Source organism: Rhodohalobacter sulfatireducens, assembly GCF_022012475.1.
Taxonomy (GTDB): Bacteria; Bacteroidota; Rhodothermia; order Balneolales; family Balneolaceae; genus Rhodohalobacter; species Rhodohalobacter sulfatireducens.
In genome coordinates this window covers 115,343-172,565 of the sequence record NZ_JAKLWS010000008.1, presented here as the reverse complement: position 1 = coordinate 172,565, position 57,223 = coordinate 115,343, and the positions used below count along the sequence as shown (strand labels likewise).

General features: G+C 44.1%; 43 protein-coding genes and 1 pseudogene. 20 read left to right on the top strand and 24 right to left on the bottom strand.

Annotated features, from left to right (window positions below):
• Nucleotides 1-40 precede the first annotated feature (40 nt).
• The 3 genes from L6773_RS08770 to L6773_RS08760 all read right to left on the bottom strand — a co-directional run bounded on the left by L6773_RS08770 (nucleotide 41) and on the right by L6773_RS08760 (nucleotide 7,064).
• Nucleotides 41-1,639, bottom strand: a complete 1,599-nt coding sequence (locus L6773_RS08770; RefSeq protein WP_237853501.1) for an AbgT family transporter — start codon at nucleotides 1,637-1,639, stop codon at nucleotides 41-43.
• Nucleotides 1,640-2,577: 938 nt separating this feature from the next.
• Nucleotides 2,578-4,404: a glycoside hydrolase family 2 protein gene (locus tag L6773_RS08765; protein WP_237853500.1), complete on the bottom strand. Its 1,827-nt coding sequence runs from the start codon at nucleotides 4,402-4,404 to the stop codon at nucleotides 2,578-2,580.
• Nucleotides 4,405-4,904: 500 nt separating this feature from the next.
• Nucleotides 4,905-7,064: a tetratricopeptide repeat protein gene (locus L6773_RS08760; RefSeq protein WP_237853499.1), complete on the bottom strand. Its 2,160-nt coding sequence runs from the start codon at nucleotides 7,062-7,064 to the stop codon at nucleotides 4,905-4,907.
• 302 nt (nucleotides 7,065-7,366) lie between these two features.
• Here L6773_RS08760 and L6773_RS08755 point away from each other — a divergent pair, with 302 nt between their 5' ends.
• Nucleotides 7,367-8,404 carry a hypothetical protein gene (locus L6773_RS08755; RefSeq protein ID WP_237853498.1) on the top strand — a complete coding sequence of 346 codons (1,038 nt, stop codon included), beginning with the start codon at nucleotides 7,367-7,369 and terminating at the stop codon, nucleotides 8,402-8,404.
• Between the two features lie 610 nt (nucleotides 8,405-9,014).
• Here the strand turns inward: L6773_RS08755 and L6773_RS08750 are convergent.
• From L6773_RS08750 to ilvD, 7 genes are all read right to left on the bottom strand, one after another.
• The gene (locus L6773_RS08750) at nucleotides 9,015-10,235 is read right to left on the bottom strand and encodes a sensor histidine kinase (protein WP_237853497.1); all 1,221 of its coding nucleotides are present in this window, start codon (nucleotides 10,233-10,235) and stop codon (nucleotides 9,015-9,017) included.
• Nucleotides 10,232-11,221: a cobalamin B12-binding domain-containing protein gene (locus tag L6773_RS08745; RefSeq protein WP_237853496.1), complete on the bottom strand. Its 990-nt coding sequence runs from the start codon at nucleotides 11,219-11,221 to the stop codon at nucleotides 10,232-10,234. The genes L6773_RS08750 and L6773_RS08745 overlap by 4 nt, the downstream gene beginning before the upstream one ends.
• Nucleotides 11,222-11,465: 244 nt before the next feature.
• Nucleotides 11,466-11,597 (bottom strand): hypothetical protein, encoded by a 132-nt coding sequence (locus L6773_RS21470; RefSeq protein WP_255727727.1) that lies wholly within the window; start codon nucleotides 11,595-11,597, stop codon nucleotides 11,466-11,468.
• Between the two features lie 118 nt (nucleotides 11,598-11,715).
• Nucleotides 11,716-12,957, bottom strand: a complete 1,242-nt coding sequence (locus L6773_RS08740) for a TolB-like translocation protein (RefSeq protein ID WP_237853495.1) — start codon at nucleotides 12,955-12,957, stop codon at nucleotides 11,716-11,718.
• 215 nt (nucleotides 12,958-13,172) lie between these two features.
• A complete protein-coding gene (locus L6773_RS08735; RefSeq protein WP_237853494.1) occupies nucleotides 13,173-13,652 on the bottom strand; it encodes a DoxX family membrane protein in 480 nt (159 codons plus the stop codon).
• Nucleotides 13,653-13,746: 94 nt separating this feature from the next.
• Nucleotides 13,747-14,757, bottom strand: a complete 1,011-nt coding sequence (locus tag L6773_RS08730) for an endonuclease/exonuclease/phosphatase family protein (protein ID WP_237853493.1) — start codon at nucleotides 14,755-14,757, stop codon at nucleotides 13,747-13,749.
• 400 nt (nucleotides 14,758-15,157) lie between these two features.
• Nucleotides 15,158-16,834, bottom strand: coding sequence for a dihydroxy-acid dehydratase (ilvD, locus tag L6773_RS08725; RefSeq protein WP_237853492.1), 1,677 nt, complete (start codon nucleotides 16,832-16,834; stop codon nucleotides 15,158-15,160).
• A 513-nt stretch (nucleotides 16,835-17,347) separates the two neighbouring features.
• Between ilvD and ilvB the strand changes: the two genes are divergently transcribed.
• The 13 genes from ilvB to L6773_RS08660 all read left to right on the top strand — a co-directional run bounded on the left by ilvB (nucleotide 17,348) and on the right by L6773_RS08660 (nucleotide 32,228).
• Nucleotides 17,348-19,135, top strand: coding sequence for a biosynthetic-type acetolactate synthase large subunit (gene ilvB / locus L6773_RS08720; RefSeq protein ID WP_237853491.1), 1,788 nt, complete (start codon nucleotides 17,348-17,350; stop codon nucleotides 19,133-19,135).
• On the top strand, nucleotides 19,135-19,662 hold the full coding sequence (ilvN, locus tag L6773_RS08715; RefSeq protein WP_237853490.1) for an acetolactate synthase small subunit: 528 nt from the start codon (nucleotides 19,135-19,137) through the stop codon (nucleotides 19,660-19,662). Before ilvB ends, ilvN begins: the two co-directional genes overlap by 1 nt.
• 189 nt (nucleotides 19,663-19,851) lie before the next feature.
• Nucleotides 19,852-20,847 carry a ketol-acid reductoisomerase gene (ilvC, locus tag L6773_RS08710; RefSeq protein WP_255727726.1) on the top strand — a complete coding sequence of 332 codons (996 nt, stop codon included), beginning with the start codon at nucleotides 19,852-19,854 and terminating at the stop codon, nucleotides 20,845-20,847.
• A 166-nt stretch (nucleotides 20,848-21,013) separates the two neighbouring features.
• Entirely contained in the window at nucleotides 21,014-22,633 is a 1,620-nt protein-coding gene (cimA, locus tag L6773_RS08705; protein WP_237853489.1) for a citramalate synthase, read from the top strand.
• Nucleotides 22,634-22,817: 184 nt separating this feature from the next.
• On the top strand, nucleotides 22,818-24,011 hold the full coding sequence (locus L6773_RS08700) for a 2-isopropylmalate synthase (protein ID WP_237853488.1): 1,194 nt from the start codon (nucleotides 22,818-22,820) through the stop codon (nucleotides 24,009-24,011).
• Between the two features lie 164 nt (nucleotides 24,012-24,175).
• Entirely contained in the window at nucleotides 24,176-25,489 is a 1,314-nt protein-coding gene (locus L6773_RS08695; protein WP_237853487.1) for a 3-isopropylmalate dehydratase large subunit, read from the top strand.
• A gap of 189 nt (nucleotides 25,490-25,678) precedes the next feature.
• Nucleotides 25,679-26,257, top strand: a complete 579-nt coding sequence (locus tag L6773_RS08690; RefSeq protein ID WP_237853486.1) for a hypothetical protein — start codon at nucleotides 25,679-25,681, stop codon at nucleotides 26,255-26,257.
• A complete protein-coding gene (gene leuB, locus L6773_RS08685; protein ID WP_237853485.1) occupies nucleotides 26,254-27,348 on the top strand; it encodes a 3-isopropylmalate dehydrogenase in 1,095 nt (364 codons plus the stop codon). The genes L6773_RS08690 and leuB overlap by 4 nt, the downstream gene beginning before the upstream one ends.
• 250 nt (nucleotides 27,349-27,598) lie before the next feature.
• Complete coding sequence (locus L6773_RS08680; RefSeq protein ID WP_237853484.1) at nucleotides 27,599-27,934, top strand: arsenosugar biosynthesis-associated peroxidase-like protein; 336 nt, start codon at nucleotides 27,599-27,601, stop codon at nucleotides 27,932-27,934.
• 78 nt (nucleotides 27,935-28,012) lie between these two features.
• The gene (gene arsS / locus L6773_RS08675) at nucleotides 28,013-29,059 is read left to right on the top strand and encodes an arsenosugar biosynthesis radical SAM (seleno)protein ArsS (protein ID WP_237853483.1); all 1,047 of its coding nucleotides are present in this window, start codon (nucleotides 28,013-28,015) and stop codon (nucleotides 29,057-29,059) included.
• A 272-nt stretch (nucleotides 29,060-29,331) separates the two neighbouring features.
• On the top strand, nucleotides 29,332-29,751 hold the full coding sequence (locus tag L6773_RS08670; protein WP_237853482.1) for an OsmC family protein: 420 nt from the start codon (nucleotides 29,332-29,334) through the stop codon (nucleotides 29,749-29,751).
• Nucleotides 29,752-29,930: 179 nt separating this feature from the next.
• Entirely contained in the window at nucleotides 29,931-31,091 is a 1,161-nt protein-coding gene (locus L6773_RS08665; RefSeq protein WP_237853481.1) for a trans-sulfuration enzyme family protein, read from the top strand.
• A 129-nt stretch (nucleotides 31,092-31,220) separates the two neighbouring features.
• On the top strand, nucleotides 31,221-32,228 hold the full coding sequence (locus L6773_RS08660; protein WP_237853480.1) for a metal-dependent hydrolase: 1,008 nt from the start codon (nucleotides 31,221-31,223) through the stop codon (nucleotides 32,226-32,228).
• Between the two features lie 222 nt (nucleotides 32,229-32,450).
• On the opposite strand, the gene L6773_RS08655 is transcribed toward L6773_RS08660, so the two are convergent.
• Nucleotides 32,451-32,639, bottom strand: a complete 189-nt coding sequence (locus L6773_RS08655; protein ID WP_237853479.1) for a hypothetical protein — start codon at nucleotides 32,637-32,639, stop codon at nucleotides 32,451-32,453.
• 519 nt (nucleotides 32,640-33,158) lie between these two features.
• Between L6773_RS08655 and L6773_RS08650 the strand changes: the two genes are divergently transcribed.
• From L6773_RS08650 to L6773_RS08635, 4 genes are all read left to right on the top strand, one after another.
• Nucleotides 33,159-34,451, top strand: a complete 1,293-nt coding sequence (locus L6773_RS08650; RefSeq protein WP_237853478.1) for a serine hydrolase domain-containing protein — start codon at nucleotides 33,159-33,161, stop codon at nucleotides 34,449-34,451.
• A 101-nt stretch (nucleotides 34,452-34,552) separates the two neighbouring features.
• Nucleotides 34,553-34,906 carry a DUF4260 domain-containing protein gene (locus L6773_RS08645; protein WP_237853477.1) on the top strand — a complete coding sequence of 118 codons (354 nt, stop codon included), beginning with the start codon at nucleotides 34,553-34,555 and terminating at the stop codon, nucleotides 34,904-34,906.
• A gap of 97 nt (nucleotides 34,907-35,003) precedes the next feature.
• Nucleotides 35,004-37,967: a glycosyl hydrolase gene (locus tag L6773_RS08640; protein ID WP_237853476.1), complete on the top strand. Its 2,964-nt coding sequence runs from the start codon at nucleotides 35,004-35,006 to the stop codon at nucleotides 37,965-37,967.
• Nucleotides 37,968-38,286: 319 nt separating this feature from the next.
• A complete protein-coding gene (locus L6773_RS08635) occupies nucleotides 38,287-38,586 on the top strand; it encodes a hypothetical protein (protein ID WP_237853475.1) in 300 nt (99 codons plus the stop codon).
• Nucleotides 38,587-38,605: 19 nt separating this feature from the next.
• Here the strand turns inward: L6773_RS08635 and L6773_RS08630 are convergent, their stop codons facing one another.
• The 11 genes from L6773_RS08630 to hisF all read right to left on the bottom strand — a co-directional run bounded on the left by L6773_RS08630 (nucleotide 38,606) and on the right by hisF (nucleotide 52,501).
• The gene (locus tag L6773_RS08630) at nucleotides 38,606-41,104 is read right to left on the bottom strand and encodes a heavy metal translocating P-type ATPase (RefSeq protein ID WP_237853474.1); all 2,499 of its coding nucleotides are present in this window, start codon (nucleotides 41,102-41,104) and stop codon (nucleotides 38,606-38,608) included.
• Nucleotides 41,105-41,204: 100 nt separating this feature from the next.
• Nucleotides 41,205-42,209, bottom strand: coding sequence for a type I glyceraldehyde-3-phosphate dehydrogenase (gene gap, locus L6773_RS08625; RefSeq protein WP_237853473.1), 1,005 nt, complete (start codon nucleotides 42,207-42,209; stop codon nucleotides 41,205-41,207).
• A 164-nt stretch (nucleotides 42,210-42,373) separates the two neighbouring features.
• On the bottom strand, nucleotides 42,374-43,069 hold the full coding sequence (locus L6773_RS08620) for an ankyrin repeat domain-containing protein (protein WP_237853472.1): 696 nt from the start codon (nucleotides 43,067-43,069) through the stop codon (nucleotides 42,374-42,376).
• 155 nt (nucleotides 43,070-43,224) lie between these two features.
• The gene (fmt, locus tag L6773_RS08615) at nucleotides 43,225-44,148 is read right to left on the bottom strand and encodes a methionyl-tRNA formyltransferase (protein ID WP_237853471.1); all 924 of its coding nucleotides are present in this window, start codon (nucleotides 44,146-44,148) and stop codon (nucleotides 43,225-43,227) included.
• An 8-nt stretch (nucleotides 44,149-44,156) separates the two neighbouring features.
• Nucleotides 44,157-44,717, bottom strand: coding sequence for a peptide deformylase (def, locus tag L6773_RS08610; RefSeq protein ID WP_237853470.1), 561 nt, complete (start codon nucleotides 44,715-44,717; stop codon nucleotides 44,157-44,159).
• Nucleotides 44,718-44,719: 2 nt separating this feature from the next.
• A complete protein-coding gene (ruvX, locus tag L6773_RS08605) occupies nucleotides 44,720-45,151 on the bottom strand; it encodes a Holliday junction resolvase RuvX (protein WP_237853469.1) in 432 nt (143 codons plus the stop codon).
• A complete protein-coding gene (locus L6773_RS08600; protein WP_237853468.1) occupies nucleotides 45,152-45,475 on the bottom strand; it encodes an HU family DNA-binding protein in 324 nt (107 codons plus the stop codon). It abuts the gene before it with no gap.
• Nucleotides 45,476-45,622: 147 nt separating this feature from the next.
• Nucleotides 45,623-47,872: a RelA/SpoT family protein gene (locus tag L6773_RS08595; RefSeq protein ID WP_237853467.1), complete on the bottom strand. Its 2,250-nt coding sequence runs from the start codon at nucleotides 47,870-47,872 to the stop codon at nucleotides 45,623-45,625.
• A 294-nt stretch (nucleotides 47,873-48,166) separates the two neighbouring features.
• Entirely contained in the window at nucleotides 48,167-51,244 is a 3,078-nt protein-coding gene (locus L6773_RS08590; protein WP_237853466.1) for a hypothetical protein, read from the bottom strand.
• Between the two features lie 177 nt (nucleotides 51,245-51,421).
• A complete protein-coding gene (gene hisE, locus L6773_RS08585; RefSeq protein WP_237853465.1) occupies nucleotides 51,422-51,721 on the bottom strand; it encodes a phosphoribosyl-ATP diphosphatase in 300 nt (99 codons plus the stop codon).
• Between the two features lie 9 nt (nucleotides 51,722-51,730).
• The gene (gene hisF, locus L6773_RS08580; RefSeq protein ID WP_237853464.1) at nucleotides 51,731-52,501 is read right to left on the bottom strand and encodes an imidazole glycerol phosphate synthase subunit HisF; all 771 of its coding nucleotides are present in this window, start codon (nucleotides 52,499-52,501) and stop codon (nucleotides 51,731-51,733) included.
• Between the two features lie 452 nt (nucleotides 52,502-52,953).
• Between hisF and L6773_RS08575 the strand changes: the two genes are divergently transcribed.
• Nucleotides 52,954-53,880 (top strand): DUF1684 domain-containing protein, encoded by a 927-nt coding sequence (locus tag L6773_RS08575; protein WP_237853463.1) that lies wholly within the window; start codon nucleotides 52,954-52,956, stop codon nucleotides 53,878-53,880.
• A gap of 481 nt (nucleotides 53,881-54,361) precedes the next feature.
• A pseudogene (locus L6773_RS08570) lies at nucleotides 54,362-55,743 on the top strand (dipeptidase).
• Nucleotides 55,744-55,940: 197 nt separating this feature from the next.
• On the opposite strand, the gene panD reads toward L6773_RS08570, so the two are convergent.
• Nucleotides 55,941-56,357 carry an aspartate 1-decarboxylase gene (gene panD, locus L6773_RS08560; protein ID WP_369431555.1) on the bottom strand — a complete coding sequence of 139 codons (417 nt, stop codon included), beginning with the start codon at nucleotides 56,355-56,357 and terminating at the stop codon, nucleotides 55,941-55,943.
• Between the two features lie 12 nt (nucleotides 56,358-56,369).
• The gene (gene panC, locus L6773_RS08555; RefSeq protein ID WP_237853459.1) at nucleotides 56,370-57,218 is read right to left on the bottom strand and encodes a pantoate--beta-alanine ligase; all 849 of its coding nucleotides are present in this window, start codon (nucleotides 57,216-57,218) and stop codon (nucleotides 56,370-56,372) included.
• Nucleotides 57,219-57,223 lie beyond the last annotated feature (5 nt).

Below are 57,223 nucleotides of genomic sequence, written 5' to 3'. Positions count from 1 at the left end.
TGCTTTTAATTACTGTCACATCTCAAATCTCATATCTGACCTACCCACCGGCCGGATACGTATAATAAGCCTCGAAACTCAGCGGAATGCCAATTGCCCAGTAGACCAGAAGGAAGATCGTCCAGGTAACCAAGAAGATCAGAGCATATGGAAGCATCATCGAAATCAACGTGCCGATTCCTGTATTTTTCACATAGCGCTGACAAAACACAACCACCAACGGAAAGTAAGGCAGAAGCGGTGTGATGATATTGGAAACCGAATCTCCCACACGATAGGCGGCCTGGGTCAGGTCGGGTGAAATTCCAAGCTGCATTAACATAGGGACAAAAATAGGGGCGATCAGAGCCCATTTTGCTGAAGCTGACCCCACCAAAAGGTTCACAAAAGCACTTAACAAAATAATTCCCACGATCGTCACCTGACCCGGAAGAGCCAGTGCCTGCAGAAAATTGGCTCCTTTTAAAGCTACCAGGAGACCAATATTGGATTTGCTGAACGCATCAATAAACAGGGCACAAAAGAAGGCCATCACGATGTAATACCCCATGCTCTCCATCGACTTGGTCATGTTATCGATCATATCTTTGGAGCTGCTGTATTTTCCGGATACAAATCCATATACAACACCGGGGATCAGGAGCAGCACAAATATGAGTGGAACAATGGCCTGCATCAGCGGGGCTTCAAATGAAACCAGTGACTGAATCTCAGGATTCACCATATCCGGCCCTCGAAGTGCTGAATCGGCAGGGTATGCCCAAAGAACCAATCCGAGAATTCCCATGATCATCGCAATAAATCCCCACCAGAACGCACGGCTTTCTCTATCGGTAACCGATTCCATCTGCGGCATTTCATCTTCATCACCGTCGATTTCAATTCCCTCCAATCGAGGTTCCACAATCTTATCGGTGATGTACCACCCAACGGTAACAATTAGCAAACAGGAAGCACTCGTAAAATACCAGTTGTTTATAGGGTTCAGCGCCATGTCGGGATTAAGAATCTGGGCGGCTTCAAGGGTAAAACTCATCAACAGTGGATCGATGGCCGAAGGTATAAAATTCGCGGAAAACCCACCGCTGACCCCCGCAAATGCAGCTGCAATTCCTGCCAGGGGATGCCTCCCTGCCGCATAGAAAATCACGCCCCCAAGCGGTATTACAAGCACATAACCGGCATCGGCAGCGGTATGACTGACAATCGCTATCAAAATCAGCATGGGCGTGAGAAGCATCTTCGGAGTAAAATTGAGCAGTTTCTTGAGTCCCGCATCAATCCAGCCGGAATGTTCTGCCACGCCAACACCAAGCATCGCCACGAGAACAATTCCAAGCGGGGCAAACAGCACAAATGTGTTGACCATATTTGCAAGAAAATCAGCCAGGTTTTCGCCCGTAAGCTGGTTTTGAACCAATAACTCCTCTCCGGTTCTTGGATGCACTTCTCCGAAGTCGATGGGTGAGAGTACGGCCGAAAGAACCCAAACAATCACCAAGAGGATGAAGAATAACATTGCGGGATCGGGCAGTTTATTACCCAATGTTTCAATTCCATTTAAGAATTTGTCAAATAGGGTACCTCGACCTTCTGATGAAGGCTTTTCTTTCGATGTTGATTTTTTCTCCTCAGTCACGTCGGATTGGTTTGGTTAAGAAATGAATATTATCAGCAGAAAATACGAGAATAGAGATTGTTTGCAAGAAAAAAAAGAATGCGTAATCACGAAAGCAGTAGAACGATCACTATGGATTCACTTTGTGCTTTTCATATTGAACTTAAAGCACAATTAAGAAATGAAACTAAATAGGAGGGCACAAGCGGGACGCTTGCGTCATTTCGAGTTTTGCACAATAACATCGGCTGGCGATTGCTTTCTTCGCCTGCCAATTCACAATCAATACAGGTCTAAACTACATGGCACTTTCCACCCGGCAGACGACAAATATGAGACGATGAGTTTCGTGGAAATGACCGATGTATCTAATCAAGGAGATTCTTCCTCAGCGGCCCGAAGGCCGGGGTGTGGATATCTATTACCGTCAGTTTTAACTGACGGATCCAAGAGCCTGCAATCTTCTGGGGCTTTAGCCGCATTGAGGATGGGGGGGCAAAGCCCATTCCTTGCTTTAGGGCTTCCAGCCGTTGGCTGAAGCCAAGTACCTGTTTAGCGATTCGAATCAAACAACCTGACAGCACCAACTGGATCTGTCAGCGTTGTGAACCCAAGATAATTCCCTTCGACGCTCATATGTTTGACAGGAGGTCCAGAAAAGCACCGGACCACGCTGTCAGGTCGCTAAACACGTACGAAGCCAACGGTAATAGATATAAAGGATCATTCCGATAGTACTTGTTTTTAAGAGAAAGCCGGATCTTCCAGGGTGCCGTGCCAAAAGGGGCCTTTGGCATGACTAAACAAGCCAAATTCTCAATGTGTAGTCTTGAATGAAGTACGCTTGAACCACCCTTGGCCCATCCTTAAAAAGGAGAGGATTTCATTTCATCACTTTTCTGATTTATTCGAAAAAACAACTGACACGGCGTGTCTCAAATCTCACGTCTCAAATCTGATCAATCAAGAGCCTCAATAACTCTTCGATTCACATCACGCACCCGCTCCGCATCCACTTTCACGCGCTTGCGGTCGTAGGTCATCAGGCCGTTGACTTCACCCTCTACATCTGTGGTTTGGGTATACACGGCGCCCGTGAACCCGGCATCGACAAAGTCGATCAGCATTTCGGCAAAATTCACATATTCATCGGTTACTTCTTCAACGGATTGATACGACACATATCCCCAGTTCTCTTTCTCGGTGTCCCATAGATGATTGTCCATCACCAGGCCGATGCCGCCGTACTCACCCATCACATTGGCTTTCATACCGTCATACAGGTGCATCTCCGGCGGCGGATAGTTATGCAGGTCCATGATATCACCCACGCCGGGAAAATGGTTACCACCCGATGCCGAATTCACCAGTCGCGACGGATCCATCTCTTGTGTCCACTCCGTAATCTCTTTGGTTCGAAACTGTCCCCAGCCCTCGTTAAACGGTACCCATACCACGATGCCAGGCTGATTGTACAGGTAATCGACAATCTCCTTCCACTCCTTCTTGAAGGTTGCTTCTTCCTCAGGGGATCGCGTCAAGACACCGTCATCAAAAAACTGTGTCCGCTGCCAGTTGGGCTGATCGCCGCCGTTCGGCATATCCTGCCACACCAGCATCCCGAGCTCATCGGCATGCATGTACCAGCGCGCCGGCTCCACTTTTACATGCTTACGGATCATATTGAATCCAAGCTCTTTCGTCTTTTCGATATCGTACTTCAGCGCGTCATCACTTGGTGCGGTGTAGAGCCCGTCCGGCCACCAGCCCTGGTCCAGCGTGCCGAACTGGAAATAGGGTTCATTGTTCAGGTGCAGCCGATAAATCCCATTGACCCGCTCCATACTGATTTTCCGCATCCCGAAGTAGCTGTCGAACCGGTCTACCTCTTCTCCATCACGGTGCAGAGTAATCTCCGTGCGATACAGAAACGGTGATTCGGGCGACCATAACTTCGCATCGGGAATGGGAACGTCGAGTTCCTGGCCCACGCCTGCTCTTTGCTCAGCCACAACTTCTCCCTCATCTCGGACGGTTACTTCAAAAACATCACCGGGCTGGGTGTTTCGGGTGTCTACGCTGAAGTTGACTATCCCGTTGTCAATATCCGGCGTTTGTCTGAAATCTTTGATCGATGCATTGCTGACCGGCTCCAACCACACCGTCTGCCAGATTCCGGAGACCGGCGTGTAGTAAATCCCGCCCGGCTCATTCACCTGCTTGCCGCGTGGCTGACCCTCATCATTCGTGGGATCCCAAACCTTCACGTTTAATGTCTGTGAGCCATCTTGCAGGTAAGGGGTGATATCAAACGAAAACGGTGCATACCCGCCGGTGTGCGCGCCAATTTTGATGTTGTTCAGCCACACCTCTGCTTTCCAGTCCACCGCCCCAAAATGCAGGAGGATGTCGCTGCCCTCCCAGTCCGACGGAATTTCGATCTCCCGCTCGTACCAAAGTTCATTCTCTTTGCCCAGCCGTTCCATGACTCCGGATAAACTCGACTCCACCGCAAACGGTACCAAAATCTCGCCGTCAAACTCTTCCGGTGTTTGGCTGTTGACCGGGCGAATCGCGTAGTCCCACAACCCGTTCAGGTTCATCCATTCCGAACGCTCCATCATCGGCCGCGGGTAGGCATCCCATACATTGTCGGGATCCAGATTCTCGCCCCACTCTGTTTTGATTTTATCTCCCGCCGGTTGCCAGGATTGGGCTTGAAGATTTAATGATGTAAATGTGAAGAGAAAAGCAGTGAATAGAAGACAAAGTTTTAGAACTCGCATAAAGAAACAGGTTGGTTAGTTTGATTTTATAGACATCCTATTCAAAAACGTCAGTTTGAGCGCAGTTTCGACCGCTTTTTGGGAGAAACGAAGTCGAAAACTCATCTTTAATCGTTCATTTTTATTAAAGGTCATCTATTTAATATCGCATGAAAAGATCAATATTTCAGGAATTTAATCTATCAGCTGCCGATATCCATCTGCGTAACCTCAATTTTTTAGGATGAAGCTTATGATTACCAAAGCTTCGGTGGACAGGAATTTTTCCCTGATGAGATGCCTTTAGCACGCCTGCCGAATTTCAAGCGTTCATATCAGCTTAAACCAAACGGCGTTGCAATCAGAATATTGAACCAAAGTAACTCGAAGTTCCCCGTTCGAGTGGTCCGGATATTTTTTAGCATCCGCTTATCTTGTTCTGGATGTTGAACTTTATTAAAGCTTATCCTTGCTATATGTTCAGGTGTTTGTTGCATAGCAATCGAAGCTGGAGCTTCGATCTACGTGATATCCCAGCTTGAATTTACATTGCTTAGTACTTTCTCAAAACGGTTGTCTTTTCGTATTTCTGATAAAAAATCGGGATAGAGGTACCGGATTGTTGGTGTTGTGAATGCGCCCCATTGCTTTACTTTATCAAAGGCATCAAATGCTTTATCATGCTCCCCCAATGCAGCATAAGCGAAACCGGCAGATGCATAATCATCTGTCTGTAAAACTTTTTTGATTAGCTCTTGGGCCCGGTTTTTTCGTCCTTTTTTATTGTGGATGATTGCAAGTGAAGCGATAACCTCTGATGAAGATGGAGAGCTCTCTGGAGTTAAAAGCGTCAGGGCCTTTTTTTGGGCATGTTCAGCTTCCTGATATCTGCCCAGGTGGTAGAGGGTCAGTCCCTCAATGAAGTGAATAACACCAAAATCAGGTTCAATTTTTTTTGCAGTTTCTACCTCTTTCAGTGCATTTTCCGGATGGGCATTGGCCAGGTAAATTTGTCCCAGATACACCCGCGTGTAGGGCGAATGGGGGTCAAGTGTCACTGCTTTTTCTGCGGGTTCAATCGATTGATCAATCCGTCCCAGAACCATATTCATCCATCCAAGCCAGTTGTGACCTTCTGCATATCCGGGCTGTAGTTCCACAGACGTTTTGAATTCACGAAGGGCATCGGGCCCGTTTTGCCTGCGCACATAGATGATTCCAAGTGCAGTATGCGCTTCACCAAGTTTTGGATTCAGCGAAAGTGCCTTAACGGCCGATTCCATCGCATCCGTTTGGGTTGACTCCTGGGGATAGTTGTACCATTCAGCCAGGATCTGAGCCTCAGCCAGGCCGGTCCATGCCTGCGCATAGTCTTTATCTTCGTCAATGGCCCCCCTGAAATAGCTGATTGCCTGTGAAATACCGACTTCTGAGCGCTGACTCAAATGAAACCGTCCTTTGGTGTACAGTAGGTAGGCGTCGAGGTTCTGGGTGGGTTCTGTTTTGGGTTGGTCCGTCGTTTCTTTGGTAAACCGTCCTTCCAAGCTATCGGTAATTCGCCCGGCCAGCTCACTTTGAATATCAAATATATTTTTTGTTGTCAATTCCCGGTCGAACGTTTCTGCCCAGAGATGGTCGTCTGTCTCAGCTTCAATCATCTGAATATTAAGGCGAATTCTGTTTTCGATCTGCTGAACCGACCCTTCAACAATAATTCGTACACCCAGTTCACGAGCAATTTCGGGAATCGCCTGATTGCTGTCTTCATACCGAAGAACAGATGTTCTGGATATTACCGATAGTTGTCTGTTGGCGGAGAGTCGGGTCAGAAGGTCATTGTGTAAACCTCTGGCAAAATGCAGGGTAGATTCGTGGTTTCCCAAAACATCAAATGGCAGCACAGCCACAGAGTTTTCATGTGTGGCTTTCAGATACTTTTTCTTCTTTTCGATTTCAGGTTTACTCTGCTCAATAAACTCAGAGAGCTCTTTTTTTATTGCAGATGGATTCTCACCAAACTCCTTGGCCATTTGTTTAGCGTGGCTGTTTATAATCTCAGAAATTTCGGATTGCTTATCCTGATACATGAGTGAGCGCAACAGGTCTTTAACTTTTTTTATGCTGAACGGATCTTCACGGTAGAGGATCTTCCGGTACTTTACAGCCTCTCTGTACTGCTGACTGCTCTCAAATTGTTGCGCTGCTTTTTCTGCGGCTTTCAGGTACTCATTATGGTAGTGATTACGATGAGTATCAAGCCACTGATCGAGTTCGGCTGAGGCTTTCGGAATATGAAGACCTTCCAGCAGCCTACCCCGGTATAGGTTCAATGCTTTTTCCCAGTCATTATTCTCAATTGCGTTTTCGAAAGTAAAAACATCGCACTCAAAAAGCTCATTATTGACCCTCAATTCTTCTGTGCCCCTGGTTTCGATACAATTTTTGCCAAGCGTTTTTCTCAAATGGTAGAGCATATTGCTGAGAGCATTCCGTGCACTCTTTTGTCCTTTCTCCGGCCAAAGCAAGGGAAGAATTCTATCTCTGCGCTGAAAACCGGTCGTTTTATTAATCAATAGGAAGGATAGCAAAAACAATCGCTTGGGTCCGGCAAGAAACGAGTGTTCCAGCTTGCCGTCATGTGTTCGCAGTTCTGCCGATCCAAGGATGTTGAGTTGATTCATTTAGATACAGAGTAAAGTCTTAGATGACAATCTAAGAACTAAAAGAGAGGAAGGAAAGAGCCGGGGTTTATTTTGAAATCAAAATGGAAAGGCAGTCAACTGGCTGCCGGTTAATTCAACAATCTAAATCATCATCATAATCATCATAAAACCGAAAAACGATGCACGCTTCCATATCAGACACACTGCAAAACGTTAATAACGGTTCGGTAAGCGCCAACCCACATGTTTTACCGCTACCGCTATAAAGAATAAATCAAATCTTCAAAACTAACGTCAATTTAACCAAATCCTTTATCATTATGTTTTACACTATTAAGAATACAATTATGTACGCCGCTATGATGATGTTATTTTTTTCAACGACCCAGCTATTTGCGGGCTGCGACGATGAAAATGTAACATCAAGCGAATCAACTAATGAGAACCTTGTGGAAGTTACAGCTACTCACAACCACGAGGAAAATCTTCATCTTTTTGAGATGGATACCCAATCGATCTCATCCGGCTGGACTACGTTTGAGTTTAAGAACGCATCGCATGTGGATCATTTTTTTGTGATCTATAAAGTTCCTGAGGCAGCCATCGAAGCCGCAAAGGCAGCCGACGAACCGCTGCTCGATCACTGGTTCCAGGGAGTTACGGAACCGTTCCAGGTGGAGTTCAATCCCTATGCCGCGGGCGAAATAGGGTATGGGGAGTTTGTTGACAATCTTGTAGCCCACGTTTCTGAGAAAGGGCCCTGGTTTTTTGATCCGGGTGCGCCACCCATGGGCGGGCCTGGCTTCACCGCAGACGGCAAGACATCCAAAACCACGGTACAGCTTGAGCCGGGTGAGTACATTGTGGAATGCTATGTGAAAGACGAAAACGAGCAGTTCCACTCTTATTTGGGAATGCTGGAACAACTGACTGTAACTGATGAGCAGTCGGCAGCAGAAGAGCCGGAACCGGATATGAATATTACCATTTCCTCCACAAAAGGAATTGAGGTGAATGGAAATCCTGAAAATGGATCACAAGTTGTTGAGGTCTTTTTTGAAGATCAAACAAGTTATAATCACCTGCTCGGACACAACGTTCAGCTTGTGAAACTGAGTGACAACAGTGATCAGGAATTGATCGAATCTGTAATTGAGTGGATGAATTGGTCGAAGCCGGGAAGCCTCGTAAACAACGCGCCACAGGGTGCAGAATTTATGGGTGGCACCATGGAAATGACGGGGGGATCAACCGCGTATATTCATGCCGATTTTGAACCGGGCGATTACGCGTGGATTGCCGAAATTCCCGACCCGGTTAGCGCCAACATGCTGAAAACATTCACAATTCCGGAATAATCAAAATTATACTCGTAACCTAAACATACATCATAGCAGTGTGATTTATGATGAAGGCGCTCCTCTGTTGACAGCGGGGAGTGCCTTTTTATTTAATGCTCCTGGTATTCATCCTGCTGCATCATCGACCGCGGATAGGCATCCCACACATTTTCGGGATCCAAGTTTTCGCCCCACGTCGTTTTGATTTTATCTCCCACCGGTTGACAGGTTTTTAGTGTGATTTAATTAGACATCGCATTCATAAAATATCGCAGGAAAAGATCAATATTTCAGGAATTTATCATTCATAATACACACCTTGGAATTGCTTCAGAAATATGTTTGATGGGATGCCAGTTCCATAATCACTCTGCGGCTCTCTGTGCACTCAGCGGTTTAATTGAACCGCCCCGACGGTTCGGGGCAGGCAGTGAACCGTCTGGTGGACGCGGAGAAAAATATGGGGATTGTGCCAATGGTATCCCCACGGGGTCGCGTTGTGGGTCCGCTCTTCCTCGCAATGACAGAAGAATCATAAATATCGAATAAAGAATAACGAATTTCGAACTTCTACCCCTTCATCATTCTTAAATTCTTGTTCGATATCGATATTCAAAAGAAACCAACATTACTCAGCTGCATCCGTTGGAAGCCTAACAAAGAACGTTGATCCTTTTCCCACTTCACTCTCTACCCAGATCTCGCCGCCGTGCGCTTCTACAATTCGGCGGGTAATGGCAAGCCCCAGGCCGGTACTCATCTCACCGCCGGTCGCTTTCACGCTCGTTTTACTGAACGGTTTAAACAGGTTCTTCTGCTCTTTTTCCGGGATCCCCTGGCCTGCATCCTCTACAGAGAGGATGATTGAGTCTTCATCTTCTCTCTGAATTCGAACCGTAATGTGAGTACCCGAGTGGGAGTATTTAATGGCGTTGGTGATCAGGTTGTTGAGTACCTGTTCCAGTTTCTGTGCATCCGCTGTAATCTCCATCTCTTGTACAGGCTCTGTAAATTCAAGAGATATCTCTTTCTTTTCGGCAAGCCTTCGGTTTAAATTCAAAGAATGGGACACCAGTCGTTCCATGTCAATCAGGTCCGGGTCCAGGTTTATTTTCCCGGATTCAATCTTGGATATATCCAGCATTTCTTCAATGATCGATAACATGAACTGGCTGGATCTGTGTATCTGTTTCAGAAACTCCTTCTGTTCACCCGACAGGTTTTGAAAATCTTGATCCTTTTCATCCAGCATGATTTCACTGAGAGACATAATTGCACTGAGCGGGTTACGCAAGTCGTGTGATGCCATGCCCAGCATCTCATTTTTTACCTCATTCAGTTTTTCAAGCTCAGCCGTTTTTTTGGCTAGTTCACGTTGAGCGCTTGCAAGATCGTTGTTCAGCTTGCTGAGTTCTGTAAATAATTTATTGTCCTGACTGCGACTCTTTTTTCCCTTTTCGAGGGAAGACTCCTTCATAAGCGAGCGTAGTGTATTTAGATGCTCATTGTTTATTTTCATCAACTCGTCGAGAAACTCGTCATCATCTTTTTTAGATGTGCCGATGACAAATATCTCATCGCCATTTTTAGCCCCGGAAAAGTACAAGGTGTCTATATCATATTGATTATTCTCAAAGAAAAACTCCCAGTTATGAGCTGTATCATGTTCTTTAATGAATTCCAGGAAATTCAGGGCTTTCTCAATACTTTCGGTGTCTACCAATGTAGTCAAAAGATTTCCTTCACCTTTCTCATCGAAGAAACCGCAGGTATCGCTCACGATATCTTTTACCTTGCCCTCTACATTACATGTGAAAGCAACACCCAGTTTTTTATTTTTAGAGTTCATTTGGTTGAGGTTAGCCTGTTTGCAATTTCAACGGCCTCATGGGCATTACCGGCAAATCCGTCGGCACCGAATTTTTCCCAAAATGAATCATAGATTTTAAAAGGCCTGCCACCGATTAAAATCTTGACATCTCCACATTCAAGATTTTGCCTTACGGATTGTATCAACTCTTTTGCATTGCTTAAAAAATTGCTCATCGTTACAGATACGGCAAGTATGTCTGCTTCTCTGTGGATGATTTCGTCCATTACGTCTGCTGCAGGAGAATTGGCTCCCAGGTAAAAGGTGTCCCATCCTTCCATTTCAAAAAAGTCACTGACCATTCGAATACCAATTTCATGCAAGTCGCCTCCAATTGTGGTAGCTACAATACTCTTGCCAACCCGTTCTGTATTGAAGATGTGCGGATAGAGCTGAGACATGATCAGCTGGGTAGCGGCTGTACAGAAATGCTCCTGCGCAACGCTAATCTCATTGATCTGCCAAAGCCTGCCAACTTCGTATTGAGAAGGCTGGAAAACATGCATGTAGATATCTTTTACGGAAACGCCATCTTCCTCAACCGCATCCAGGATCAGTTGGCTGGCTGTTTTCCGGTCACCATCCATCAAACTGTCGAAATAGGAGACCGCTAAATCTCCATATTCATTTTCTCTCTTGATATACGATTCGATTTCACCATTTGTAATGGGTTTCTCATCCATCACAGTGTGTAAAAATTCGATGGCCTGCTCTTTTGCTGCAATATCCAGAGAATTACTTAATTCGGCATCGAATCGATTCAATATTTCCCTAAAGGTTTTCTTGCTCATATTCCGGCTTTTCTGAACGGAACGAGCCCAGGAGAGAAATTCGAGAAATAACTGCGGATTAGAATTGACTATGGCCTGGGTGAAATGCTGGTAATACAGATTCAGGTGGGCTTCCCAGTCAAAACTCTTTTCACTGATTTCTATACCTGTTTTTTGATTCAGTTGATCTGTCATGCTCTGAACGATTCTATGTTGATTGCGTTCGAGCAGATACTCTAGAGACTTGTCAGAATAGACTGAAGTCATATCTTTTCCTATGCTTTACCTTGGGGCACATAAGTTTAGTGATGATTGGAAAGATAATATTTTTTTAACTTAGATACAGAGAGAAGGCTTTCGAATATCGAATATCCAAGAAGGAATAACGAACACGGAATCAAAAGTGCTTCAACATTCTGAAATCCTTGTTCAATATTCGTTATTCGTGCCGTAAATCATATAAATAAAGTCCACAACCAACCCCGGCATCGCTTTCTGAAATCGATCCCTGGAACACCAACCGGTTTCCGTCATCGCTGATGATACCGTTACTGGTAGAATCCCAAAACAATCCCTCTGCGGTTCTGTGAATTCAGCGGTTTGATTGAAATGCAGTGAAAGCGGAGGGACGCGGAGAAAAATATGAGGTTTGTCGAGCTCGCACATTCACTGGCAATGACAGCTAAAATTCACTTTTCATGCCGAAAATCGTAGAGATAAAGCCCACATCCCACGCCGGCATCACTTCCTGAAATGGAACCCTGGAACACCATCCGGTTTCCATCATCGCTAATCACACCGTTGCTGGAGCGGAAGCCTTCGGTGTCACTGAAGAAGGTGAGGCGTTCCATGTAATCATCAAGATTGTAGGAGTCGGAGTTTATGGCTGCGTCGCGGTCAATTTCCAGTTTGTAGAGGTCAATCGTGCCGGTACCGCTGGTGGGATTGTGCTGGTCGGATTCTACCAGGGTGTAGGTCGTCTCAATGTCGGGAAAAATTCCCTCTGCCTCGTGGTAGAGGTGGTCTGTCTTGGTGTGGTTAACAATCGTGTGTGTCTCCAGGTCAATGCTCATAATATCAGCGCGGAAGCCGTGGTCATTCCGGTGGTACTGGTTCCAGACGAGCACGTTCTCTTCGCCCGGCGCCCAATCCTGCGATTCGAGAATCTCCTCGTATTGGTTGCCATCCGTATCCACCACCTTGCTGTTATCCACCAGTAGTTCTTTGTTGGCAATATCGGGTTGACCCTCCTCATCATACACAATCTCTCCGAAGTAAATTTCTTCCTGTTCCGGAAGGGTCCAGGCAATCCTGTTGGTTTTTCGCGAGACGGCCGGGCCTTCATCAAAGTTTTCACCTTCAATGGGTTGGGCGGGGAATTCGAGGCTCTCGTCTAAAATCTGGAAGTACAGAACGTGGCGTTCCGGTCCGTGGCCCAGAAGCAGATCACCGTTCCACAGTTCAAAGACACGGTAGTAGCCGTGTCCTTCGGGTCGTGTGTTCTCGTCTGTAATTCGGGTGGTCTCTTTGGTGTTCACATTCACCATAAACACCTCGCCGCCGGCCCTGTCCACAAAAAAGACCCGCTCCCCGTCGTGCGACCATTCACTCCGCTGACCAAAATCGGTGAGCTGGGTGATGTGATCCGGCAACAACTCCTCCGGGAAACACTCTTGCATCTCCTGGGCGTGGAGAGTTGAAATGAGCATTAAGGAAAGCAAAACAGAGAGAATGGCTTTTTTCATGGAAGACTGATTTTTTGAATTGGTAACACCATTGTATAAAAATGATCTGCTTAATTCCAGTCGGACCCACGCTATATATTCTCTATGACGAAAAACATGCCCCAAAGAGGAAATTTTAATTAGAGCTTGTCCTTCATTGTCCGTCAACCTACGGTCGGATAGGGAAGGGGCCGGGCCTGCCTGCACAGTGCCTTTGAAAAAATTTAAAAATCGAATTCTTAAAGTTTCGGTGAAGGCAGGGGATAGGGCCAAAACATTCCTTCCGCGACACTCAGCGCACTCGGCGGTTTAATTGAACCGCGGTGAACGCTGAGGGGCGCGGGGGAAAATTGAGGTTGCAACAGTCGCCAGCTCTCTGACAATGACAATCTATTCGTAATCATCATCTACTATATCCAAACTTACTCATCCGTTAACCGGCTGCGGACACGGCCGCCGAGTACTAATCCGGCACCGATCAACACCAGGTTTTTGATGATGTATTGCCCCTCAAGCGTCAAGCCGAATGGGAAACTGGTCCAGACCACGTCGGGGAGTAATACAAGGGGAAGTGCAGTTCCGGGCATCTGCAGAAAGAGTAAAAGTAATGTCAGCCTCATAAACTTTCCGGAGATCAGTCCAAGCCCAATCAGGGTTTCCCATGCAGCAAGTACCGGTATAAAAAGGTCGGGGGATACGAAATAAACAGTGTTTCGAACCAGCTCTTCTGCGGGGCTGAGTCCCGGGAAAAATTTGAGAACTCCAAACCAGATAAATATGATACCCAGGCCCACACGAAGAACGGTAATCCCGGTCCTGGCCATCCAGTTACTGATGGTTCTATCAATTTTGTCGAAATAGGTTAGTGCAATTCGGTCCTCAAAACTCTCGTTCCTACTCATTTGGCTGAATTTTATTCATAGTTTTCTGCTACCGTCAGAACAAACCGTTCAAATATTTCGTGCATTTTACAAGGCTGTAAAATTCCCTACTAGTTTACTTGTCAGTTGTTACAAACCGTGCAACGATTGGCAGGTGATCGCTGATGCGAATCATCTGTTCCCTGTCGAGCGGTTCGGCTACCTTCACACTTCCGGGTACCAGTTCAGGCTCCATCTGTCTGTTTGGTAAGATGTGATCGATCCTCCAGAAAAGGGAGTCAGACGGATGTGAGAACGAGCCACTTCCTTGCAGCGGATCAAAAAAATGCGGCTGTTCGTCACCTAGTAGGCGATTGAACTCCCGGCTGCCGGGGGGAGTATTCAGATCACCTACTACCAACATATTCTTTTGCTGATTGGATACCACCAGGGATTCAAAGTGTTCACGAAGAAGATCGATCTGCCCGATTCGCCAGGCTTCATTGCGCTCTCCGCGGCCGGCTTTCAGGTGGAGCCCGGTCAGGGTGAACCGATAATCAGGGTTCACCAAGATCTCAGCGGTCCACATCCGGTTATTGATAAAGGTTTGCGACTCGGCGTGGCCTTCCTCGTCGGTTTGACCCGTCAAGGGTGTATTTACATGTGCATAGCTGTGAAATATGCCAAGAGGTATGCGGCTCATCATTACCACATTCATATACCAGTCGGCACTCTCGAGCGCTGCAAATACCTCGTATCCCAGTTCGGGAAACTCGTTTTCGGCGAGCTGACGAAGATAACTGTCACTCTCCAGTTCCTGGAATACCACAATATCGGCATTCAATACTCGCAGAGCGTCTGCCAAAAGGGAGCGCCGCTCCGCAATGTCTTCCGGTGGGTTATTTTCGCGGTCGTTATCGATATAGGGGTTATCGAACTCATCAACAAAGTGTTCAATATTCCATGTCACAACGGTGAGTGTATCCATTGATTCGGGATTGTACCACCCGGGTGTAGCTGTTGCCTGCGAATAGTGGTCATTTCCTGTCGAATTATTTTGAGTAGTGTACCGTCCACAGGAAGAACTAAGAATTAGAATCACAACGGGTATCAACCAGGCTGTCTTTTTGAGGTATGTATGCATCATCGTGAGGATTTTTTAAAACTAAATTGTGAAAGAAGGTATGATCGTTTCAAATTTTTCTGTTCAATGTTAAATAAAAATGAACAGGGTAATGCCCCCCTGCTCTTCGGTTTTTACCGTTAGTTATAGATATTTATATGCCGTGGGAATAAAAGATAATGAGCGCACAATACAGATACCTTTGCATTCCTTATAAATTTGCTGTTTTCTATGGCCTAAGGATATAGAGCCTGTGGCATCGGTCCCGAACAATCTCTCTGCGAATCTCTGCGCCCGGTGGTTAATGAAACCGCCCCGACGGTTCGGGACAGGCGGTGTATCGTCTGAGGGGCACGGGGAAATGTTTGGAGATTGTAGTGCTCACAGGCTCCCTCGCAATGAGGGAACGGCTCAGCATGCCGTTTTACAAATCCGTAACGCACCCTTCAGACGCCGTCGAAACCAATTTCGCATATTTGTAAAGAGAACCGCTTTGGACTTTCAGGTCGGGGGCGTTCCAGTTTTTACGTCGATCTTCGATCTCTTCGTCTGAGAGTTGAACGTTAAGGGTTCGTTCGTCGGCGTCGATTTCGATGATGTCGTCATCTTGCAGCAGTCCGATGGTTCCGCCGAGTTGAGCTTCGGGTGTGATGTGTCCGATCACAAAACCGTGAGTTCCTCCGGAGAAGCGTCCGTCGGTAATCAGGGCAACATCTTTGCCGAGTCCCGCTCCCATGATGGCTGCAGTGATGGAGAGCATCTCGCGCATGCCGGGCCCGCCTTTGGGGCCTTCGTAGCGAATCACAACCACATCTCCTTTTTTTACTTTACCGCCCCGAATTCCCTTGAGGGCATCCTCCTCAGACTCAAACACCCGTGCGGTTCCTTTAAATGTGGTTCCTTCTTTCCCGGTGATCTTTGCCACACTTCCTTGAGGTGAGAGATTTCCGTAGAGAATCTGCAGGTGACCCGTTTTCTTCACAGGATCGGAAATCGGTTGTATCACTTTTTGTTCTTCCAGCAATCCGGGCACATCGGCAACATTTTCTTCAAGTGTATTGCCGGTTACCGTCATGCATCCTTCGTGTAGAAATCCTTCATCAAACAGAAGTTTTTGAACCGCCGGAACACCGCCCGCATTATAGAGGTCTTCCATCACATATTTTCCGCTCGGTTTCAGGTCGGCAAGGAAAGGAGTTCGGTCGCTGACTTCCTGGAAGTCGTCAATTGTAAAATCAACTTTGGCAGCACGGGCAATCGCCAGCATATGCATCACGGCATTTGTTGATCCCCCCAACGCGATAATCATCGTCACCGCATTTTCAATCGACTTTTTGTTGATAATGTCGAGCGGTTTCAGATCTTTTTCGAGAAGATTGCGGATCGCTTTACCCGCACGTTTACACTCATTCACTTTCTCCTGGTGCGTGGCCGGGATGGATGAACTGAAGGGAAGACTCATTCCCATCGTCTCAATGGCAGAAGCCATCGTGTTAGCTGTATACATCCCGCCGCAAGCTCCCGCTCCGGGACAAGCGTGTTTTAAAACCTGGTGCATCTGCTCTTCATCAATCTCATTAGAAAGAAGTTTTCCGTACGATTCAAACGCCGAGACAATATCCAGTTTCTCACCATTCAGATTTCCGGGTCGAATTGTCCCCCCGTAAACCATGATTGAAGGACGGTTGAGCCGTGCCATTGCCATTATCGATCCCGGCATATTTTTATCACATCCTACGACTGATATGTTTGCATCATACCATTGCGCCTGCATCACCGTTTCGATGGAATCGGCAATAATGTCTCGCGACGGCAGTGAAAACTTCATCCCCTGCGTTCCCATGGAGATTCCGTCACTGACTCCAATGGTATGAAATACGAATCCAACAAGGTCATTTTCCCATACATTTTCTTTGATCACAGAGGCCAAACCGTTCAAATGCATGTTGCACGGATTGCCGTCCCACCCGGTACTTGCGATTCCAACCTGGGCTTTTTTCATGTCTTCCTCGCTCAAACCGGTGGCATAAAGCATCGCTTTTGAGCCTACCTGAGACTGTTCTTCGGTTAATCTGGAGCTGTATTTGTTGAGTTTAGTCATATTCCTTGATACGTCCTTAGTTATTGAAATTCAATATGTTAGCCATCCATGATAATTTTAATGGAAGCGCTTTTGACAAAATCATTTTTTGATCAGTAAGATTATCTAAACAATCTATAAAAATTTCTTGCTTCCATTCATGCCTTTGTCTATGTTTTTGGATGCGATGTTGAAATAACAGATTACAAATTGTCTACCGCAATCACACATACTTTTTCTAAGAAATTTTCGCAGTACCCGGGTAACGGGTTTGGCACAGCCTTTATACTGGACGTGATTGCTGTATTTATCGCGACCTTTATTAGTAAATTGCAAAGTTCAACATCTACTCTTTCTCTTTCTTTTGATAGAATTATCAGCAATCTGCTTCCGCTGCTAATCCTATCTATTCTAATTTCTGGCATTCTAAATCTAATTCTAATTATTAGTTAATCACACCTACCAGAGGTTAGAAGCGAATATGATTTTAGAAAACTTTGACCTCTGGCGGGCAATATATATCCGCGAGACAATATGAAACCATCCGAATCAAGTTCACCGGCAAATAAAATTCAACAAAACAAACCACTCAAGTCTGTTAAGCATTCTGAGGATGAAGATTCCGTGCCTAAGCATAATGGCGCAGAGATCCTCATCAAAACATTAGCAGACCTCGAAGTGGATACCATTTTTGGGTATCCCGGGGGGGCGAACCTTCCTATTTATGATGTGCTTTTTGACGAGCATGATATGGAACATGTCCTGATTCGTCACGAGCAGGCAGGCTCACATGCAGCTGACGGCTATTCCAGGGCTACCGGTAAACCCGGCGTTGTGCTGGTAACATCCGGTCCGGGCGGAACTAATACTGTAACGGGTATTGCAACGGCTATGATGGATTCTATTCCTTTGGTTGTTTTGACCGGACAGGTTCCGACAAGTGTGATTGGCAATGATGCTTTCCAGGAAGCGGATATCGTGGGAATTACGCGGCCGATCACCAAACAGAATTACCTGGTTCGGGATGTTAATGAGCTTGAAAACGTAGTCCGGGAGGCATTTCATATCGCAACGAACGGCCGGCCGGGGCCCGTTTTGGTTGATCTCCCCAAAGATATGCTGAACACCGCTGCCCGATATTCCGGGATGAAGAAAGTGGATATCCCGAGTTTCAAACCAACACTTCATGGCCATCAGCCGCAGATTGCAAAAGCAGCTGAGATGATAAGTAAAGCAGAACGACCTTTACTGTATGTAGGCGGCGGGGCTATTTTGGGTGAAGCGTGGGAAGAGGTAACAGAGTTTGCTGAGAAACTGAATATCCCGATCACGACTACACTGATGGGGCTCGGTGCATTTCCGGAAAGTAAACCTCAATCTGTAGGGATGCTTGGAATGCACGGTACCTGGTATGCCAATATGGCGATGACTGAATGTGATGTTCTTCTCGCTGTAGGTGCCCGTTTTGATGATCGTGTAACGGGTAGATTGGATGGATTTTCACAGAAATCCCGAAAAATTCACATTGATATCGATCCCTCCTGTATCGGTAAAAATGTAGATGTGGAAGTTCCAATTGTGGGTGATGTGAAGAATGTTCTGCCGGCTATCGGAAAACTGGCTAAAGCGCCAAAGATTGATACATGGTGGGATACCATTCATGATTGGAAGAAAGAGCACCCGTTGAAGGTGCCAAAATCTGATGATGCTATCTATCCGCAACATATGATCAAGGCTATATCAGAAGCTACGAATGGAGATGCAATTGTGGTGACCGATGTAGGACAGCATCAAATGTGGGCGGCGCAGCATTATACGTATAATCATCCGCGTTCCTGGATCTCATCAGGCGGACTTGGAACGATGGGGTATGGTTTCCCGGCAGCAATGGGAGCTGCAATTGCGTGTCCGGACCGTGATGTAGTTTGTATTACGGGTGACGGTGGATTCCAGATGCTCTCTTGTGAATTGGCCACAGCCGTCGAATACAAGATCCCCGTAAAGATCGCCCTGATGAATAACGAATGCCTTGGTATGGTTCGTCAGTGGCAGCAACTCTTTTATAATAACAGAACCAGTTACTCAGTCTTCGGAAGTAATAATCCCGATTTCGTAAAACTGGCTGAAGCGTATGGTGCTGTAGGAATGCGGGCGAGCAATCCCATAGAGATGTATGAGGTACTCGACAAAGCGATGAAGATTAAAGACGGGCCTGTTCTGATGGACTTCCGTGTCGTGAAAACGGAAAATTGCTACCCGATGGTACCATCCGGGGCAGCTCTCGATGAAATGGTTGAATCTGACGAAGACGTGAAAAAATAATGGCAACTACTACAGTATTGAAAAAAGACTCCAGGCATACACTTTCCGTTTTAGTAAAGCACAATTTGAATACATTTTCCCGAATCATAGGGATTTTCAGCGGAAAGGGTTTTGAGCTGGACAGTGTCACTTTTGCATCTGAAGCAGAACCGGGAATGGCGCGAATTACGATTACCACCTACGGCGATGAAAAAACCGTCGAGCAGATCAACAAACATCTTCACAACGTGATTGACGTAAAGAAGGTTACCGATCTGACCCATAAAAAATGTATTGAACGCGAACTGGCAATTATAAAAGTATCAACCGCCAAAGCCGGTCGATCAGAAATCATGTTGATTGCTCAAGCCTTTAAGGCCAAAGTAATTGATATTACAAATGATAAGCTTGCACTTGAAGTTACCGGAAATACCGATAAAGTAGATGCAATCATCCAGGTTCTGAAGCCATACGGAATCACCGAAATGTCTCGAACCGGAAGTATTGCCCTGAAACGTGAATTCCAGGGAACTGTAAGTTTTAACTGAATTCCTCCCCTCCTTGTGCCGACCGCTTTTTGGTCGGGATAGGGAGGGGCTGGGGGTGGGTCCCACACTGATGCGTAGTGAACACACCCCTCGTCATACTGCTAAACGCAGCATGACTTTTCCCCTCTCAAGAGGGGAGTTTCTAAAAATTTTAAAATCAACATAACGAACCAAATACGAATCGATTCAATGAAAGTGAAAACATATTATAACGGAGATGCCGACCTTGATGTCCTTAAAGATAAAACCGTAGCAGTTATTGGTTACGGAAGCCAGGGACATGCTCACGCACTGAACCTGCACGAGAGCGGGGTTAATGTAATTGTGGGGCTCCGTGAAGACAGTTCTTCTTGGAATGACGCCGAGGAAGCGGGACTTAAAGTGTACGAAACCTCCGAAGCAGCAGCCAAAGGCGATCTTGTGATGATCCTGATCCCCGACCAGTTCCAGAAAGCCGTATACGAAGAGAGCATCGAACCCAATCTAGAAGAAGGGAATGCACTTTTATTTGCTCACGGGTTCAATATTCACTTTGATCAGATCGTTCCTCCTGAGAACATAGATGTTTTTATGGTGGCTCCGAAAGGACCCGGCCATCTCGTTCGGCGAGTTTTTACAGAAGGTTCAGGTGTTCCCTGCTTGTTTGCAATATACCAGGATGCCAGCGGTACGGCTAAAGACACCGCACTCGCATACGCTAAAGGTGTTGGCGGAACCCGAGCCGGTGTTCTTGAAACTACCTTTAAAGAGGAAACGGAAACCGATCTGTTTGGTGAGCAGGCCGTTCTTTGCGGTGGCGCATCCGAACTGGTAGCAACTGGTTTTGAAGTATTGGTTGAAGCCGGTTATCAACCCGAAATTGCTTATTTTGAATGTCTGCACGAATTGAAACTGATTGTAGACCTGATGTACGAGGGCGGGATTGCCGGAATGTACTATTCAGTGAGTGATACAGCTGAATATGGTGGATTTTCACGCGGTACACGTGTGATTGATAAAGACACCAAGAAACGAATGAAGAACATTCTTGAAGAAGTCCAAAACGGCGACTTTGCTCATGAATGGATCAATGAAAACAAAGAGGGTCTTCCTAATCTGAAGAAGATGAGAAAAGACCTCAGCGAACATCAAATTGAAAAAGTAGGTAAAGAGCTCCGATCCATGATGGACTGGATTGAGAAGTAATTGAAAGGAAACTTTATTGAAGAATTCCCCTCCTGTGTAAGGAGGGGCAAGGGGAGGTAGTCTCCACGTAACGATTTTTAAGTTGTTATTTGACTTCTGAACCACCCCTAAATCCCCTCCTTGAAAAGGAGGGGACACAGTAACTAAGATTCAAACTGAAACAGATATGTCAAAGTCAATCCAAATATTCGATACGACTCTCAGGGATGGTACCCAGGGAGAGAAAGTCTCATTTTCGGCCGAGGATAAGCTTCGAATTGCCAAGCGGCTCGACGAATTTGGTATTGACTATATTGAAGGCGGATGGCCCGGCTCCAATCCTAAAGACATGGCGTTTTTTGATAAGGCGAAAAATCACAATTTTTCCCATTCAAAAATTGTGGCTTTTGGAAGTACATGCCGAGCAGGAAATCAACCGGAAGAGGATCCAAACCTTAAGGCATTGATTGCGGCTGAAACTCCCGCCGTATCACTTTTTGGAAAAAGCTGGCTCTTGCATGTTCATGAGGCTTTGAAAATTACCCCGGAAGAAAACCTTGAGTTGATCTCCGGCTCCATCGAATTTCTGAAAAAGAACGGTAAAGAGGTTATTTACGATGCCGAACACTTTTTTGATGGATATAAAGACAATCGCGAGTATGCGTTAAAAACATTGCGCGCTGCAGAATTATCCGGTGCCGATGTGATCGTTCTTTGCGATACAAACGGTGGAACACTGACGCATGAAATCACCAAAATTGTAGAAGACGTAAGCAATTCTATCGATGCAGCCATAGGCATCCACTCGCACAACGATTGTGAGTTGGGAGTAGCCAACGCGGTTGCAGCGATTGAAGCCGGTGCGGTTCACGTCCAGGGAACAATTAACGGGTATGGAGAGCGATGTGGAAATGCCAATCTTTGTTCCGTGATTCCGAACTTGCAGTTGAAGTTGGGATATTCATGTATCCCAGAAGAGCAGATGAAGCATTTGTCAACACTCTCGAAATATGTGAGTGAGTTGGCCAATTTGATTCCCGACAATAAACAGCCGTACGTCGGGAGGAGTGCATTTGCGCATAAAGGTGGAGTCCACGTCAGTGCCGTCATGAAAAACGAACAGACCTACGAACACGTTAAACCCGAATTGATTGGAAACAGTCGTCGGGTTTTGTTGTCTGAACTCTCCGGTAAGAGTAACATCTCATACAAATCGGATGAACTCGGTTTTGATTTCGACAAGACCTCAAAAGAGGGTGCCGAGATTATAAAGGAATTGAAGAAACTTGAAAATGAAGGCTACCAGTTTGAGGCTGCAGAAGCATCGTTTGAATTGCTGGTAAAACAGAAGACCAGTAAGAAGCCTGACTTCTTCCATTTGGAAGGATTTCGTGTGATTATGGAACGAAATGCCAAGGGCGAATCACGTGCGGAAGCAACAATTAAAGTTCGTGTAAATGATCAGGTTGAACTTTGTGCGGCTGAAGGGAATGGTCCTGTGAATGCCTTGGATGCGGCTTTACGAAAAGCCCTCTGTGAGTTTTATCCGGAGATCTCTACAGTCACACTTCAGGATTATAAAGTACGTGTACTGAATGGAGATGACGGAACAGGAGCAAAAGTTCGGGTACTGATCGACTCAGCCCAGGACGGATCAAGTTGGGGTACTGTCGGTGTTTCCGAAAATATTATTGATGCGAGCTGGAAGGCACTCTCAGAAGGAATTATCTATTTTTTGATGAACAAGAAAAGTAAACCCAAACATAAAACAACGATTGAATTTCCGCTTGAGCGGAGTACAGCGTAAATTAACATTTTGAAAATATTCCCCTCCTGCCTGGCCTCGATACGTCGGGGGTGGATAAAGGGGTTAGGGGAGGTAGTCTTAGGGCAACGAAATTTAAGTTGCTTGATATATTCTGAACTACCAATAAATCCCTTCCCTAAGCAGGATTGGAATTCTAAACAGCAATAAATAAACAGTCAAAATCATGGACAATCACATTACCATCTTTGATACAACCCTTCGAGACGGCGAACAGTCGCCGGGATATAGCATGAACAAGCCCGAAAAGCTTCGTCTTGCTCTACAGCTCGAAAAACTGGGTGTTGATGTGATTGAGGCCGGGTTCCCTATTGCATCAGATGGTGACTATGAAACCGTGAAAGAGATTGGAAAAACCATCAAAAAAAGTACGATAGCTGCACTTTGCAGAACTCGGCAGGTGGATTTGGAAAGTGCTGTTTCTTCTCTTGAACATGCTGCAAAACCACGAATTCATACATTTATTGCAACCAGTGATATTCACCTTCAGCACAAGCTCCAAATGAGCCGTGAAGAGGTGTTGGAATCTGCCGTGAACGCGGTTGAGTTTGCAAAATCTCATTATGATGATATTGAGTTCTCAGCTGAGGATGCTTCTCGAAGTGACCCGGAATTCCTGATTGATATTTTTACGGCGGTCATTGAAGCCGGGGCAACGACGATAAATGTACCGGATACAGTCGGCTATGCCCTTCCGTGGGAGTATGCCGATTTGATAAAAACATTGCATGACAATATTCCAAATATTGACCAAGCCACAATCAGTGTGCACTGCCATAACGATTTGGGTTTGGCAGTTGCGAATTCATTGATGGCTGTCCGAAATGGAGCCAGGCAGATTGAATGTACCGTCAACGGAATTGGTGAACGCGCCGGTAATGCCTCCCTCGAAGAGGTTGTGATGGCGATTGAAACCCGCAAAAATAATATGGATTACACAACGGGGATCAACACAAAGGAAATATATCCATCCAGCCAGATGCTTGCCCAGATTACCGGAAAAGGCGTTCAGCCGAACAAGGCGATTGTGGGCGAAAATGCCTTTGCACACGAAGCGGGCATTCATCAGCATGGTGTATTGAAGAATCCATTGACGTATGAGATTATGACACCGGATTCCGTAGGTCTGACATCAAACAAAATTGTGATCGGAAAACACTCTGGTCGGTTTGCCCTCGGCAAAAAACTGGAGGAGCTCGGGTATCACCTCAACAAAGAGGATCTGAACCGGGTGTACACGATGGTTACAAAACTGGCCGATGAACAGAAAGTGGTTAACGATGAAGACCTCATGAATTTGATGGCAACCACTAAATATTCAAAAGAAAAACCCGATAAGTCTGTAGTGGCCGGCGGGTAATGAATTTCCCCTTGAGGGGAGATAGAGTTTTTCAACACATTCTTGAAAAACTTTGAGGGATGTTTTTCCGATTAGGTTTGAACACACCCCTAAGTCCCCTTTCAAAAGGGGACTTCATTTAAAAACTTTTTAATTATAAACACTAAAAGAACAACTCCTGAATTATGGGAATGACGCTTACAGAAAAAATTCTTGCCAATCACAGCGGTAGAGATCATGTCTCTCCGGGCGAAAGTGTGTGGGTGGATGTTGATGTCTTGATGACACACGACGTCTGCGGACCACCGGCTATTGGCATCTTTAACAAAGAGTTTGGTGAGAATGCACGAGTCTGGGATAAAGAGAAACTGGTGATTATCCCTGACCATTATATTTTTACCAGTGACAAATATGCCAATCGAAACGTTGATGTACTTCGCGCATTCGCCGCAGACCAGGACCTGCCATACTTTTATGATGTGGGATCTGACCGATATAAAGGTGTTTGCCACGTAGCGCTTCCCGAAGAAGGCTTTACACGACCGGGAGAAGTTCTCTTTGGAACGGATTCCCATACATGTACGGCCGGAGCTTTTGGTCAGTTTGCGACCGGAATCGGGAATACTGATGCAGCTTTCATTATGGGAACCGGAAAGTTGTGGGTGAAAGTACCTGAAACGATGCGGTTTGTTTTTGAAGGCACTTCAATGCCGCCATATTTAATGGCAAAAGATCTCATCCTTAAAATTATTGGTGATATCGGAACCGACGGAGCAACTTACCGGGCAATGGAATTTGCCGGCCCGGGCATCAAAGCACTTACGATGGAAGACCGTATGACGCTTACCAACATGGCGATTGAAGCGGGGGGTAAGAATGGCGTAGTTGAACCCGATGAAATTACTGAAGAGTATGTAAAATCCAGGACCGATCATCCTTATGAATGTGTATATAGCGATCCTGATGCTGAATATTTCAGTGAACATTTCTACAACCTGGAAGAGATTGTTCCGATGGTTGCAAAACCACATAGCCCGGATAATAAAGCAACCGCTGAAGAGGTAGAAGGTACCCCGCTCGACAGAGCCTATATCGGTTCCTGTACTGGTGGAAAGCTGTCTGACTTTAAAGCTGCTGCTGAAATCATCCGTGGCAATGAATTAAAGATTGATACATACATAGTTCCGGCAACGACAGAGATTGCAAGAGGCCTTGAAACTGAAACTCTTTTTGGAACTCCGTTAATTCAAATCTTTAAAGAAGCGGGCTGCAAGATCGGAAACGCCTCATGTGCAGCATGTTTGGGTGGGCCGTCTGATACATTTGGTCGACTTCAAGACACCGAGGTCTGTATCTCATCCACAAACCGGAATTATCCCGGACGAATGGGATCCAAGCAGTCATCTGTCTATCTAGCATCGCCTTATACCGTTGCTGCATCCGCAGTTACAGGTGTGATTACCGATCCAAGGGTGTTCATCCAGGAAACGGTTATATAGTCATGAGTCTTGAGATTTGAGACATGAGACCTCCCCTCTCGAGAGGGGAGACAGATAGCGTAGCGTTCAGCGAAGCTATCAGGGGTGTGTTTACGGAGTTATGTTTAGAGACTGAATAGCCATCTCCCCTAAATCCCCCTTCAAAGAGGGGACACTTAATTTGAAAACAGAAAATTTTTACTCAATAACATGAGCAAAGAAGAAAAAGAACCCATCAAAGGAAAAGCCTTTGTATTGGGAAAGAATATTGATACCGACCAGATTATTCCGGCGGCACATCTTGTGTACAGTTTGGATGATCCTGAAGAACGAAAGTTATACGGAAAATATGCACTTTCGGGGGTACCGATTGAAGAATCCGGCCTGCCAGAAGGAGGAATTCCTCTCACTCAAGACGAAGAGACAAAAAGTGAATTTAAGATTATTGTTTCCAGCGATAATTTTGGGTGTGGTTCCTCTCGCGAGCATGCTCCTGCTTCCCTTGAAATTGCCGGGATTGAAGCGATTATCTCGCCATCTTATGCAAGAATCTTTTACAGAAACTCAGTTGATGGCGGATTTTTAATTCCATTTGAAAGCCTGAAAGATCTCAGTACCGAGATCAAAACAGGTGATGAGTTAGAGATTGACCAGGAGAACCATGAATTGATCAATCATACACAGGATAAAACGTATAAAATCAAACCTTTGGGCAGTGTGGCTGACATCGTTCACGCCGGTGGCATTTTCGCTTATGCCCGACAAAACGGAATGATCGAAAAAGCATGAAAGAAGTAAGTATTGTTGCGCTCCCCGGTGATGGAATTGGACCAGAAGTAACGGATGTTGCACTACAAGTTTTAGATACCGTTTGTGAACAGCACGACATTAAACTCAATGTTACAAAACGACCCTTTGGTGGAACTTGCTACGATGAGTTTGGCGAACCGGTTACAGATGAAATCTTAGAAACCTGTAAAGAACATAAAGTTGTACTTCTGGGCGCTGTTGGCGGCCCGAAATGGGATGACCTCAGCGCCAACTTGCGCCCGGAAGCTGCTTTATTAAAGCTTCGGAAGGAACTGGGTGTTTATGCCAATCTCAGGCCCATCTTTGTACACTCAGCACTTTCAGGATCATCCACACTTAAGGAAGAAGTTATTGAAGGAACCGATATTCTTATCGTTCGCGAATTGACCGGTGGAGTATATTTTGGCAAACCCCGATTTAGTGCCGAAGAAGATGGAGACCCATTTTCTGTTGACACGATGAAGTATAGCCGGTCTGAAGTTCAGCGTGTGGCTAGAATTGCTTTCGAAACCGCCAAACTCCGCGGGAAAAGAGTCTGTTCTGTTGATAAAATGAATGTTTTGGAAAGTTCACGACTGTGGAGAAAATCTGTACTTGAAGTAGCAGAAGAGTACCCGGATGTTGAATTGAGCCATATGCTTGTGGACAATGCCGCAATGCAGCTTATCAGAAATCCAAAGCAGTTCGATGTGATTGTAACCGGAAATCTGTTTGGAGATATTTTGAGTGATGAAGCCTCTATGCTTACCGGTTCAATTGGAATGCTGCCTTCTGCAAGTTTAGGTGGAGAAAATGGATTATACGAACCGGTCCATGGATCAGCACCGGATATAGCCGGGCAGGGGATTGCTAATCCGTTAGCTGCGGTTGCATCGGCGGCGTTGCTGTGCAGGCACTCGTTGAAATTGGAATCGGCAGCCAAACGTATTGAAGCAGCCATCCTGAAACTGCTGGATGATGGTTATCGTCCAGCTGATCTTTATAACGATGAACCCGGCACGACACTTGCCAACACGGAAGAAATATCAAATCGGTTGATCACCTCTCTCGAAGAAACTGCTAAGGCATAAGTTTTCTGTCAGGCTGGATTGATATTAATTCAGCCTGATTTTCTATCCTCTTTTTATCCTTTTGTGATATAATTCCTACTCGCCTTTACTATGATTCGTTCACATATCGAATGAATCACACCAAATTAATCTTTTATGTTTGTAAGAAATGAGTTATTTCCATGTGCATAAAAATCTGCTGACAAAAAACAATCTGTTCGACAAAGTACTTCGTATTTATTAATGAGAATCAAAAATCAAATAAAGCAATATGGATAAGAAATATTACGACCCCGAAGATCTTAAAAAGTTTGGTGATGTAACTGAATTTCAAAAAGAGTTAGGTGATAAATTTTTCGAGTATTACGGTTCTGTTTTTGAAGAGGGTGCTCTTACTAAAAGAGAGAAAGCGTTGATTGCTCTTGCTGTTGCGCATGTTATTCAATGTCCGTACTGCATAGATGCATACACAGATGAGACACTCCAGCAAGGCTGCTCTGAAGAACAGATGATGGAAGCCGTTCATGTAGCAACTGCTATACGGGGAGGTTCATCACTTGTTCACGGTGTTCAAATGATGAATCAGGTGAAAAAGCTCTCGATGTAAGATATTAAGATGTGTACACATCTGTATTTAAACAGAGCTGAATTGCAATCCCAAATAAGATAATTTGCAGCACAACGTATGAAGTCTCTTATAGCACAAAGCCACTCGTTAGCTGATCCTGAAGTACAGCTGGATATCATTAACAATCAAACCGAAAAAGTTAAACGGCTGGAGAAGTTCGAGTCCAAGATGGATGAAATTGGACTGTTTCCGCTGAAACCGACCGGAATTGAAATATTCCAGATCAATGTGGGGTACATGTGTAATATGACCTGCAAACACTGCCATGTTGATGCAGGGCCTGACCGGCAGGAGATCATGACAAAAGAGACGCTGGAGTACTGCCTTGATGCTCTCGAGCATTCGGACATCGAAACGGTGGATTTGACAGGTGGCGCACCGGAGATGAATCCGCATTTTCGATGGTTTGTAGATGAGGTTGCGAAGCTGCGTAAAGATATTATCGTGCGGTCGAACCTCACCATTTTGGATACCCGAAAGTTCGAAGACCTGCCCCAGTTTATGGCAGACCATGGGGTGGAGATTACCTGCTCGCTTCCGTTTTACAATAGGAGGAGAACGGATGCCCAAAGAGGGGAGGGAACGTATGATAAATCGATGAAAGTACTTAAAATTTTAAATGAGATCGGTTATGGTAAAGAGGAGTCAGGTTTAGAACTGAACCTTGTCTATAATCCCGTTGGGGCTTTTCTTCCGGGCGACCAGGAGTCACTCAAACAGCAGTACAAAGATCGTTTATGGAAAGATCACGGCATTGAGTTTAATGATCTTTTTACGATTACAAATCTGCCGATTAGCCGTTACCTGAATTTCCTCGTTACCAGTGGAAACCTGGATGAATATATGGAAAAACTTGTGACCTCATTCAATCCTGCAGCGGCCGAGGGTGTGATGTGCAGAAACACCATCTCCATTGGTTGGGACGGTACTCTTTACGATTGTGATTTTAACCAGATGCTCAAGATGGAGACCGAAAACGGCTCTCCTCAACACATCAAAGACTGGGATTTAGATGCGTTGAACGATCGGGAAATTATTACAAACCAGCATTGCTACGGATGCACAGCCGGTGCCGGCAGCAGTTGTGGCGGAGCTACGACTTGATCTTAATGTAATTTAATACTCGATCCGAAGGTCTTCCTTCGGATCGACAAACGGAAGCTCTGCTTCTTGTATTCAACGGGTGGTTGACTCGTTCAGTATCTTTGGAACCCATCTCCTCAATCCCCTTCCCTATTCCGCAACTGCACGGAACAAGGAAGGGGAAGTTATCTTTCCACTCATCCTTTTACAAATCAATCCACTACATTCTTTCCTCATCAGTCATAGAATTCCTATCTTCAATGCATAGAAACAGTTAGCTAAAATATTCTAAGATGATTAAAGTAAAACGACTTAACGACGCCGTTCACATGGAAGCCGAAAATGAGGATGGTGCTACCCTTCAAATGGATGGATCGGCTAATATCGGAGGAATCAATGGTGGATTCCGTCCGATGCAGATGTTACTCGCCGCAGCGGCCGGGTGCTCAACGATCGACATTGTAGGTATACTGAAAAAACAGAAACAAAATCCCGATGATATTGCGGTTGAAGTAACCGCTGATCGCCAAAAAGTCGGTACCTATTCAGAATTCAAAGCGATACACATGCACTATATTTTTACCGGCAGTGTAGATGAAAAAAAAGCTGAACGAGCGATCAACCTTTCTGTCAACAAATACTGCTCCGTATCCAAAATGCTGGAAAAAACAGCGAAAATTACGACCAGTTTTGAGGTTGTTAATGAAAAGTGAATTATGTACGCCGGACAGTGGCCAAGCCATCCCGAACCGTCGGGGGTTGACCGGGCTCAAAACTTTATTTTAGATATAAACCTGAATTTAATCTAGCAGTAACGGTCAAAGCCTGTCCCGAATACTTTTGGGGCTGACCGTTTTACAATTCCTGTAACTCGAACCCCGCAACCTGAAACATGCCTAAAAAGAAAAACTTCGAAACCGAAGCGATTCGCACCCAAACACCAACCACGGCCGAACGGGAGCACTCCACACCATTGTATATGACCTCCAGTTTTACCTTTGAGTCGGCCGAGCATGCCCGGGCACTGTTTGCCAAAGAGGTTGAAGGAAATGTATATAGCCGGTATTCCAATCCAAACACGGATGAGTTTATCAACAAAATGTGCAGGCTGGAAGGAGCAGAAGCGGGAGTTGCCACGGGCTCGGGAATGGCTGCTATCTTTGGCTGCCTTGCTGCCTTACTGGAACAGGGGGATCATGTGTTGGCATCACGGTCTCTTTTTGGTTCTTCTCACCAAATATTAAGCCAGATTCTGCCAAAATGGGGAATTACGTTTACGTACGGAGATGTCAAAAAAACGGAAGAATGGGAGTCACTCATACAGGATAACACGAAGATGTTATTCCTCGAAACGCCTTCAAATCCTGGATTGGATCTAATCGACCTTGAATGGGCGGGTAAACTTGCTAAGGCGCATGATCTCATTTTTGTCGTCGACAACTGTTTTGCCACTCCATACCTGCAGCGTCCCATAGAATTCGGTGCCGACCTGGTCCAGCATTCTGCGACAAAATTTATTGACGGACAGGGGCGAGCCATCGGTGGAGTGATCCTGGGAAGAGAGAAATACATGGAGGAGGTCGAATTTTTTACACGAAATACCGGCCCGGCTCTTTCCCCGTTTAATGCTTGGCTTTTCAGTAAGAGCCTGGAAACACTACCGGTTCGGATGGAGCGACACTGCGATAATGCCGAGAAGGTAACTGAGTTTCTGGACGGCCATCCGAAGGTCAATTTCGTAAAGTATCCCCATCACAACAGCCATCCGCAGTTTGACCTTGCCAAAAAACAGATGAAACGAGGCGGTGGTGTGGTTTGCTTTGAAATCAAGGGAGGGTATAAGGCAGCAGTGAAGTTTATTGACGGCATCCGTATGCTCAGTCGCTCTGCAAATTTGGGAGATACCCGAACAATCGTTACCCACCCTGCTTCCACCACACACTCCAAACTTACTAAAGAGGAGCGAACAGCAGTGGGGATTACAGAAGGCCTGATCCGGATTGCGGTGGGCCTCGAGAATGCGGAGGATATCATCGGGGATCTGAACTTGTAAATAAAGCTCTTTCTAACATGGAGTGAATGGAACCAGTATTTCAACTTCATTGTTTTTTGGGTTTTAATTCAAAGGATGGATATCCACTTAATAATGGTACATTGAGAGCAAACTCGCCCTGATTTAGGTATGGACCCAATAACACACGGATTTATCGGCGCTACGGCTTCCCAAACAGTTGCAAAGCCGGAAACTTTTCGGGCTGCTACTTTCACCGGATTCGTCTCAGCCATGCTTGCAGACCTGGATGTTTTCATCCCCACCGGCTCGGACCCGCTTATGATGTTGGAACTACATCGCCATTTCACCCACTCCATAATCTTCATTCCGATCGGAGCTTTGATTGCTACCTGTTTGACATGGTGGTTCGTGAAAAAGTATCTAACCAAGAAAGAAGCCTACCTCTACAGCTTTGCGGGCTACTCAACGGCCGGGGTATTCGATTTCATTACCAGCTACGGAGTATACCTCTTCTGGCCGTTCCTGGACGAACGCTACTCGCTCAATATTATATCTGTGTTTGATCCGCTCTTTACACTTGGTATTATCCTGCTGACAGGAATCGCATTCTTCAAAAAAAAAGTGTATGTAATACTTGCCGGGGGATGGCTCTTTCTCTACCTATCGTTCGGTTATATGCAGCAGCAACGAGCCGAGGAAGCTGCACTCCAGCTCGCATCGTACAAGGGGCATGATGTCGGGCGAATGGTGTTAAAACCCACCATTGCAAACCAGCTGCTCTGGAGCGTTCGTTATGAAGCCGATGGGAACTTATACGCCGCAGGCATCCGGCTCATTCCCTTTTTTGAACCGACCATTTATGACGGTGAACAGGCTCCGCTTCTGGAATGGGAAGAGAGGTTTTCAGCGTATGAAGGAACCACGTTATACCGCGACATCCGGCGTTTTTCAGCGTTATCGGATGATTTTCTGATCATGCACCCGGAACAGGAAAACGTGATCGGGGATGGCCGCTACTCCATGCTCCCGACAACACTCTCTCCATTATGGGGCATTGAAGTAGATACCACCAATATGGATCAGCATGTGACATTTGATGCTTACCGTGATGCAGGATCCGAGAACAGGCAGGCGTTTCTGAATATGCTTTTGGGCCGTAATGATGGCAATAAGTGATACATTTAGCCCTAGCTTCAAAAACTTCTGAAAAAATTAACTGATGTTTATGAACGGTAAAACTTTTAAAAAGCTATACCGGCCTCCAAATTGACAGAGGAAAAAAAACCGATCGGTTGGATTTGAATTGCAGTTGGGTTTGGAAATGCAGAAGATATTATTGAAGATGTTGGATAAGGGTTGGTTTTAAGTAAGTTATGGAAAGCTGTCGGGAGATATCTTTCATTCACTCTTTACTGCTGGCAAGGATCGGTTTTTTAATTTCTTCAACGCCTCCAATCCAATTCCTGCAGCTGCATACACAGAACCAACATAGAAAAGTTCTAATATCCCATCAGTCAGGTAGATATAAATTGCATCAATGGTTATATAAACGATCAAAAACCACAGGAAGTAAATATAAAAATTCATGTGCTTCACGATATTGGGATGATGAATTTAAGGGGCAATTTTTTTCAATTAACCTGTTCAGTTTCCTGATAGGCAGAATTATAATCATTGCATTCACCCGTGAATCCTTTTACAAAACTTTCCCAACCCAGGAAAAGGGCTAAAGAAAAACATAAAAGAGAGGCGATGAAATAATGTCGTAGTCTGAATTTCTTTCTAAAGAATCTTATAAAAATTCCCAAAAACCCAAGTATAAAAAGAAGAAATGATATGATGAATAAGATATCAGCGAGTAAACTCATAATAAATAGTTTGTTTTTAGTAGCGTTCTCTCAGTGAAAATTTTAAAAAAAATCAAAATTTTCACAAAATAATTTTTTTTAATCTTTGTTAAAATACGGATTCTGCTTTCTAGTGGCCGATTTTCATATCCTTATTAAGTCCGTCAATTCAATTTTAATCAAAAAAGAGAGTGCTGTTAGCTGAGAGTCTTTTTTTTTTGTACAATGAGATTTGTCCATAAAAAAGTAATCAACTGTCATGAAATTTATATTCACTCTCATTTTTATTCTGCTCTCATCAGGAGTATTTGCCCAAACAGAATCCCAACTTTATACACCTCCACTTTCTGAAGGAATTGCTGAAGATGTGGGAATGTCGGATGAACGACTATCTCGAATAGATGAAATGATCCTAAATGCTATTGATCAAAACCAGATTCCAGGAGCCGCAGCCCTCGTTGCAAGAGACGGCGAAATCGTTTATAAAAAAGCATTTGGATTGGCAGACAATGAAGCCGGGCGAGAACTGCGTACGGATACCATTTTTCGGATTGCATCTCAAACGAAAGCGATCACCTCCACGGCCGTGATGATGCTGTGGGAACACGGTTTGTTTCAGTTGGATGACCCGATTTCTGATTACCTGCCTGTTTTCGGTGAAGCTCAAATCCTGGATACCTTCAATGCGGATGATACCACTTACACAACAGTTCCCGCTGAAAACCAGATTACGATCCGTGACCTGCTGACTCACACATCCGGAATTGGATACGGCGTGATTGACGGAGATGAACGATTTAAAATGATTTACGAAAAAGCAGGTGTTACCGATCTGTTTACCACGGAAGATATTACTATAGAGGAAAGTGTAACCAAGCTTGCCAAACTGCCATTACATCATGAGCCCGGTGAAGAGTACACCTACAGCGAGGGATTGGATGTACTGGGATATTTTGTTGAGGAGGTCTCGGGGATGCCATTTGATGAGTATTTAAGGACTCATCTTTTTGATCCCCTTGGCATGGATGATACCTGGTTCTACCTCCCCGAATCAAAACATGACAGGTTGGTGACGGTTCAGCGGAAAGATGAGAATGGAAACTGGGAATCCTATCCGGTTACATTCTATGATCCGGATTACCCCCGAGAGGGAGCGATGACATTCTTCTCGGGCGGAGCGGGGCTTTCCAGTACAATCGAAGATTATGCCAAATTTCTGCAGATGTATCTGAATAATGGAGAGTATGCCGGAACGAGACTTCTCAGTCGAACAACTGTGAATTTTATGATGCAAAACCAGGTTGGCGATTTAAGGGGAGATTCAGGAAGGGATTACGGTTTGGCTTTCGGCTTGGTTGATGAAAAAGGCGAAGCGATGGGCGGCCGCGGAAGCTTCGGCACATTTGATTGGGGCGGCTATTTCAACACGCAGTATTTTGCGGATCCGAATGAAAATGTAATTGGCTTGATCTTCAAACAAACCCAAGGAAACACCGGTGACGAAACCGGATGGAAATTCCGTCAGTTAGTTTTCCAATCGATTGATGATTAACCAACCTTTGCTCTGCGTCTCCCCGCGTCCTCGGCGGTTTATTCTTATATAACCGCGGAGCGCAGAGGAACGCAGACTTTACTACTCAATAAATACTCCCTATGAAAAACCTGATCAAAGTCGAAGAAGCCGCAATGTTTGGCTTTTCAATTTTTCTTTTTAACCTGACTGACTTCGCATGGTGGTGGTATCCATTGTTAATTCTTACTCCAGACATCGGAATGCTCGGTTATCTTGCCGGTACTAAAGTTGGAGCCTGGACATACAACCTGTTTCACCACAAAGCTGCAGCTCTTCTTGTTTTATGCTTTGGATGGTACGTTGGAAATGCCTGGCTGGAGTTGGCGGGCATCATCTTATTTGGCCACTCCAGCATGGATAGGATTATAGGTTATGGGCTTAAATTTACTAACAGTTTTAAGCATACTCATTTGGGGTGGATTGGTATGGAGTAATACAGTCATGATATGAAGTACCCAGAGAACTGAAGTAATATGAATATTTGCCAAAAATTTATTAAATAAGTTCTTCCCTCTCACGAAATATGTAAACATGTTCACCGGATACCATTTGAAGGGCTTTAGAATACAATGGATGTTTCTATGGTTAATTTTATTATCTGCTTGTACTCAAAATGAACCTCAATGGCCTGAAATCACGCAGGAGAATAAACCTTGGACCCGCTGGTGGTGGATGGGAAGTGCGGTAAACGAAAATGACCTTACCCGCCAAATGGAGTTGCTCAGCTATGCAAATCTGGGCGGAGTTGAAATTACGCCAATCTATGGAGTTGGAGGATATGAGGATCAATTTATCGATTATTTATCACCGGAATGGATGGAAAGGCTTGAACATACCCTTTCAGAAGGAGAACGGTTGGATCTCGGGATCGACATGGCAACGGGTACCGGCTGGCCGTTTGGAGGACCCTGGATCACTGAAAATGAAGCCTCTAAAAGACTCTATTACAAAACTTATCAAGTAATCGGCGGTACTCAATTCAGCGAAAATATTTCCTATATCCAGGAACCCTATCTTCGTACAATTGGAAGTACCATTTATGAGCTCCACGGATTTTTAAAAGCTGAAGGGGAAGAGCCCGAAGGTACTGCAGATCAGCCCCAAAAAAATCCTGCAAATGATTCGGTTGAGATTTCCGAAATCCGCGAGCCAATCCGTGAAAATGGAAACCTTCAGGAACTGGCTATTGAGCAGGTCCGATTTGAAAAACAACTGGAACTGCGATCTCTGATGGGGTACTCTGATTCCGGTGATGTAGTAAATCTTACAAGACAGGTTGATGAAAATGGATTTTTGGAGTGGGAAACCCCTCCGGGAAACTGGACACTCTACGCTGTTTTTGAAGGCTGGCACGGCAAAATGGTTGAGCGTGCAGCACCGGGTGGCGAAGGATTGGTGATTGATCATTTTTCTGAACAAGCCTTTAACCACTATATCGCTGCTTTTGATTCCGCTTTTGCAGATCACGACATTCAATCACTCCGCTCCTTTTTTAATGATTCGTATGAAGTAGATGATGCGGAAGGAGAAGCAAACTGGACACCCGATTTCTTTGATGAATTTGAGAAGAAGCGAGGATATGATCTTCGTACATATCTGCCGGCTTTATTGGAACATAGCGAGACCGATACAGGAGCCAGAGTATTGACCGATTACCGAGAAACCATCTCCGACCTCCTTCTGGAAAAATTTACTTATTCCTGGAATTCCTGGGCTGTAGAAAACGGGGCCATTATTCGAAATCAGGCTCATGGGTCACCTGCAAACCTGCTGGATCTTTATGCCGCCTCGGACATCCCCGAAACGGAGGGGACCGATATCATTCGTGCTAAAATGGCTTCCTCGGCTGGTAATGTGTCGGGAAAAAAATTGATCTCGGCCGAAGCTGCTACATGGTTAGGCGAGCATTTTTCATCTTCACTTTCTGATGTGAAAAGATCAGTTGACCGATTTTTCATTAGCGGCATCAACCACATTTTTTATCATGGCACGGCTTACTCTCCGGCAGATGATGAATGGCCGGGATGGCTTTTTTATGCGTCGGTTCATTTCAATGATCGCAATCCGTTTTGGAATCATTTTGCCGATTTTAATCAGTATGTGGCCCGGGTGCAGTCATTTTTACAATCGGGTCAGCCTAACAATGATATTCTGTACTATTATCCCATTCACGATCAATGGGCTGAGCCTGGGGCGGGACTTCTCCGCCATTTCGAGGGAGGCATGGACGAACGTTTAGATGGCTCATTTCTAAAAACCGGGGCTGAAGAGATGATTGAAAAAGGCTACTCTTTCGATTTTATATCTGACAAACAGTTGCATAACGTCACCGTTGTGAATGATAAAGTAGAATCGAGTGACTTACCCTATGAAACAATTCTTATTCCCAAAAGCCAGTTCATCCCACTTGATACATTTAAAAAACTGGTCGATTTGGCTGAAGACGGAGCGACCATCATTTCATATGGCAGCCTTCCCGAGAGGGTACCCGGCTTGAATAATGTAGATCAACGTCAGAAAGATCTCATAGATCTAAAACAGCAATTGCAATTTGCTGCCACCGAACAAAATCATGTTGAGGAGGCCGTTATTGGTGAGGGGCGTTTTCTTCGGGGAAATGAACTGGAAGATCTTTTACAGTTCGCAAATATTGAGCGTGAGCCCATGGTTGATCAAGAATTACAATTTGTCCGCCGAAGTAATGGTACCGGGTATATTTACTTTATCACTAATTGGAGTGATAATAAAATTGATGGTTGGATACCTCTGTCCCGCAAAGCCAATTCAGTGTATATTTTTGATCCGACTCATGAAAGAAATGGCTATGCAGCAGCTCGGCATGGGGAAGGGGATGGTTCGGAAATTTACCTTCAACTCGACATAGGTGAATCTGTGATTATCCAAACTTTGAACTACGGGAGCAGCTCCTCAACCTATCCTTATGTAGAATTCGCTGGAGAACCGGACCCTATTACTGGCCCATGGATACTCCGTTTTATCGACGGAGGTCCTGAATTGCTACCTGAACAAATGTTGGACCATCCTGTTTTATGGACAGAGCTTGATGACGAGTCTTATGATAACTTTTCCGGTACAGCACAATATCGCGTCATGTTTGACCGGCCTGCTGAAAGTGAAGACGGATGGATTTTAAATGTAGGGGAGGTTTTCGAAAGTGCTGCTGTTTACCTGAATGGAGAAAGAAGAGGTACACTTATCGGGCCTGAATATAATCTCTATCTATTGCCCGATTGGTTAAAAGAAGAAAATGAGCTGGTCATAGAAGTCAGTAACCTTATGGCGAACCGAATGATATGGATGGATCAACAAAATATGCCCTGGAAGAAATTCTATAACGTCAATTTTCCCTCACGCCTGGCAGAAAACCGGAATGAACAAGGAATTTTTGATGCTTCGGATTGGGCACCGCGTCCCTCGGGGATAGCGGGGCCTATTACTTTGATGCCTGTGAATCAGGTGGAACCGAGTCAATAAAACCTGTATTTCCTATAATGTTGTGGCAATCATTGTGATACACACTGGTAGTTTTTAGCTTGAATTGATAGGGATTATTTTGTTTGGTTATTCCAGCGATGACAGGCCTATAGGTTATGAGCTTAAATTCACAAACAGTTTTAAGCATACTGATTTGAGGTGGCTAAATGCTGAGTAACTGTATCAAACTCATTAAAATGTTAATAGTAAATTCAAATTAATTTAAAAAACATACATCCTAAAATTCAGTACGATATGAAGACACTGTAATCAGGTTGATATTAAACCAGTGTTGTAAAGTACACTAACATATAAACTTATGGAACTACGAGATTTCATTAAAGAAACAATCATTCAGATTACCGATGGCATTATTGAAGGTAATGAGTATATCGTAAAAAACGACTTTGGAAGTGGTGTAAGTGACTCTAAAGGAAAGGAAGTTAACTTTGATATTGCAGTTAACACGGATGAAGAAGAAAAAACAGGTGTTGCAGGAAAAATATCTGTTGCCAGTGTTTTTAATCTTGGAGCTGACCAGGAAGAGATTTCAAAATTATCCAATACTAACCGAATACAGTTCAGAATATTTCTTCACGTAAAGACAAATAAAGGATAATAAAGAGACCTCAACCAAATCAACTCAAAGCTGTCATCGGCGGCCGAAACCGTTTCAACCTCAACGCATTTCCGAGAACAAACACGCTTGATACCGCCATCGCTCCGGCAGCAAAGATTGGGGATAACAAAATTTCAAAAGCAGGGTAAAGCGCTCCGGCGGCAAGCGGAATCAAAATAATGTTATATATAAACGCCCAGAACAAGTTCTCTTTGATATTTCGAATGGTGGATTGAGACAGTGCAATTGCATTCGGCACGTTTCGAAGATCCCCGGACATCAGGACCACTTCCGCACTTTCAATCGCAATATCCGTTCCGGTTCCAATCGCAATTCCCACATCCGCCTGGGCCAATGCGGGTGCGTCGTTGATTCCATCACCCACAAACGCTACTTTCTTACCTTTCTCCTGGAGCTGTTTCACCGCATTCGATTTACCATCCGGCAACACTTCAGCAATTACATCATCAATTCCAAGTTGGTTGGCTATCGCTTGGGCTGTTTGTTGCTTATCGCCGGTTAGCATCACGACCTCAAGATCCAGATTATGCAAAGCCTGTATTGCCTCCGGCGTGGTTTCCTTGATTGAATCGGCCACTGCCAATATTGCTGCCACTTTGTGATCCACAGAAACATAAATGGGTGTTTTACCTTCACCTGATAGCTTCTCTGCTTTTTCATTAAACAGGTTCAAATCCAGGCCGGCGTCTTCTATCATTCGATCAGCACCAATCAAAATCTGTTTTCCATCAACAGTTGCTTCAACCCCAAACCCGGTTCGAGAGTTAAAATCAGAAACCTCTACCAATTTTAAATTCTTCTGTTTTGCAGCTTGGACAATAGCTTCTGCAATGGGATGTTCAGAACTATTCTCAACCGAAGCCACCCATTGTAAGACTTGGTCGGAATCGAACCCGTTCACCGTTTCCAGGTCTGTCAATTCGGGTTGACCTTTGGTTAGTGTCCCGGTTTTATCCAGAATAATCGTATCTGTATTTCGCAGGGCTTGTAATGCATCACCCTGTCTGAATAGCACACCCATTTCGGCAGCTTTTCCGGTTCCCACCATGATGGATGTCGGGGTCGCCAAACCCATTGCGCATGGGCAAGCGATAATTAAAACAGCTACAGCGTTGACGAGTGCAAATGTGAGCGCCGGGTCAGGTCCCCAGATTAACCAAACTCCAAAGGTGATGAGCGCCAGTGTAATCACCGTCGGTACAAAATAGTTAGTGACTTTATTTACCAGAGACTGTATTGGAAGTTTAGATCCCTGTGCTTCCTCAACCATCTGTACAATCTGGGCCAAAACCGTATCCGCCCCAATTTTTGTAGCTTTAAACCGAAGGCTTCCATTTTTGTTGATGGTTCCGCCAATCACTTCATCACCCTTTGTCTTCTGAACCGGTATCGGCTCACCCGAAATCATTGATTCATCGATATAGGATTCACCATCCACTACTTCGCCGTCAACCGGAATTTTCTCTCCCGGGCGAACGATGATTGTATCCCCGATTTGTACATTTTCAATCAGGATATCTTTCTCCTCTCCATTTCGAACCACGCGTGCACTTTTTGCCTGAAGATTCAGGAGCCGCTTGATCGCCTCGCTGGTGCGTCCTTTTGCGATCGCTTCCATATATCTGCCGGCGAGAATCAACGTTACGATCACCGCCGATGCTTCGAAATAAACATTCACCGTTCCGCTTGGCAAAACTTGCGGAAGGAATGTTGCAACCACCGAATATCCATAAGCGGCCGTTGTTCCCAGCATCACGAGGGAGTTCATGTCAGGCGTTCCTCTTACCAATGAGGGCCAGCCTTTTTTGTAAAATCTCAAACCGGGGCCAAATTGCACAACGGATGCTAATACAAAAAACAGGTAATAGAGATTTTGTGAGCTGACCGTAGTTTCCAGCCAACTATGAAATGGCGCGATAAAATGGGAACTCATCTCAATTACAAAAATGGGAATACTGAATCCGGCCGCAACCAGGAGTGAACGTTTTAAATCCGTTCGCTCTTTCTCTTTTTCCTGTCGCTTTTTCTCTGCTTGTTCTTCACTTCCTACAACTTCCTCTGCTTCATAACCTGAGGAATGAATAGCTTCAACCAGATCTTTTTTGCCGGCAATACCCGAAACTACATGAACTGTAGCTTTTTCAGTCGCGAGGTTAACAGATACATTCTGCACGCCGGGCACATTTCTGAGTGCATCTTCCACATTTCCAACGCAGGAAGCACAGCTCATTCCTTTCACATCAAATTGAAACGTCTCTGTTCGGGTTTGGTATCCCGCATTTTGAATCGCTTCTACAACCTTTTTGGGATCAATGTTTCTTTGGAAAGTGACTTTTGCCTTTTCAGTCGCCAGGTTTACGGTTGCATCCTGAACTCCTGATACTTCCTTAATCGCGTTTTCAACCCTGGATACGCAGGACGCACAGTGCATACCTTCTACATCCATCATCAGGGAAGAAGTTTGAGATTTGTTCTGATCTTTTTTGCGTGTCTCCATAGATCAAAGTAACGTTATTACTTGCAGAAAATTTAGCAGATAAAAAAACCCGTTTCGAATTGCTCCGAAACGGGTTTTCAATAATTATAAACGATAAAGTTTATACAATTTTAGTAATCAATTCGGCTGTTCGTGCAGAGTAACCGGCTTCATTGTCGTACCAGCCAATTACTTTCACGAGATTTCCTTCTACTTTAATGGTTCCGGAATCAAAAATGCATGAGTGTGGATTCCCGATGATATCGGTTGAAACCAGTTCTTCATCACTGTATTCCAGGATACCATTCAGGTCACCTTCAGCTGCGTCTTTGAATGCGGCAAGAACTTCATCTGCTGTAGTATCATCACCTACAACTGCAGTAAGATCTGTCAATGATCCTGTAAGTACGGGTACTCGAACAGCACCACCATCAAGCTTGCCATCAAGGTGAGGCAGTACAAGGCCAACGGCTGCAGCAGCACCGGTTGTCGTCGGTACAATATTTGTTGCAGCAGCACGAGCTCTTCGAAGGTCTTTGTGCGGCCCGTCAACTAATGCCTGGTCGCCTGTATAAGCGTGAATGGTTGTCATAAATCCTTTCTGAACACCACCGAAGTTTTCGTCCAGTACCTTCACCATAGGTGCCAGGCAGTTAGTTGTACAACTTGCATTAGAGAAAATGTTATTGCTCTTATCAATTTCATCATCATTCACACCAAGTACGATGGTTTGAACGTCACCGCCTTTAGCAGGTGCAGAGATAACTACTTTTTCAGCCCCGGCATCAAGATGTTTCCCGGCTGTTTCAGCATTTCTAAAGAGGCCGGTGGATTCAATTACAACTTCGGCTCCACGATCTCCCCATTTCAAGTTTGCAGGATCTCTTTCTGCTGTAACACCAATTGACTGTCCATTAATTACAAGGTTACTTCCGTCGGCATAAACTTCACCGTCAAATTTCCCTTGTGCAGTATCGTATTTAAATAGGTGTGCGAGTGTTTTGGCATCTGTTAAGTCGTTAATACCAACAACTTCTACCTTATCACTTTGGTACTTGAGGATTGCCCGCATTACAAGTCGTCCAATACGTCCAAATCCGTTAATACCTACTTTTACTTTTGCCATAAATTTTTACTCCGTTTCAATTCAAATTAGTTCATTTGATTATATTCTTTAAATCAACTTAAAATAACTGATTATTGCCTCTCTTTCCATTTTTTGGAAAATTGAAAGCGCTTCTAATTACAGTCAAAACTTTATGTTACGAAAATTTGACTGTTTACAGATATTTAGTCGAGATCTTCGTCCAGATCAACATCATCGGGGATCTCTTCATCAGAAATCAGATCCTCCACATCAGCTGAATCGTCCACATCTTCCTCTTCGTCTTCTGCACCTTGAACGGGACTGCTGGTTTTAATCTGAGCTTTAGCACCGGCCCTGCGAAGTTGCATAACAATATCGGGATTGTCGTTATCCAGGGCGATATTGAGAGCGGAATCACCGTTTTTGTCTCGTAATCTAACATTTGCCCCCGAATCAAGAAGGAGTTTTACAACAGATGAGTGCCCCTCTTTTGCAGCGAGCATAAGTGCCGTTTGCCCCCAACGCTGTTGAGCATTTACATCAGCTCCCGATTCGATCAACAATTTTACCGCCTCCGGATTGCCTTCTCGTGCGGCAACAATCAGTGCCAGGTCTCCGATGGGAGTACCGTTATCCAGCAGATATTTCATCATCTCGATGTTTCCGCTTTCAGCAGCTCGGTTCAGTGCTGTTGCTCCCATTTTTGTCTGAGTGGCGGGGTCGGCCCCATGTTCAATTAAATATTCTACAACGGGATAGTGTCCACCCTCGGCTGCATAGATCAGTGAGGAAGATCCGTTTTTACTCGTTTCATCTAAATTAGCACCTTCTTCGTGAAGTTCTTTAACCCGGTTTAAATTTCCATCCCGGGCAGCTTGTAGTAAAGGAGAAAGCTCCATATTAATCCCTGTTAATCTTAATGATTTGGTTTAAATCTCGTAAAAATCTTGATGGGTATATCTCAAAAAAACTCTTCTTAATCAACATTACAGTAACAAATTTCACGATTATTTTAAAAGCTATTAGTTTTGGTCTCCGATAGCTCTTATTACTGTTATTCCAACTGATGATTAAGGTCGTATCCATTTGCAAAATCCTTGCCGGACATACGCTTTGTTCCGGGTAGTTGTAAGGTTACAATTTCAATTGCACCTGTTCCGCAGCCAACGAACAGCTTCGCATCTTTAAAATGAAGTTCCCCGGGTTTTAGTTTCATAGTTCCGGTTGGTTTAGATCGATAGATATTCATCTTTTTACCGTCGTATGTACACCATGCCGTCGGGAATGGACTTAATCCCCGGATGAAATTATGAACTTCATTCGCAGGTTTATTGAAATCGATACGGGTATTCTCTTTGAATAATTTTGGCGCAGGAGATGCCAGTTCATGATTTTGAGGTGTGGCTTCTACAGAGCCTTCTGCTATTTGATTGATGGATTGAACTAAAAGATCAGCCCCCGACTCTTTAAGCCTGTTGTATAGATCGCCGGTTGTTTCGAGAAGATCGATAACTGTACGGCTCTGGCCGATAATTTTCCCGGTATCTACTTTTTCATCCAAAAAGAATACAGTGCAGCCGGTTTCTTTTTCTCCGTTAATTATAGCCCAATGAATGGGTGCCGCACCCCGATATTTTGGCAAGAGTGATGCATGTAAATTCACGGAACCAATCTTGGGTATTTTTAAAATGGAAAGTGGTAGAATTCTGAAAGCAACCACTACAAACAGATCCGGTTTCAAGTCAACCAGTTGATCGTGAAACGAATCGGAGTTCAGATCTTCAACATCAATCGTCGGCAGGTTTAACTCATCCGCTTTTTTCTTAACGGGCGTAGGCTCCGGTTTCCGGCCTCTGCCTCTCCGCTTATCAGGATTGCTTACAACTGCGAGAATATTGTGATCTGTTTGATGAATATTCTCCAAGCTGGGAATCGCAAAATCCGGAGATCCCATAAATACGATATTAAGTGAGCGCATGGCAGATTTTACGATTTGTCGGCGAGAGGATATTCAGTTTCCAGTTTCCCTTTATCAATTTTTTTGAGAGTTGATTTATGAAGTCTTCGTTTAAACGCACTCAAATAATCCAGGAATAATACACCTTGTAAATGGTCAATCTCATGCTGAATTACCCGTGCAATCCAGCCTGTTGCGTCCATCGTTTGTTCGTTCAAATCTCTGTCCCGGAATTTTACCGTAATAGATTCGGGCCTGGAAACATCATCTCTCACATCCGGGATACTCAAACAACCCTCTTCCATTTTTACCGTTTCATTACTTTTTTTAACGATTTTTGGGTTGATAAGTGTAACAGGGCCGATATCCGGCTCACCCTCCATCTCTTCAGTAATGGCATCCGCATCCATCACAAAAAGCTGGATGGATTTTCCGATTTGTGGGGCGGCCAAACCAACTCCACTCGCTTTGTACATGGTTTCAAACATGTCGTCAATGAGCGATTGGAGCTCTTCACTGTTCTCGGAGATCGGCTCGGTTTCTTTTTTAAGTATAGGGTCGTTGTATGTAACTATTGGTAAAACTGACATTTCTAAATTTCAGGGTGTGCTTCCAGGAACTGTTGTAAAATCAATGCCGCTGCGGCCTGATCAACCCTTCCTTTCTCGCGTCGTTTCTTTTTGGGTACACCTGCTTCAACCAGCAGATTTTGTGCCTGGCGTGAGGTGTAACGTTCATCCATCTTGTAGATTTTAATATCCCTGAATTTTTTTTCCAAGGATTTTATGTAATTCTCCACCAACCCAGTAGCATTGGTTGGGTCTCCCTGAGGAGTTAAAGGCCAACCTACAACTATGGCTTTTACAGGACCTTCGTTTTTTACCTGCTTTTCTATCTCCCTGATGGATTGATTCGGTGGAAAGGTGCCAAAGGGATTAGCATTTGTCCTGAGCAGGTCTGTTCGAGCCAAACCCACTCTCTTACTTCCAACATCAACACCTAAAATTCTACCGAATTCAGACAATCAATCGTCTCCCTTCACCTCACTCAGAGGTTTTTTCAGGAACTTTTTGAGTTTCTTGCTCGGCTTGAAGTGTGTTTTTCTGTGAGCCGGAACATAGATCACTTCGTTGGTTTTTGGGTTACGGGCCTTTGGTTTGGCCTTCGTTTCTTTTACCTCAAATACCCCGAAATTTCTGAGCTCAATTCTGCAAGTTGGATCTGCAGCCATCATCTTGTCTCTCAAAGATTCAATAACTGATTCTACCCATGGTTCTGCCTGGTTTAGTGGCACATCCATTTTGTCAGCAACTGTACGTACTATATCACGTTTTGTATAAGTAACCATCCTATTCTATTGTTTTTTAGTCGCTTTAACTAATGTATAACGAACACTTTTATATCTAGCAAAAATAAAAAGATTTGCAGTAAGTACATAGAAATTTCTCACTCAATTGGCTATATAAGTGTTTGTACCTATGGAAGATAGGGGTATTCACTCATACCGTATAACAGTCTTGATACCATCTACTTTTTCGAGCTTTTGAATGATTTTTTCGAGATGTTTCAAGTCATTTACGTGAGCTGTGATGATTCCTTCAAACATACCGCCTTCACTGCTCACATTGATACTTTTCATATTTGTTTGCATCGATTTTGAAAGTACTTCCGTCAGATCGTTTACCAATCCAACTCTATCTTCTCCTATCACTTTAATGGCCCCGAGGAATTGCTCTTCAATATTTTTTGCCCATGAAACATCTACAATTCGTTCGCTGTCTGTGCGAATCAGGTGATGGGCATTTTTACAATTCGAACGGTGTATTTTTACATCTCCGTTTCTGCTGATGAACCCGATTACGTTATCACCCGGAATAGGATTACAGCAGTTTGCATATGAATATTTTACGTTGCTTAGCTCTCCTTCAACCAGCAGGGCTTTCCCATCGCCAACAGAACGGGCTGTTGTATAATATTCCTGGGTAATTTCTTCCTTCGATAATTTCTGATGCTGATCCTCTTCTTCCTCATCATCCAGCCGACCCTTACTCTTCAACTGTTTAACAATCCGGTAGAGTTCATTAACATCAAATGCACCGGAGCCGATTTCATAGAACATCTCTTGCGCATCATTAAACTTAAACCGCTTGGCTATCTTAGTAAGCTCCTGGTCAGATATTTCAACTTTCCCTTTAGATGCCCGTTTTTCCCACGCTTCGCGCCCTTCGTCGGCAATTCGTCTCTCTTTTTGTTTGATATACTGACGGATTCGGGCTTTTGCTTTGTGCGTAACCACATCCTCCATCCAGTCGGCATTCAGGTTAATCTTATTCCCAGTGATGATCTCAACCTGGTCTCCGATATTTAGTTTTTGCCGTAAAGGAGCCATTTTGCCATTAACTTTTGCTGAGACAGCCCGTTCCCCAATTTCGCTGTGAATATCAAATGCAAAATCAATAACGGAAGCACCATTTGGAAGTGTTCTCAACTCACCCTGGGGTGTAAAGACGTAAATTTCGTCCTGGTATAGATTAAGCTGGAAGTCCTTTACAAATTCGGTTGCCGCATCGGGTCGCGGAGTATCCAGAACATCCCGAACCCAATTCACAAATTTATCAAGTTCGCTGCTTTCCCCGCTATTCCCCTCCTTGTACTTCCAGTGTGCGGCCAAACCTTGTTCGGCAATATTGTCCATCTTACGGGTACGAATCTGAACTTCTACTTTTCGCCCTTTTTTGGTAATAACGGTTGTATGAAGAGATTGGTAGCCGTTCGCTTTGGGCACCGAAATAAAATCACGAAATCTTTTTGGAATAGGGGTGTACCAATCAGTGATGACTGAATAAACCCTCCAGCAATCCTCCTTAGTGTGCGGATCTTCAAGAATAATGCGAATGGCAAACAGGTCATAAATCTCCTCAAACGGCTTTTGCTGATTCTGCATCTTCCTGTAGATGGAATAAATATGCTTCGGCCGGCCTTTAATCTCAAAAGAGAAATTCTGATTTTCGAGCTCCTCTTTAATCGGTTTCATGAACTCTTCAATAAAGGCTTCTCTCGACTCGCGTTTCTCCCTTAATTTTCGAACCAGGAATTTATATGAATTCGGATCGATTACCTTGAAACAAAGATCCTCAAATTCATTCTTTATTTTGAAGAGTCCAAATCTGTGTGCGAGAGGCGCATACAATTCAATAGTTTCCGTAGCCTTGTTCAGCTGCCTTTGTTTCGGCAAGTGCTGGATGGTTCGCATGTTGTGAAGCCGATCAGCGAACTTGATCAGGATAACACGAATATCTTCAGCCATCGACAGAAGAAGCTTCATAAATGTCTCAGCCTGCTTGGTATCCCGGTTTTCAAAAACGCCCGTAATTTTTGTAAGCCCGTCAATAATATGTTTTACCGTGGATCCGAATAACTCTTCTATATCTTGAAGTTTTACGCTTGTATCCTCAACTGTATCGTGCAATAGGGCCGCAGCTACGGAGATATCGTCAAGATTAAACTCCTCCGCCATAATTTTTGCCACTTCAAGTGGGTGCTTGTAGTACGGCTCTCCTGATGCGCGTTTTACATTTTCATGAGATTTGCAACAAAGCTTAAATGCTCTGGTTATGAGCTCATCGTCTGTTTCTTCCAGGTGTTTATGGCATAGGCGCAGCAATCCCCGTAAACCACTCGTCTGCTTCTTGTCGAGGGCATATTGATCAACCTGATCACGGATATCTGTTTCCACATTTGCCATACAATAAAAAAAAAATACCTTATTTATTACAGAACTACATTTTTATAAACGGAATCCAGCCGGTTTAAATATGATAATGACGCAAGCTTTAAATTTCGAACTTTTTTAGAAATAAAGCTATGAATGAATAATAACGGTTTAAAGAATAGTTATTTGATGAATATTGAGGTCCATTTTCGATATAAAATAACGCAGGAGAGAATTCAAAAAATGTAAAGAGATTACGTTTCTGTGACAGATAAATAACGCTACCGACGTTTCGTAATTGCCTTAGTAAATTCTATCTCGAAAAAATTACCAGCCGGGAGAGATTTGGAATCCGAAGTATCCGCTTTTATCAGGTCTTTGAAATGGCACGGCGTAATAGAACTCAGTGATGAGATAACCGAGTACATTCACTCTTAAACTGAGCCCTGTACTGAATACGGGAATATTGTCTGATGTTTCGTTTGTGGTCCATCGAAAATCGGGACTTTTGGAGTCAGACCATGCCAATCCACCATCAAAAAATGCAGATAGGGTGGTAGGAATTGTTCTCGAGCGAAAGAGTGCAAGATCTTCTACCCCAAGAACTGGCAATCGCAACTCTGCATTGGCTACGGCAAGTCGGCTACCAAAAAGTCTCTCAATTTCAGGGCAGGTGTTTCCGGCAGAATCACGACATTCGCGAGCTGAAAATGAACCTATGTTATATCCGCGTACAAACCGTTCATTTCCAAGAAAAATGGGATTTAATCGTCCGTCCTCGGAATCGCCCGAATATCGTCCGTAGTGAAGAGCTCGAAATCCAAGCGTGAGTGGTTCCAAATAGAAATATTTCCTATAGTCGGCCGTGGCAGTCAGATAGCTGAGAGATCCAAACGTCTGTTCAGCTTCCAACCGCATTCGGTGTCCCTGGATAGGCCCGGTAAATGCAAAAACTGAATTATCCTGTACATACGCGACCGAACTTGTAAATAGATTTAAAGGATCAGGTTCTTCAATAGCTGATTCAGATGTCTCTCGTTTAAATGGAATTCCCCTGGGAGAAAAATAGATCTGTTCTCGTTCGAACTGGTACCAGAGATGTGTCCATCCGCCTGAAAATTCAAACCGTTGCGTACTCGAAAGCGGATACATTCCCAGCGCATTTACGCGTTCGCGAAATATTCTTTGGTTTAAACGAATTACGGATTGAGGGGCTACGACAGGTTCACCATCTACGGTTGTAGTGTCATTTTGTGAGACACCTGTCCGGGAGCTCCTGTATGTTTGGTGAGTCACAGAACCACCCCATATAAATCGATTATCCCGGTTGAGGTACGATACCTGGCCAGCGATATCTTGTATACGCCCCTGTATGCGTAGCGTGGATACAAGCTGATGCTGATTTAACATATCACTGAAGCTCGCAGTAACACCACCTGCAACACCTACTCCAAACTGATTGGAAACACCGGCACCGGCACCTCCGCTGATGCCATCCAGTCGAAGAGTTGGTGTGTAATCGGAAAGACCAAAAGATGTATCATCGGGCAGATCAGTTATTGGTTTGTTCAAATAGGTTCGAACAATTTGATTTCCCGGAGGGCCTGATCCGGGTAGCTGATCGGATTCTACAAAGGTACTTTCTCTTCCCAACAGTTCACCTTCCATTTTATTTTCATCGATCCGCTGTATACTGTAGTTGGAATCATCAAATACGGTTGCAAGCATCTCTCCGGTGTTCGAGGCAACGGTAAAGGCGGGGGAGAGTTTACTTATCCCTGAAATTCCCGTACTCACATTTGTAACGCGATACTGTTGACCTGTTGCAAAATCATATCTAAATATATTACTAAACCCTTCATAATCAGATATGTAGTAAAGTGAAGAGCCGTCTTCATTGTATTGTGGATTGATATGTTTAGCTTCCCCAAACTCCGGAAGCATTCTAATTTCTTCTGTTTTAATATCCAGTTCGGCAATGTTCATATTGCCAAATAACATTTTTTTAAAGTCGGTTTCACTTCCCCGGTCGGTTATAAAAGCAATTTTTTGACCATCGGGAGACCATGTTGGCTGCAGATCAGAATGCCGATCATTCGTGATATTTTTGAGCGAATCTGTTTCAAGGTTATAAACATATAAGTCGGTATATCCGCCATCAGCACCCGAAAACGCAATCTTGCTTCCATCGGGTGACCATGACGGGTTTGTAATTGCATCCACATCACCAAAACTGAGCCGGCGTTCAACATCTCCGCTATGCACATTGATCAGTGCAATTTGATTATCGCCTTTTGCAAAAACTACGGCAGCAAATGTATCATTGTCCGTAGACCAACTACCTGATGATTCAATAAACCGAAGTGCATTCAAGTGTGGATCAGTATTTGTTGATGTAAGTTTCCGTATGATCTCCCCCGACTGTGCATCAGCCAGAAAGAGTTCAATGGAGAAAACATTTTTCTCAGATATAAAAACCACATACTCACCATTCGGGCTCAGTGCTGGAGCGATATTCATGGTTCCGGAATTATTTTCCTTGCCAAGAACCAATTCGCCAACTTCAGTTGGACGTGTCCGATCTTCAATGTCATCAGAATATTTTTCCCGAATCGAATTGTGCCATAGAGTTGAAAGCGAATCGCGGGATATACCAAGTACCTGTTTAAAGCCTTTTTCCAGGCCATTCTGTGCAGATCTAAAATATAATTTCGAGACGGCCTGATCTCCAGACTGCCCGGCAATAAATGCCCAAACAGAATGTCCGTACCTGTATGGAAAATATTCCTGTGGATTAGAAAGATCTTTAATCGACGGCAAGTCGTCATTCAAAAGGGCACTACGCATCCACATGGCTGTATGGGGATCTTCTGCACCCACGGATAGATACTCAGCCATTCCCTCCATGAACCATAATGGCAATTGACTTGTAGCTCGAATTCCTCCGATTTTATCTTGTCGGGCAATATCATATTGAAAGGCATGAACAAGTTCGTGGCCCAGTACGTGGTTTGTACTGCTGTTCGCCTCGGCAAAGGGCATGATCACCCGGTTTCGCATGCCTTCAGTTACACCGCCGGTTCCAACACCTACACTGGGAACAACATCATTCTGTTGAAAATCAGCGTGGTTGGCATAGATAATCAATGGGTTTTTCGATTTAAAGGAGTGATCCAGTGTTACCGAATGCCGTTTGTACCATCGCTCTGCCAGTATTCCAAGATCTGCAGTCGCTTCAGCTTCTTGGGGATAATGATAGATATCGAAGTGCTCTGTATGCAGAATCTTAAAATCAAAATCCTCATATTGGACCTTAGTGCGTCCAAAATATTGGGCCTCCGCAGTGAAAGGAATCAGGGTAAAAATTATCGCTAAATTTATCAGAAATAATTTTCGAAGAATCATTAAGTAAGATGAATTGATTTATCTATTCATAATTACATAACGATTATTTTGCGACTTATGTTCCTATAAATTAGGTACTTATATATAAACACTCCAAAATGTTCGGATAAAGAATTTTTATAAGTTGTCTAATTAGGTTTGAGTGTTTCTCAACGAATTGTGAATTTTTTTCAACTTTTATTTCTTGCTCCTGAGCATCATCTCCTGGATCACCCGATCAAGAGGAATTTCCTTTTCAACCAACAACACAAGCATGTGGTAAATCAGGTCAGCCGTTTCACCGATCAGTTCAGCATCCTTTTTATTCTTTGCGGCGATGATGGTTTCGACGGCTTCTTCTCCTAATTTTTGAGCAATTTTGTCAATTCCTTTCTTAAAGAGTTTTGTTGAATAAGATCCTTTGGGTTTTTCTATTCGTCTGGTGACGAGTAATCGTTCGAGGTCGTATAAAAATTCAACTTCTTCTTTGGTAGCCATATCTGTTGTTTAGTTATTAATAATTCGTACGCTAATTCCTTCTTCTGCCATTTTAGCCTTCAGGTCCGAGATCTCAATCTCTCTAAAATGAAAGATGCTGGCAGCTAACACGGCATCGGCATTACCGATTAATACCGCATCACAGCAATGCTGAATTGTTCCGGCGCCTCCACTGGCAATTACAGGGATTGAAAGTCGATTATTTGCGGCTTTCAAAAGTTCCAGGTCAAAGCCCGATTTAGTGCCGTCGCGATCCATACTGGTTAGCAGGATTTCACCGGCACCAAGTTGTTCTGTTTTTTCCATCCAGTCAAGTGCATCCAATCCTGTCGGTTCTGAACCTCCTTTCACGAATACTTCCCATGAGTGCCTGTTTGCTCGCCTTTTTGCATCTACTGCGGCAACAATCGCCTGGAAACCGAACTCGTCTGAGGCTCGTGTAATTAAATTGGAATCACGAACAATTGCACTGTTCAGAGATACTTTATCTGCCCCGGCTTTCAAAATCTCTTCGATCTCCTCGACCGATTTAATTCCTCCGCCTACGGTAAAAGGAATATTGATATGCAATGCAATATCCTTTACTAATTTTACAAGAGTCTTCCGTTTCTCTTTTGTGGCAGTAATATCTAGGAAAACAAGTTCGTCTGCTCCCTCTTCGGTATAACGCTGTGCGAGCTCTACCGGATCACCGGCATCCCGGAGGCCGACAAAATTCACCCCTTTAACGGTTCTACCGTTTTTTATATCGAGACATGGTATGATTCTTCGTGTTAGCATAAATAAGAAGGGTTGAAGATAAAAGATATTTTGATCGAAAAGAATGTTTTCTGTGGATTCCGATATCTAAATAGTGATTTAATGATTTGGATGAATAAATAAAAAATGAACCCAATGCACTGAGCATTTCCAAAAAAGGATTTTTCTTTGATCGTAAATTTCACTTATCTAAGAATTAATCAATCCTGAAATCCTTAAACTACTTTCACTATATATCTCTCTTCTTGTTTTTTTACTCCCTAGTTCATTATTAGTGTATGAGTGGGTCAAAAGTTAAAGTCAATTAGTGAAACTTAATCTGCAATATGCACTAAGAAGTGTAATTTACGCTGTTAATACTTATGATAATTCAAAGATTGGAATGTGAATACGATATTTTTTTATCATAGAAATGTGATAACACTTACTCATCTATCTTTTATCTTCAAATAAATGTTCAACTTGCCCTCTTCATGTATAGGTTATCTTCAGTATTTTTTGTTATTGTTTTGATAGTATTATCTGCCTGCCAGAAAAAACAATTAGGCCAGGCTGAAATTCCTGAAAATTATATTCAACAGGTAAAAGCCTGGAAACAGGATCGTATAGAGAGCCTAAAATCTCCAACCGGATGGCTTCGCCTTGATGGGATGTTTTGGCTGAATGAAGGGGTTAACAGTTTTGGGAGCGGAGAAGACCTGGATATTCAATTTCCCGATGAAACCATTCCCGAAAAAGCAGGCACCATTGTATTCGAAAATGGCCGTGTAACAATGAATGTGGCAGATGGAGTTAAGATTACACATGAGGGTGAACCTGTCACTGACATAGTTTTATTTGATGGAGAAAATGAAGAAACTCCGCATGTAGTGCATGAAAATCTTGAGTGGTTTATAATAAAAAGAGGGGAATTAGTTGGAATCCGGTTATTCAATAAGAATAATGAACAGGCTGACCAATTTTCAGGGTTTGAGTCATATCCAATTGAGGAAAAGTGGAACAGACGAGCACTTTTCATTCCAAATCCTGAGGGTACTACAATGTCTATTATAAATGTTTTGGGTCAGGAAATGGAGGTTGCCTCGCCCGGTGTGTTAGAATTTAAAATTGATGGAGAGATTTATACACTCGATGCTATTGACAGCGATGATGATATGTTTATAATTGTTGGCGATCAAACTAATAAAACAGAGACTTACCAAGCCGGACGATATATGTACGTAGATAACCCGGAAGAGGGAAGCCAGTACACCAATATCGATTTCAATAAGACCTACAATCCGCCATGTGCTTTTAATGTATTTACCACCTGCCAGCTCCCGCCACTTCAAAACAGGTTGGAAGTAGCCATTACAGCAGGTGAAAAAAGGCCTGAAAACTGGCAGGGATTACATGATTGATCTTTACTGATGTTGAAGACTGAGTAGTTATTAACTAATCAAGTACCTGCCGTACCTGACGGCACTTTAGTTTTTTGTTCCAATCTCCCCGGGTTACAAAACTGGTCGCAGCTATAGCTGCTTTTTTTGAATCAAAAGTGGTGTAGCTCTAAACTTCAAACTGGCAAGAATGAAAAATTGAATCTTATTGAACTTACATTGTTAAAGCCAGGAGTGACTCATTAAAAGATTTAATAAATCCGCTTAGCGGATAAAAGATCTTGTAACCCCGGAATTTATTTCGGGGATTAAAAAAATGCTAAGGAATCGAGAGTGCCATTGGCACGATGAATAGATCAGGCGTAATCTTTTTTTAATGCTTAAACAGTGTATCGGTAGTGGGCAAAATTGCCATCAATTGCTTACATTTCGTGGTTGAGACTAAAACACAGTCTTAATCATCTATCTATTATATGAAACTGAATTGAATCCTCATTTTGTAATGAATAAGCTGCAAGAATATATAGACGCAAACGAAAAAAAATTCCGAGAAGAACTATTTGAACTGCTTCGTATCCCGAGCATTAGCACCTCCTCACAAAATAAAGACGATGTTAAGGAGGCCGCTAAATTTCTAACTAAACAATTTGAGAGTATTGGGCTGGATCGTGTGACAATGCATGAGACCCCCGGCCACCCTATTGTTACAGCTGAAAAGTGCCAACATGACGATCAACCTACAGTTCTCGTATATGGGCACTATGATGTTCAACCATCGGATCCGGATATGCTCTGGAATACCCCGCCTTTTGAACCGACTGTAAAAAATGGACGGGTTTATGCTCGTGGTGCGAGTGATGATAAAGGACAGTCATTCACGCATATCAAGGCAATCGAGTCGTATATGAAAACCGGCACAGAGCTTCCGGTGAATGTTAAATTTATTCTTGAAGGGGAGGAGGAGATCGGCTCACCAAACCTGATTCCTTTTATCAAAGCACATAAAGATCTGCTTTCATGTGATATGGTCCTGATTTCTGACACCGCTATGTTCGGTGAAGATCAGCCGTCAATTACGTATGGCCTGAGAGGATTGGCTTACATGGAACTCGAAGTGACAGGCCCGAACAGAGACCTGCATTCGGGAGTTTACGGGGGGGCTGTAGAAAATCCAGCAAACCTTTTGTGTGAAATTGTATCAAAATTGAAAAACGGTAACGGTAAAATCAGTATACCGGGATTCTATGATGATGTTGAGCCGTTAACGGAAGAACAGCGAGAGGCAATTCATGAACTCCCGTTTGATGAAGAGGCATTCAAAAAAAATCTTGATCTAAATGAAGTTGATGGTGAAGAGGGCTACAATACGCACGAAAGAACAACGGCTCGTCCTTCCCTGGATGTAAATGGTTTGTGGAGCGGATACCAGGGCGAAGGTGCCAAGACAGTATTACCTGCCAAAGCCGGCGCCAAAGTGAGTAAGTGAGTATGCGACTGGTGCCAAACCAAGATCCCAATAAAATAGCGAAGCTTTTTAAAGAGTATGTCTCGTCGCTAGCTCCCGATACGGTAGAGATAGAAGTAAAAGAGCATCACGGCGGATATCCAATTGTTATCGACCTGGATTATTATGGGTTGAAAGCTGCCGCAAAAGCTTTTGAGGATGTATATCAAAAAGAGGTATTATTTTCCCGCGAAGGTGGATCTATACCAATCGTGGCCGATTTTAAAAAAGTTTTGGGTGTGAATTCAATCCTGATGGGTTTTGGTCTTACAAAAGATGCACTTCATTCACCCAATGAAAGCTTCTCTTTGAAGGACTTCCAGAGAGGAATTAAAACCTCCGCCAGGTTTTTTGAAATTCTCCCTGATTTTGTGGAGTGACAGAATCTTTCTTTCATGGGACAGTGAGGGATGAAAATGGCTCATGGACGTTCAACAGATGAGTTAACGAGTTGAACACTGTTGTGTTCATCTATACTCATCCAATAACGTTATAAGAAGATATGCTGTTTAAAAAATCAAAAAAGCCCGTTACGAAAAATCAGAACGGGCTTTTTTTTCGATCTAAACAACATCGTTTAATTAGGCGACTCAATTAGGCCGCTCTCGAGATCAAATGATTTTCCGTGAACATTTTGTTCAAGAATTTTTTGAGGCTCATTGTTTTCATCCACAACTACCACAGTAGGTTTATGATTTTGTGCCTCTTCAGGTTCCATTTCAGCGAATGAAATTACAATTATTCGATCATTAACCTGAGTCAGGCGGGCGGCAGCACCATTCATACAACAGATTCGGCTGCCTCTCTCACCGGGAATAGTGTATGTTTCAAGCCGTGAACCGTTCGTGATATTCACTACTGAGACTTTTTCATACGGAAGGATGTTGGCCATATCCAACAGGTCTTCATCAATTGTGATGCTCCCTTCATACATGAGGTTGGCCTCGGTGACCTTCATCTGGTGTAGTTTGGATTTGAACATCGAAAGTTTCATATCAAAAAAATCTTATAATTCAATCAAAATGTTGTCTATAAGCCGGGTAACTCCTAACCATACGGCACCGGCTATAATATATTGTTCATCTTTAATTAACGTTTCCGCAGGCTTTAACGTTTTTTTATCAAAAAGATTAAGATAATCAATTTCTAAACCTTTTGCTTCCAATTCGCTCTTCTGATGTGCCAACAAAAGCTTTGGTTTGTCAACCCCTCCGGCAATCTGTTTTTCAATATATTGGAGGCTTCTGTATAAACTCGGAGCTTTTTGTCGTTCCTCTTCGCTAAGGTATGCATTTCGGCTGCTTAGGGCCAATCCGTCGTTTGCCCGAATAATAGGCCCCATTACCAGTTCAACACCGTGATTGAACTCCGTGACCATTTGCTGGAGGATAATAAACTGCTGGATATCCTTTTGTCCAAATACGGCAAAATCCGGCTCAATGATGTTAAACAGTTTATTAACTACCAATAATATGCCCTCAAAGAATCCGGGTCTAGATCCTCCGTCAATGTATCTGTTCAATTTATCGATCTCAATCCGAAGATATTGTGTATAACCATACATGTTCTCATCCGAAGGCGTGAATACTGCTGAGACACCAAGCTCTTCACACTTTTCCAGATCGGAATCCAACTCACGCGGATACTGTTCGAAATCTTCATCCGGCCCAAACTGCTCAGGGTTAACGTAGATTGATACAATTACTTCATCAGCCTTTTCTGCAGCAATTTTTATCAGTGAGAGATGACCCTCATGGAGTGAACCCATCGTGGGAACAAATCCAATTGTTTTCGCTTCTGTCTTCTTTTTTTTGATGAATGATCTTATAGAATCAATTTCAGAAAATACGTCCATAAATT

What these genes read in the sequence shown, in the direction of transcription:
- hisE (WP_237853465.1), bottom strand. Translation starts at nt 51,721, where the DNA reads ATGGCTACCAAAGAAGAAGTTGAATTTTTATACGACCTCGAACGATTA.
- ilvB (WP_237853491.1), top strand. Translation starts at nt 17,348, where the DNA reads ATGAAACCATCCGAATCAAGTTCACCGGCAAATAAAATTCAACAAAAC.
- L6773_RS08665 (WP_237853481.1), top strand. Translation starts at nt 29,931, where the DNA reads ATGCCTAAAAAGAAAAACTTCGAAACCGAAGCGATTCGCACCCAAACA.
- ilvC (WP_255727726.1), top strand. Translation starts at nt 19,852, where the DNA reads ATGAAAGTGAAAACATATTATAACGGAGATGCCGACCTTGATGTCCTT.
- L6773_RS08645 (WP_237853477.1), top strand. Translation starts at nt 34,553, where the DNA reads ATGAAAAACCTGATCAAAGTCGAAGAAGCCGCAATGTTTGGCTTTTCA.
- L6773_RS08745 (WP_237853496.1), bottom strand. Translation starts at nt 11,221, where the DNA reads ATGACAGATCAACTGAATCAAAAAACAGGTATAGAAATCAGTGAAAAG.
- L6773_RS08695 (WP_237853487.1), top strand. Translation starts at nt 24,176, where the DNA reads ATGGGAATGACGCTTACAGAAAAAATTCTTGCCAATCACAGCGGTAGA.
- L6773_RS08630 (WP_237853474.1), bottom strand. Translation starts at nt 41,104, where the DNA reads ATGGAGACACGCAAAAAAGATCAGAACAAATCTCAAACTTCTTCCCTG.
- hisF (WP_237853464.1), bottom strand. Translation starts at nt 52,501, where the DNA reads ATGCTAACACGAAGAATCATACCATGTCTCGATATAAAAAACGGTAGA.
- def (WP_237853470.1), bottom strand. Translation starts at nt 44,717, where the DNA reads ATGTCAGTTTTACCAATAGTTACATACAACGACCCTATACTTAAAAAA.
- L6773_RS08640 (WP_237853476.1), top strand. Translation starts at nt 35,004, where the DNA reads ATGTTCACCGGATACCATTTGAAGGGCTTTAGAATACAATGGATGTTT.
- L6773_RS08760 (WP_237853499.1), bottom strand. Translation starts at nt 7,064, where the DNA reads ATGAATCAACTCAACATCCTTGGATCGGCAGAACTGCGAACACATGAC.
- L6773_RS08765 (WP_237853500.1), bottom strand. Translation starts at nt 4,404, where the DNA reads ATGCGAGTTCTAAAACTTTGTCTTCTATTCACTGCTTTTCTCTTCACA.
- L6773_RS08620 (WP_237853472.1), bottom strand. Translation starts at nt 43,069, where the DNA reads ATGGAGCTTTCTCCTTTACTACAAGCTGCCCGGGATGGAAATTTAAAC.
- L6773_RS08655 (WP_237853479.1), bottom strand. Translation starts at nt 32,639, where the DNA reads ATGAATTTTTATATTTACTTCCTGTGGTTTTTGATCGTTTATATAACC.
- L6773_RS08680 (WP_237853484.1), top strand. Translation starts at nt 27,599, where the DNA reads ATGGATAAGAAATATTACGACCCCGAAGATCTTAAAAAGTTTGGTGAT.
- L6773_RS08730 (WP_237853493.1), bottom strand. Translation starts at nt 14,757, where the DNA reads ATGATGCATACATACCTCAAAAAGACAGCCTGGTTGATACCCGTTGTG.
- gap (WP_237853473.1), bottom strand. Translation starts at nt 42,209, where the DNA reads ATGGCAAAAGTAAAAGTAGGTATTAACGGATTTGGACGTATTGGACGA.
- leuB (WP_237853485.1), top strand. Translation starts at nt 26,254, where the DNA reads ATGAAAGAAGTAAGTATTGTTGCGCTCCCCGGTGATGGAATTGGACCA.
- L6773_RS08690 (WP_237853486.1), top strand. Translation starts at nt 25,679, where the DNA reads ATGAGCAAAGAAGAAAAAGAACCCATCAAAGGAAAAGCCTTTGTATTG.
- L6773_RS08595 (WP_237853467.1), bottom strand. Translation starts at nt 47,872, where the DNA reads ATGGCAAATGTGGAAACAGATATCCGTGATCAGGTTGATCAATATGCC.
- L6773_RS08635 (WP_237853475.1), top strand. Translation starts at nt 38,287, where the DNA reads ATGGAACTACGAGATTTCATTAAAGAAACAATCATTCAGATTACCGAT.
- ilvN (WP_237853490.1), top strand. Translation starts at nt 19,135, where the DNA reads ATGGCAACTACTACAGTATTGAAAAAAGACTCCAGGCATACACTTTCC.
- L6773_RS08735 (WP_237853494.1), bottom strand. Translation starts at nt 13,652, where the DNA reads ATGAGTAGGAACGAGAGTTTTGAGGACCGAATTGCACTAACCTATTTC.
- panC (WP_237853459.1), bottom strand. Translation starts at nt 57,218, where the DNA reads ATGGACGTATTTTCTGAAATTGATTCTATAAGATCATTCATCAAAAAA.
- L6773_RS08575 (WP_237853463.1), top strand. Translation starts at nt 52,954, where the DNA reads ATGTATAGGTTATCTTCAGTATTTTTTGTTATTGTTTTGATAGTATTA.
- L6773_RS08700 (WP_237853488.1), top strand. Translation starts at nt 22,818, where the DNA reads ATGGACAATCACATTACCATCTTTGATACAACCCTTCGAGACGGCGAA.
- fmt (WP_237853471.1), bottom strand. Translation starts at nt 44,148, where the DNA reads ATGCGCTCACTTAATATCGTATTTATGGGATCTCCGGATTTTGCGATT.
- L6773_RS08750 (WP_237853497.1), bottom strand. Translation starts at nt 10,235, where the DNA reads ATGAACTCTAAAAATAAAAAACTGGGTGTTGCTTTCACATGTAATGTA.
- L6773_RS08660 (WP_237853480.1), top strand. Translation starts at nt 31,221, where the DNA reads ATGGACCCAATAACACACGGATTTATCGGCGCTACGGCTTCCCAAACA.
- L6773_RS08650 (WP_237853478.1), top strand. Translation starts at nt 33,159, where the DNA reads ATGAAATTTATATTCACTCTCATTTTTATTCTGCTCTCATCAGGAGTA.
- panD (WP_369431555.1), bottom strand. Translation starts at nt 56,357, where the DNA reads ATGAAACTTTCGATGTTCAAATCCAAACTACACCAGATGAAGGTCACC.
- cimA (WP_237853489.1), top strand. Translation starts at nt 21,014, where the DNA reads ATGTCAAAGTCAATCCAAATATTCGATACGACTCTCAGGGATGGTACC.
- L6773_RS08670 (WP_237853482.1), top strand. Translation starts at nt 29,332, where the DNA reads ATGATTAAAGTAAAACGACTTAACGACGCCGTTCACATGGAAGCCGAA.
- L6773_RS08590 (WP_237853466.1), bottom strand. Translation starts at nt 51,244, where the DNA reads ATGATTCTTCGAAAATTATTTCTGATAAATTTAGCGATAATTTTTACC.
- L6773_RS08755 (WP_237853498.1), top strand. Translation starts at nt 7,367, where the DNA reads ATGTTTTACACTATTAAGAATACAATTATGTACGCCGCTATGATGATG.
- ilvD (WP_237853492.1), bottom strand. Translation starts at nt 16,834, where the DNA reads ATGACTAAACTCAACAAATACAGCTCCAGATTAACCGAAGAACAGTCT.
- L6773_RS08600 (WP_237853468.1), bottom strand. Translation starts at nt 45,475, where the DNA reads ATGGTTACTTATACAAAACGTGATATAGTACGTACAGTTGCTGACAAA.
- arsS (WP_237853483.1), top strand. Translation starts at nt 28,013, where the DNA reads ATGAAGTCTCTTATAGCACAAAGCCACTCGTTAGCTGATCCTGAAGTA.